At 63.9% G+C, this 57,671-nt stretch carries 46 protein-coding genes and 1 pseudogene (1 of these 47 running past the window's edge); 30 read left to right on the top strand and 17 right to left on the bottom strand.

The genetic code is table 11. From position 1 onward, the window contains the following. From AB7F49_RS17185 to AB7F49_RS17140, 10 genes and pseudogenes are all read left to right on the top strand, one after another. Positions 1-1,009, top strand: partial view of an LLM class flavin-dependent oxidoreductase gene (locus AB7F49_RS17185; protein ID WP_428524462.1) — the 3' portion only. It extends 356 nt beyond the left edge of the window; only the last 1,009 of its 1,365 coding nucleotides appear in the window; the start codon falls outside the window, past its left edge; its stop codon occupies positions 1,007-1,009. Next, positions 1,006-1,530: a flavin reductase family protein gene (locus AB7F49_RS17180; protein WP_428524460.1), complete on the top strand. Its 525-nt coding sequence runs from the start codon at positions 1,006-1,008 to the stop codon at positions 1,528-1,530. The genes AB7F49_RS17185 and AB7F49_RS17180 overlap by 4 nt, the downstream gene beginning before the upstream one ends. Positions 1,531-1,715: 185 nt before the next feature. Next, positions 1,716-1,976, top strand: coding sequence for a hypothetical protein (locus tag AB7F49_RS17175; RefSeq protein ID WP_428524458.1), 261 nt, complete (start codon positions 1,716-1,718; stop codon positions 1,974-1,976). 95 nt (positions 1,977-2,071) lie between these two features. Continuing rightward, positions 2,072-3,004, top strand: coding sequence for a DUF692 domain-containing protein (locus AB7F49_RS17170; protein ID WP_428524456.1), 933 nt, complete (start codon positions 2,072-2,074; stop codon positions 3,002-3,004). Continuing rightward, positions 3,001-3,777, top strand: a complete 777-nt coding sequence (locus AB7F49_RS17165; protein ID WP_428524454.1) for a putative DNA-binding domain-containing protein — start codon at positions 3,001-3,003, stop codon at positions 3,775-3,777. Before AB7F49_RS17170 ends, AB7F49_RS17165 begins: the two co-directional genes overlap by 4 nt. Before the next feature lie 15 nt (positions 3,778-3,792). Further along, a complete protein-coding gene (locus tag AB7F49_RS17160; RefSeq protein ID WP_428524452.1) occupies positions 3,793-4,539 on the top strand; it encodes a creatininase family protein in 747 nt (248 codons plus the stop codon). Positions 4,540-4,541: 2 nt separating this feature from the next. Continuing rightward, positions 4,542-5,510, top strand: coding sequence for a hypothetical protein (locus AB7F49_RS17155; protein ID WP_428524470.1), 969 nt, complete (start codon positions 4,542-4,544; stop codon positions 5,508-5,510). Between the two features lie 389 nt (positions 5,511-5,899). After that, positions 5,900-16,198 carry a tandem-95 repeat protein gene (locus tag AB7F49_RS17150; protein ID WP_428524450.1) on the top strand — a complete coding sequence of 3,433 codons (10,299 nt, stop codon included), beginning with the start codon at positions 5,900-5,902 and terminating at the stop codon, positions 16,196-16,198. Between the two features lie 141 nt (positions 16,199-16,339). Continuing rightward, a pseudogene (locus tag AB7F49_RS17145) lies at positions 16,340-18,106 on the top strand (type I secretion system permease/ATPase). Beyond that, positions 18,103-19,404 (top strand): HlyD family type I secretion periplasmic adaptor subunit, encoded by a 1,302-nt coding sequence (locus tag AB7F49_RS17140; RefSeq protein ID WP_428524448.1) that lies wholly within the window; start codon positions 18,103-18,105, stop codon positions 19,402-19,404. Before AB7F49_RS17145 ends, AB7F49_RS17140 begins: the two are co-directional and overlap by 4 nt. 90 nt (positions 19,405-19,494) lie before the next feature. Here AB7F49_RS17140 and AB7F49_RS17135 read toward each other — a convergent pair whose 3' ends face one another. From AB7F49_RS17135 to AB7F49_RS17110, 6 genes are all read right to left on the bottom strand, one after another. Next, positions 19,495-19,812 (bottom strand): hypothetical protein, encoded by a 318-nt coding sequence (locus AB7F49_RS17135; protein ID WP_428524446.1) that lies wholly within the window; start codon positions 19,810-19,812, stop codon positions 19,495-19,497. A 10-nt stretch (positions 19,813-19,822) separates the two neighbouring features. Beyond that, positions 19,823-22,888 (bottom strand): efflux RND transporter permease subunit, encoded by a 3,066-nt coding sequence (locus tag AB7F49_RS17130; protein ID WP_428524444.1) that lies wholly within the window; start codon positions 22,886-22,888, stop codon positions 19,823-19,825. After that, on the bottom strand, positions 22,885-24,006 hold the full coding sequence (locus AB7F49_RS17125; RefSeq protein WP_428524468.1) for an efflux RND transporter periplasmic adaptor subunit: 1,122 nt from the start codon (positions 24,004-24,006) through the stop codon (positions 22,885-22,887). Before AB7F49_RS17125 ends, AB7F49_RS17130 begins: the two co-directional genes overlap by 4 nt. A 139-nt stretch (positions 24,007-24,145) precedes the next feature. Continuing rightward, positions 24,146-25,606: a GntP family permease gene (locus AB7F49_RS17120; protein ID WP_428524442.1), complete on the bottom strand. Its 1,461-nt coding sequence runs from the start codon at positions 25,604-25,606 to the stop codon at positions 24,146-24,148. Positions 25,607-25,609: 3 nt separating this feature from the next. Beyond that, positions 25,610-26,662, bottom strand: coding sequence for a patatin-like phospholipase family protein (locus AB7F49_RS17115; protein WP_428524440.1), 1,053 nt, complete (start codon positions 26,660-26,662; stop codon positions 25,610-25,612). Between the two features lie 274 nt (positions 26,663-26,936). Beyond that, on the bottom strand, positions 26,937-27,599 hold the full coding sequence (locus tag AB7F49_RS17110) for a thioesterase domain-containing protein (protein ID WP_428524439.1): 663 nt from the start codon (positions 27,597-27,599) through the stop codon (positions 26,937-26,939). Positions 27,600-27,800: 201 nt separating this feature from the next. Here AB7F49_RS17110 and AB7F49_RS17105 point away from each other — a divergent pair, with 201 nt between their 5' ends. Genes AB7F49_RS17105 through AB7F49_RS17075 form a run of 7 tightly spaced genes read left to right on the top strand, consistent with a single transcriptional unit; the run spans position 27,801 to position 33,330 of the window. After that, positions 27,801-28,319: a Na+/H+ antiporter subunit E gene (locus AB7F49_RS17105; RefSeq protein ID WP_428524437.1), complete on the top strand. Its 519-nt coding sequence runs from the start codon at positions 27,801-27,803 to the stop codon at positions 28,317-28,319. Beyond that, entirely contained in the window at positions 28,312-28,572 is a 261-nt protein-coding gene (locus AB7F49_RS17100) for a monovalent cation/H+ antiporter complex subunit F (RefSeq protein WP_428524435.1), read from the top strand. The genes AB7F49_RS17105 and AB7F49_RS17100 overlap by 8 nt, the downstream gene beginning before the upstream one ends. 4 nt (positions 28,573-28,576) lie before the next feature. Then, positions 28,577-28,819: a hydrogenase subunit MbhD domain-containing protein gene (locus AB7F49_RS17095; RefSeq protein WP_428524433.1), complete on the top strand. Its 243-nt coding sequence runs from the start codon at positions 28,577-28,579 to the stop codon at positions 28,817-28,819. Between the two features lie 3 nt (positions 28,820-28,822). After that, entirely contained in the window at positions 28,823-29,158 is a 336-nt protein-coding gene (gene mnhG / locus AB7F49_RS17090) for a monovalent cation/H(+) antiporter subunit G (RefSeq protein ID WP_428524431.1), read from the top strand. After that, positions 29,158-29,850: a hydrogen gas-evolving membrane-bound hydrogenase subunit E gene (gene mbhE / locus AB7F49_RS17085; protein WP_428524429.1), complete on the top strand. Its 693-nt coding sequence runs from the start codon at positions 29,158-29,160 to the stop codon at positions 29,848-29,850. The genes mnhG (AB7F49_RS17090) and mbhE overlap by 1 nt, the downstream gene beginning before the upstream one ends. Before the next feature lie 28 nt (positions 29,851-29,878). Beyond that, the gene (locus tag AB7F49_RS17080) at positions 29,879-30,238 is read left to right on the top strand and encodes a sodium:proton antiporter (RefSeq protein WP_428524427.1); all 360 of its coding nucleotides are present in this window, start codon (positions 29,879-29,881) and stop codon (positions 30,236-30,238) included. Continuing rightward, positions 30,232-33,330 (top strand): complex I subunit 5 family protein, encoded by a 3,099-nt coding sequence (locus AB7F49_RS17075; RefSeq protein WP_428524425.1) that lies wholly within the window; start codon positions 30,232-30,234, stop codon positions 33,328-33,330. The genes AB7F49_RS17080 and AB7F49_RS17075 overlap by 7 nt, the downstream gene beginning before the upstream one ends. Positions 33,331-33,345: 15 nt before the next feature. Here AB7F49_RS17075 and AB7F49_RS17070 read toward each other — a convergent pair whose 3' ends face one another. After that, positions 33,346-33,834, bottom strand: a complete 489-nt coding sequence (locus AB7F49_RS17070; protein ID WP_428524423.1) for an FmdE family protein — start codon at positions 33,832-33,834, stop codon at positions 33,346-33,348. Positions 33,835-34,040: 206 nt separating this feature from the next. On the opposite strand from AB7F49_RS17070, the gene AB7F49_RS17065 reads away from it, so the two are divergent. Then, a complete protein-coding gene (locus tag AB7F49_RS17065) occupies positions 34,041-35,108 on the top strand; it encodes an AI-2E family transporter (protein ID WP_428524422.1) in 1,068 nt (355 codons plus the stop codon). A 15-nt stretch (positions 35,109-35,123) separates the two neighbouring features. Here AB7F49_RS17065 and AB7F49_RS17060 read toward each other — a convergent pair whose 3' ends face one another. Next, positions 35,124-36,194, bottom strand: coding sequence for a DUF4105 domain-containing protein (locus AB7F49_RS17060; protein WP_428524420.1), 1,071 nt, complete (start codon positions 36,192-36,194; stop codon positions 35,124-35,126). Between the two features lie 137 nt (positions 36,195-36,331). Between AB7F49_RS17060 and guaD the strand changes: the two genes are divergently transcribed. Next, positions 36,332-37,669: a guanine deaminase gene (gene guaD, locus AB7F49_RS17055; RefSeq protein WP_428524418.1), complete on the top strand. Its 1,338-nt coding sequence runs from the start codon at positions 36,332-36,334 to the stop codon at positions 37,667-37,669. Here guaD and AB7F49_RS17050 read toward each other — a convergent pair. From AB7F49_RS17050 to AB7F49_RS17035, 4 genes are read right to left on the bottom strand one after another with little or no spacing between them, the layout of a single operon-like run. Then, positions 37,666-38,283 carry a sarcosine oxidase subunit gamma gene (locus AB7F49_RS17050; protein WP_428524416.1) on the bottom strand — a complete coding sequence of 206 codons (618 nt, stop codon included), beginning with the start codon at positions 38,281-38,283 and terminating at the stop codon, positions 37,666-37,668. The two genes, guaD and AB7F49_RS17050, sit on opposite strands and share 4 nt — an antisense overlap. Then, the gene (locus AB7F49_RS17045; protein ID WP_428524414.1) at positions 38,276-41,251 is read right to left on the bottom strand and encodes a sarcosine oxidase subunit alpha family protein; all 2,976 of its coding nucleotides are present in this window, start codon (positions 41,249-41,251) and stop codon (positions 38,276-38,278) included. Before AB7F49_RS17045 ends, AB7F49_RS17050 begins: the two co-directional genes overlap by 8 nt. Continuing rightward, positions 41,251-41,535, bottom strand: a complete 285-nt coding sequence (locus AB7F49_RS17040) for a sarcosine oxidase subunit delta (RefSeq protein WP_428524412.1) — start codon at positions 41,533-41,535, stop codon at positions 41,251-41,253. Before AB7F49_RS17040 ends, AB7F49_RS17045 begins: the two co-directional genes overlap by 1 nt. A gap of 3 nt (positions 41,536-41,538) precedes the next feature. Further along, positions 41,539-42,789 carry a sarcosine oxidase subunit beta family protein gene (locus AB7F49_RS17035; protein ID WP_428524411.1) on the bottom strand — a complete coding sequence of 417 codons (1,251 nt, stop codon included), beginning with the start codon at positions 42,787-42,789 and terminating at the stop codon, positions 41,539-41,541. Positions 42,790-42,945: 156 nt separating this feature from the next. Here AB7F49_RS17035 and AB7F49_RS17030 point away from each other — a divergent pair, with 156 nt between their 5' ends. The 11 genes from AB7F49_RS17030 (at position 42,946) to AB7F49_RS16980 (ending at position 51,430) form a co-directional block, all read left to right on the top strand. Further along, on the top strand, positions 42,946-43,947 hold the full coding sequence (locus AB7F49_RS17030; RefSeq protein WP_428524409.1) for a GlxA family transcriptional regulator: 1,002 nt from the start codon (positions 42,946-42,948) through the stop codon (positions 43,945-43,947). 156 nt (positions 43,948-44,103) lie between these two features. Further along, complete coding sequence (locus AB7F49_RS17025; RefSeq protein WP_428524407.1) at positions 44,104-44,577, top strand: Na+/H+ antiporter subunit E; 474 nt, start codon at positions 44,104-44,106, stop codon at positions 44,575-44,577. Then, positions 44,577-44,858, top strand: a complete 282-nt coding sequence (locus AB7F49_RS17020) for a monovalent cation/H+ antiporter complex subunit F (protein ID WP_428524405.1) — start codon at positions 44,577-44,579, stop codon at positions 44,856-44,858. The genes AB7F49_RS17025 and AB7F49_RS17020 overlap by 1 nt, the downstream gene beginning before the upstream one ends. Beyond that, positions 44,855-45,211, top strand: coding sequence for a monovalent cation/H(+) antiporter subunit G (mnhG, locus tag AB7F49_RS17015; RefSeq protein WP_428524403.1), 357 nt, complete (start codon positions 44,855-44,857; stop codon positions 45,209-45,211). Before AB7F49_RS17020 ends, mnhG (AB7F49_RS17015) begins: the two co-directional genes overlap by 4 nt. 14 nt (positions 45,212-45,225) lie before the next feature. After that, positions 45,226-45,765, top strand: coding sequence for a DUF4040 domain-containing protein (locus tag AB7F49_RS17010; RefSeq protein ID WP_428524401.1), 540 nt, complete (start codon positions 45,226-45,228; stop codon positions 45,763-45,765). Next, the gene (locus AB7F49_RS17005; protein WP_428524399.1) at positions 45,762-46,178 is read left to right on the top strand and encodes a Na(+)/H(+) antiporter subunit B; all 417 of its coding nucleotides are present in this window, start codon (positions 45,762-45,764) and stop codon (positions 46,176-46,178) included. Before AB7F49_RS17010 ends, AB7F49_RS17005 begins: the two co-directional genes overlap by 4 nt. Further along, positions 46,178-46,543, top strand: a complete 366-nt coding sequence (locus AB7F49_RS17000; protein WP_428524397.1) for a cation:proton antiporter subunit C — start codon at positions 46,178-46,180, stop codon at positions 46,541-46,543. Before AB7F49_RS17005 ends, AB7F49_RS17000 begins: the two co-directional genes overlap by 1 nt. Next, entirely contained in the window at positions 46,540-48,033 is a 1,494-nt protein-coding gene (locus AB7F49_RS16995) for a monovalent cation/H+ antiporter subunit D family protein (RefSeq protein WP_428524395.1), read from the top strand. Before AB7F49_RS17000 ends, AB7F49_RS16995 begins: the two co-directional genes overlap by 4 nt. Continuing rightward, a complete protein-coding gene (locus tag AB7F49_RS16990; protein WP_428524393.1) occupies positions 48,030-49,505 on the top strand; it encodes a monovalent cation/H+ antiporter subunit D family protein in 1,476 nt (491 codons plus the stop codon). The genes AB7F49_RS16995 and AB7F49_RS16990 overlap by 4 nt, the downstream gene beginning before the upstream one ends. Positions 49,506-49,509: 4 nt before the next feature. Continuing rightward, entirely contained in the window at positions 49,510-49,749 is a 240-nt protein-coding gene (locus AB7F49_RS16985) for a hypothetical protein (protein WP_428524391.1), read from the top strand. Beyond that, a complete protein-coding gene (locus tag AB7F49_RS16980) occupies positions 49,739-51,430 on the top strand; it encodes a Na(+)/H(+) antiporter subunit D (RefSeq protein ID WP_428524389.1) in 1,692 nt (563 codons plus the stop codon). Before AB7F49_RS16985 ends, AB7F49_RS16980 begins: the two co-directional genes overlap by 11 nt. Here AB7F49_RS16980 and AB7F49_RS16975 read toward each other — a convergent pair. The 5 genes from AB7F49_RS16975 to AB7F49_RS16955 form a co-directional block, all read right to left on the bottom strand. Then, positions 51,329-53,830 carry a xanthine dehydrogenase family protein molybdopterin-binding subunit gene (locus tag AB7F49_RS16975; protein WP_428524387.1) on the bottom strand — a complete coding sequence of 834 codons (2,502 nt, stop codon included), beginning with the start codon at positions 53,828-53,830 and terminating at the stop codon, positions 51,329-51,331. The two genes, AB7F49_RS16980 and AB7F49_RS16975, sit on opposite strands and share 102 nt — an antisense overlap. Before the next feature lie 6 nt (positions 53,831-53,836). Continuing rightward, positions 53,837-54,871 (bottom strand): cupin domain-containing protein, encoded by a 1,035-nt coding sequence (locus AB7F49_RS16970; RefSeq protein ID WP_428524385.1) that lies wholly within the window; start codon positions 54,869-54,871, stop codon positions 53,837-53,839. Between the two features lie 99 nt (positions 54,872-54,970). Beyond that, complete coding sequence (locus AB7F49_RS16965; RefSeq protein WP_428524383.1) at positions 54,971-55,906, bottom strand: substrate-binding domain-containing protein; 936 nt, start codon at positions 55,904-55,906, stop codon at positions 54,971-54,973. A 28-nt stretch (positions 55,907-55,934) separates the two neighbouring features. After that, the gene (locus AB7F49_RS16960; RefSeq protein ID WP_428524381.1) at positions 55,935-56,882 is read right to left on the bottom strand and encodes an ABC transporter permease; all 948 of its coding nucleotides are present in this window, start codon (positions 56,880-56,882) and stop codon (positions 55,935-55,937) included. After that, a partial coding sequence (locus AB7F49_RS16955) for an ATP-binding cassette domain-containing protein (RefSeq protein WP_428524379.1) occupies positions 56,879-57,671 on the bottom strand: 793 nt, incomplete at its 5' end. The genes AB7F49_RS16955 and AB7F49_RS16960, both read right to left, overlap by 4 nt.

Below are 57,671 nucleotides of genomic sequence, written 5' to 3'. Positions count from 1 at the left end.
TCACATCAGCGGCGGACGCGCGGGCTGGAATCTGGTCACCACCTCCAATCCCGACGCGGCGCTGAATTTCGGCCTCGATGACCATATGGAGCATGACGAACGCTACCGGCGCGCCCGCGAATTCTTCGACGTGGTGACCGGCCTGTGGGACAGTTGGGCCGACGATGCCTTCATCCGCGATGTCGAGAGCGGCATCTATTTCGATCCGGACAAGCTCCATGTGCTCGACCACAAAGGCAAATACCTGTCGGTGCGGGGACCGCTGAATATCGCGCGCCCGATCCAGGGCTGGCCGGTGATCGTGCAGGCGGGCGCCTCCGATGCGGGCCGCCAGATTGCCGCCGAGACGGCGGAAGCGGTGTTCACCGCGCAGCCGACCCTCGCGCATGGCAAGGCTTTCTATGCCGACGTCAAAGGCCGGATGGAGAAAGCCGGACGCAACCCGGACTTCATGAAGATCCTGCCGGCCGCGATGGTGCTGGTTGGCGACAGCATGCAGGATGCGCAGGACCGGCGTGCGAAGCTCGACAGTCTGGTGCATTACGACAGCGGGCTGGCCTCGCTCTCGATCGCGATCGGGCACGATGCTTCGAAGTTCGACCCCGACGCCCCGCTTCCCGACATTCCGGACACCAATGCGAGCAAGACCGCGCGACAGAACGTGATCGACCTCGCGCGCACCACCAACATGACCGTCCGCCAGATCGCCCAGCGGCTCGGCGGCTATTCGGGACTCGCGTTCGTCGGCACCGCGCAGACGATTGCCGACGAGATGCAGGACTGGCTGGAGCAGCGCGGCAGCGACGGCTTCACGGTGAACTTTCCCTATCTTCCGGCCGGGCTCGACGATGTCTGCGAGAAAGTGATTCCTGAACTGCAGCGGCGCGGCATCTTCCGCACCGAATACGAAGGCAACACATTGCGTGAGCATCTGGGCCTGCCACGGCCGGAGAACCGGTTCTTTGCCTCCGGTGCGCGGCAAATGTCGCAGTCGGGTATCGGCCAGTGACGAACGCAACGGACAACGCAGGCGACGGCGCGCCGATCGATGCAAGGACATTCTGGCATGCACTCGGCATGCGTATGGTCGGCGTGAGCGTGGTTACTGCGCAGGGTGAAGATGGCCCCGCAGGCTTTCTGGCGCTGTCGGCCACCCATGTAACCGCCGATCCGCCGTCGATGCTGGTGTCGATCGACGATCGCACCCAGGCGCTGAAGGCGATCCTGCATGGCCGCCATTTCGCGATCAATTATCTGTCGGCTTCCGATCAGGAGCTGGCGGATTCGTTTGGCGGCCGGGGATCGCTCAAAGGCGCCGACCGCTTCGAGTCTGGGCGCTGGCGGACACTGGCAACCGGCGCACCGGTTCTCAACGATGCGATCGGCGCCATCGACTGCTCGCTCGCGGAGACCTTCCGCTTTCACAGCACCACGATCGCGGTCGGGCGGGTCGTGGCCTTCGATCTGTCGGAGCGCAGCAACGCGCTGGTGTTTTTCGGCGGACGATACCGAACGATCACGGTTCCGTGAGCGGACGTAACAGCGTCCGCCGGCATCCGAAGGAATGACGAGCGCTGAGTGTCGGGGGGCCTGTCGAGATTCCAGCGGACCCCCGGATATTCCAGCGCCGACGCCTGGGCTCGATGCAGCTCCGGCTCCCGAAGATCGTGAGGCGACAGGCCGCACGATCAACGTCAACCTTCGTGGAGGATCAAATGAAGATAGGTGTGAAGTCCGGTGCGACGCTTGCAGCGGCTGCCGCTGCGCTCATTCTGGCGGGCGCGGTTTCGGCTCCGACGGCGTCCGCGCAAGGCGGTGAAGGCAAGTGTGTCGGCGCCAATGCCTGCAAGGGTCAAAGCGCATGCAAGACCGCGAAGAGCTCGTGCAAGGGGCACAATGCCTGCAAGGGCCAAGGCTTCACCATGTCATCGCAGGAAGCCTGCGCCAAGGCGAAGGGCAAGTTCGAGAAGGTCTGATCGTCGCGGCCGGAAAGGCGGGGTCCGCTTTGCCGCAGCGCGGCCCCGCTGTCTCGGCGGCAATGCCTTTCTGAGCGTCGGCAGCAGCGAGTTCGATGATCACAGCGAAAGCAGCGAACAAATTCGGCCTGGGCCTCGCGACACAGGGCAACACCGCGCGCGATGGCGCCCGGCCGCCCTATCTCGGCTTCGGCCTTGGCCTGCGCGCCCAGCATTATTCCGAAATCCTCGATGGCGATCCGGCGATCGACTGGTTCGAGGTCATCAGCGAGAACTACATGGTGCCGGGCGGCAAGCCGCTGCACATGCTGGACCGCATCCGCGCCCGCTACCCGGTGGTCATGCATGGCGTGTCGATGTCGATCGCCTCGACCGCCCCGATCGACCGCGGCTATCTGAAAGCGCTCCGCCAGCTGGCCGACCGCGTCGAGCCGCGCTGGATTTCCGACCATCTGTGCTGGACCGGCGTGCACGGCAGAAACCTGCACGACCTGCTGCCGATTCCCTATACGCGGGAAGCGCTCGATCATGTGATCGCGCGCGTGCAGGCGGTGCAGGACGCGCTCGGCCGCGCGCTGGTTCTGGAAAATGTATCGACCTACGTGCAGTTCGCATGCTCCGAAATGACGGAATGGGAATTCCTCTCGGAGCTGACCCGACGGTCCGGCTGCTGGCTCCTGTTCGACGTGAACAACGTCTATGTCAGCGCCTTCAACCATGGATACGATCCGCACCGCTTCATCGAAGGCATCCCGAAAGACCGCGTCGTCCAGTTCCACATCGCCGGTCACAGCCATATGGAAACGCACATCATCGACACGCACGACCATCCGGTCTGCCCCGAGGTCTGGGCTCTGTACGAGGCCGCGGTCCGCCGCTTCGGACCGGTCTCCACGATGATCGAGCGCGACGACAATATTCCTCCCCTCGCGGAGCTCGTCGAGGAAATCAACACCGCGCGCGATATCGCTGCGCGCGCGTTGCACGGCATCGGCCAGAGCTTGCCGGATCGAGGCCCGCGCCGATGACGTCGCTTGCGATGTTGCAGGACCGGTTTCAGCGCGGCCTGCTTGAAGGCGACGACGGGACATTGTCCGACATTGCCGACGGCGCGCGCGAGACCAGGGACGCGCTCTTTGGCGTCTATCGCAACGCATATGAAGCGCGACTGGTGGAAGTCGTCGAGCACGATTTCGAAAAGCTGCTCCAGTACATGGGCGGCGAAGCCTTCGATGTCATGGCCCGCGCTTATGTCAGCGCGACGCCGTCGTACCACTCCAGCGCGCGCTGGTATTCGCAGGCTTTGCCGGATTTCCTGAAGACCGCGGCGCCGTGGCGCGAGGCGCCCGAACTGGCCGATCTCGCGGCGGTCGAGCGCGCGCTCAATGATGCGTTCGACGCGGCGGACGCGGCGGTTCTGACGCTGGATGCGCTTGCGGCCATTCCGCCGTCGGAATGGAGTGCGCTGCGCTTTCGTCCGCAGCCCGGCGCGGAACGTATCGATCTGCAGACCAACGCGGCCGCAATCTGGATCGCACTGAACGAGCAACGCACGCCACCGGCGGCGGAGCAAACCGCCGCTGCCGTCCACCTGCTGGTCTGGCGGCAGGACCTCATCCCGAAATTCAGGGAAATCTCCGATGAGGAAGCCATGATGTGGCACGAAGCGGCCGCCGGCATTCCGTTCGGCGTGCTGTGCGAAATGCTGTCCTTTCGTTCCGATCCCGACAATGCGCCGCTCCGCGCGGCGACGCTGTTGCACGGATGGATCGCCTCGGGACTCATCAGCGCGGTCCATTAACAGCGGGGCGGTGTCATGTGCGGTGCGACCGCCGGCAACGCCGTCGCCGACCTGACCTGGGATGAGGTCGCGCGCCGGATCGCTGCCGGTGCGGCCGCCATTCTGCCGGTCGGCGCCGCGGCCAAGCAGCACGGATTGCACCTGCCGATGAACACCGACCTGGTACAGGCGGAATGGCTCGCGAACCAGCTCGCGTTGCGCATCGACGCATTGTATTGGCCGGTCCTGTCCTACGGTCACTACCCCGCTTTCGTTCAATATTCCGGCAGCATCAGCCTTTCGGCACCATTGTTCCAGGCTCTGGTCACCGAGGTCGTGGAATCGTTGCTGCAATTCGACGTGCCGTTCGTCTTCGTCCTCGACACCGGAATCAGCACCATTCCGGTGATCGGGCGCGCGGTCTCGGCTTTCGGCCCTGCCGGACGCGTCCACCACCTGCGCATCCATGACGGCCCCCGCTACCGGCAGGTGCACGGGGAAATCCTGGACCGCGGCTGGGGCGGACATGCCGACGAAGCGGAAACCTCGCGGATGCTGGCCTTGATGCCCGCATGCGTGAACCTCGCGCGCGCGGTGGCGTCCGGGCCGGCGGATCGCATGACGCGCGGCCCGCTCGTTCATGCGGATCCGCATTCGCCGAATTTCAGCGGCAGCGGATCCATCGGCGACCCGACAGGCGCGACCAGTGCCAAGGGCGAAAGGCTGCTTGCCGCCATGCTCGACGACCTGACCGAGACCGCGCAAATGACCTTGCGGCCGTGACGATGCGCTCCCTGCCGCGAACCGCCATGGCGCTGGCGATCTCGATCTGCGCGATACCTGCCGCGGCTCAGCCCGAATTCCTGACCCGCGGCATGCCCTATGCGGCATTCGACGCATTGCCGACAATCGACCTCGCGGTTCCGAACGGCACATTGCGGATTGGCTTTGCGGAGGGCACAACGGCGCTTCCCCGACAGGACATCATCGACTGGATCGCGCGATCCGCGCGAACCGTATCGATCTATTTCGGGCGCTTTCCGGTGCGTTCGGCGCGGGTGCTGGTCGTCCCGAGCGAAGGTTCCGGCGTGCGCGGCGGCCAGGCCTTCGGCTATCGCGGCGCGGCCATCCGGGTGCGGCTCGGGCGCTCGACCGACAGGCCCGCGCTCGAACACGACTGGATCATGGTCCATGAGATGATTCACCTGGCGCTGCCCAATCTCGACGACCGGCACAACTGGCTGTCGGAGGGAATGGCAACCTATGTCGAATCGATCGCGCGCGTTCAGGCCGGCGAGTTGACCGACGAGACGATCTGGGCCGCCTTCATGCGCGACATGCCTCAAGGGCTACCGCGCGCGGATGATCGCGGCCTCGACCACACCCCGACCTGGGGTCGCACCTATTGGGGCGGAGCCATCTTCTGTCTGCTTGTCGACATCGAGATCCGCAAGCGCAGCGACAACCGGTACGGCTTGCAGGACGCCCTGCGCGGCATTCTTGCGCTAGGCGGCACCCATGAGCAGCATTGGCCGATCGAACGCATCATCGAGGTCGCGGATCGCGCGGTCGGGCAGACAGCCCTCGCCGACCTGTACGAGCAGCACCGCGCCACGCCGGTGCCGGTCGATCTGTCCGCACTTTGGAAGGGGCTCGGCATTCGCCTGGTCGGCCGGACCGTGACGTTTGACGCCGACGCACCGCTTGCGCGCATTCGGGAGAGCCTGACCCGACCGCCGTCGGCCCGCCCCTGACGTTCGAGGTGCAACTCATTTCCGCGCGGCTTGTCGGCGTTTCCGCCACGTCTGCAATGATTCTGCGGAAAACCGGGCTCCAACCGCCGAGCGGCGCGGCACGCCGTCGCCGATCTCGGCGCGCTCCCGCCGATTTCCGTTACAAGAATCGGATTTTACTATTATATTTCAATTACATAAAAACGGTATAATAGTATTTCAACGCTAACCACAACATCATGCGGGTCTTGACGCGGCGTTAACATTCGTTGACCGGGCAAGGCCCGGGACATAATGTAAACACGCAAATAATACCAAGTCCGGTGGCGTGATGTGGGTCCTGCCACCAAAAATTGTTATGGCGCCAAAACCCACGGGAATCTGGCCTGCTTTTTTGGGATGCGCCGACGATGTTGAACGCGGTGCTGGCCTTGAACGAGTTGGACACCCATGTGTTCGACTCCCCCAGTCTCGGGGCGGCCCCGCGTGTCTATGATGATTTTATAACGGTTCCAGACGCCCATCTCCTGTTCCACGGTGAATTCAAGCGGGTCGGTACGAACGATCTCAAGATCGTCGGCGAAGATGGCGCATCGTTCTTCATCCCGGATTATTTTGCCTCGGAGAAGCGTCCGCATCTGATGTCGCCGCAAGGTGCGACGCTCGGTCCGGATGTGGTCGCAGCGCTGGCCGGACCGCTGGCTCCGGGACAGCAGGCGCAGGCCGGCGCACAGCCCGCCGCCGGCCAGCCCGTGATCGGCCGCGTCGACGCAGTGACAGGCTCGGCGACCGTCGTGCGCAACGGCGTGACGGTGGCGCTCAATGTCGGCGACAACGTGCAGCGCGGCGACGTGGTGCAGACATCGGGCAGTTCTTCGGTCGCGATCGTGCTCGCGGACGGCTCGACGTTCAGCCTCAACGCCAATGCACGCATGGTGCTCGACAACCTCGTCTATAACGCGAGCGGCACAGGCAATTCCGCGCTGGTCAGCTTGGTACAGGGCACCTTCAGCTTCGTCGCCGGTCAGGTGGCGAAAACCGGCGAAATGCGGGTGGAGACGCCGGTCGCCACCATGGGCATCCGCGGCACGGCGGTGCTGGTGGAGATTTCCGCCAGCGACGGACAGACCCGGTTTTCGGTCATGGTCGAACCGGATGGCACCACCGGTTCCTTCAACCTCTACAACAAGTCGACCGGCGCGCTGATCGCCACAGTCAACAACTCGCAGGTCGGATGGGTGCTCTCTCCCGCCGGCCCATTGCAGGTGATTGCGCAGCAGGAGCAGAAGACCCCGGCGCAGTTGCAGCAGGAACTCGGAATCGTCCAGCAGATCTTCACGATCTTCAACAACAACCAGCAAAATCCGTTTGTCCCGCCGCAGGAAAACCAGGAGCGGCGCGGCGACAATCCGAACGACACCAATCCGCAGACCGCGCAGGCCGGAGGCGGATCGGGGCAGCCGCTCACCATCGAGGTGCCGATCTCGACACCCGAACAGCCGGTGCCGACGACTGTCAGCGTGACCATCACGCCGATCGCGCCGGCCACCGATGACGCTCCGCCGCCGCCCGATCCAGCGCCGCTGGAGAGCGCGCCTCCGGGTCCGACCCCGCCGCCGGTACCGACGCTGAACGTCATCAATGGCTCGGGCGAGATTTTCGGCACCGCCGGCAACGACAAGATATTCGGCTCGGAAACCCCGGACACCATCGATGCCGGCGCGGGCAATGATTTCGTGCATGCCGGCGGCGATGACGATGTGATTATCGCAGGCCTTGGCGAGGGCAACGATTTCTACGACGGCGGAACGGACACGCACGGCGACACCATCAAGTTCGGAAGCGTCACCGACGGCGTTGTCTTCAACCTCAACAACGGCACGTTCAATCTCGCCGATGTCGGCATCGTCAAGTCCAGCACGGCGCAAAGCAGCACCACCGGACTGGATGTCTTCGTCCGCGTCGAGAAGATCGTCGCGAGCCCGGGCAACGACATCTTCATCCTGCATGATCTGGACGACTGGGTGATCGATGCCGGCGACGGCATCGATATCGTGCGCTTTGCCAACGGCATCGACATTCCCGCCGGGGCGGGCGGGCCGGAGATATCGAATTACGAAATCGTCGATCTCGCGACCGACCTTGCGCAGAACATCGTCCATTTCGACATCGGCGATCTCGACGATGTCGGCAGCACGCCGCTGCGGATCCTCGGCGGCGCCACGGACCGGATCAATCTGACCAACACCGAGGCCGCGCCGGGGACCTTCGAAAAGATCGGCGACAACGTGCTCGCGGACACGGTCTTCGACGACATCCTGACCGACGGCGTTCTGTTCGATGTCTACCAGGTCACGGTCGGAGAGGATCAGCATCTCGTCTATGTGCAGGATGGAATTCAGATCACGCCGCCGATCGAGGCGCGCGACGATCAGGCGACCATGGGAGAGAACCAGACTCTCACCCTCGATCTGCTCGCCAATGATTCCAGCGGGCTTGGCACCGCGTCGGTGACCTCGCTCGGCGACGAGACGATCACCGGCCCGCAAGGCATCACGCTTGGAAGCCCGACGGTCGCAATCGTCGACGGCAAGCTCCAGATCGTCCCCGGCACCGCCTTCGACGCGCTCGGCGCAGGTCAATCCGCGACGATCAGCGTCGATTATACGATCCAGAACACCGCCGGCGAGACCTCGAGCGCAACCGCGACCGTCGTCGTGACGGGCGCGAACGACGCGCCGTCGGTTGCGGGTCCGGTCGCGGGCGCCGCGATCGAAGACGGCGCGACCGTCACGCTCAACGCGCTGGCCAACGCGTCGGATGCGGATGCCGGCGCGGCGCTGTCGGTGGTCAATGTGCCGTCCGGCCTGCCGGCGGGCGTGACCTTCAACAGCGTGACCCAAAGCTTCACCCTTGATCCCGGCCACGCCGCCTATCAGGGGCTCGACGCGGGCGAGCAGATCACGGTTCAGGTCTCCTATGGCGTCTCCGACGGCACCGCCACCACACCGGCTTCGGTGTCATGGACGGTGACCGGCACCAACGACGCGCCCGAAGTGACGGACGCCGTGACCGGTGCGGCGACCGAGGATGGCGACGCGGTCACGCTGAATGCGCTCGCGAATGCATCGGATGCGGACGGCGACACGCTCTCGGTGGTCAATGTGCCGTCGGAATTGCCGGCCGGCGTCACCTTTGACAGCGTGACGCAGACCTTCACGCTCGATCCGGGCGACCCGGCCTATCAGGCGCTGAAGGCCGGCGAACAGATCACGGTCGACGTCGTCTATGGCGTGTCCGACGGCGAAGCCACCACGCCTGCATCGGCATCATGGACGGTGACCGGAACCAATGACGGGCCGGTTGCCAACGACGATGTGCTGAGCGGCGGCCTCAGCGGCACGTCGCTGAATATCGCGCTTGTCACGCCCTATTCCAGCGAAGCGGCGACCGCGGCAGCCGGACTCGGCGCGCTCGACAGCTTCGCCAGCATCACCCAGCTGACCGACCTGTCTTCGATTTCCGCCACCGACCTTGCATCCTTCGATGCGATCCTCACCTGGTCCGACATCCAGTATCCGGACCCGATCTCGATCGGCAACGCCTTCGCGGACTATGTCGATGGCGGCGGCGGCCTCGTGATCGCGACCTATGCGCTGTCGGATCCCTGGTGGCTGCAGGGCCGCATCGCGACCGACGGCTATTCGCCGCTCGAGCCGACGTCGTCGCTTTCGACCCCGTCCGGCCAGATCGTCGCGATCGCCGACGATCCGATTTTCGAAGGCGTCGACCTGCCGGGGCTTGCAAATACGTTCTTCACCAACAACAATTTTGCCAACGCCCCGCTCGACCAGGGCGCGTTCCTGCTCGCGACCGACGGCGCGGGCCGCAACATGATCGCCCGCAACGCGGACGGCAACATCATCGCCGCCAATATCTTCCCGGGCTTCGAAGGCTCGACCGAGACCGATTTCTGGCAGCTCTTCGCCAACATGATGAGCAGCGTCGCGGATGGCGACGGTGCTTTCAGCTCGACCGAAAGCTCCACCATCGCGGTGTCGCGCCTGCTTGGCAACGACACGGACGCCGACGGCGATACGCTGACCATCGTTTCGGTATCGGGACTGAGCGCGATGGGCGCAACCGTCACGCTCAATACCGACGGCACCATCACCTATGATCCCGCCGGCATTTTTGAGCTGGTCAGCGGCGAGACCGCGACGGACAGTTTCACCTATACCGTGGCCGACCCGAGCGGGGCGTCCGACACCGCGACGGTGAGCTTCCAGGTCACCGGCACCAACCATGTGCCGGTGATAACCGCACCCGTGACCGGCACCGCGACGGAAGACGGCGCGGAAGTCACGCTGGATGCGCTCGCCAATGCGTCGGACGCCGACGGCGACACGCTGTCGGTGGTCAATGTGCCGCCCAATCTGCCGGCCGGCGTCAGTTTCGACAGCGTGACGCAGAGCTTCAGCCTCGACCCGGGCCACGCGGCCTATCAGGCGCTGGGCGCGGGCGAAGAGATCACGGTCGAAGTCGATTACGGGGTGTCCGACGGCCAGGTCACGACGCCGGCCAGCGTGTCATGGACGGTGACCGGCACCAACGACGCGCCCGAAGTGACGGACGCCGTGACCGGCGCGGCGACCGAGGATGGCAATGCGGTCACGCTGAATGCGCTCGCGAATGCATCGGATGCGGACGGCGACACGCTCTCGGTTGTCAACGTTCCGTCCGAATTGCCGGCCGGCGTCACCTTCGACAGCGTGAGCCAGACCTTCACGCTCGATCCGGACGCCTACCAGTCGCTGGCTGCGGGCGAAGAGATCACGGTCGAAGTCGATTACGGGGTTTCCGACGGCACCGTAACCACAGCCGCGACGGTGTCGTGGATGGTGACCGGCACCAATGACGCGCCGCAAGTCACGGGGACTGTGACGGACGCCGCCGTCGAGGATGGCGCGGAGGTCACGCTGGACGCGCTCGCCAATGCGTCGGACGCCGACGGCGACACGCTGTCGGTGGTCAATGTGCCGGTCAACCTGCCGGCCGGCGTCAGTTTCGACAGCGTGACGCAGAGCTTCAGCCTCGACCCGGGAGACGCCGCCTATCAGGCGCTGGGCGCGGGCGAAGAGATCACGGTCGAAGTCGATTACGGGGTGTCCGACGGCCAGGTCACGACGCCCGCCAGCGTGTCATGGACGGTGACCGGCACCAACGACGCGCCGGTCGCGCAGGACGATACTCTCGAAACCATCGAGGACGGCGGGCCTGTGGTGTTCGACGTCACCGCGAATGACGGCGATGTCGAGGGCGATGCGCTGGAGGCGGTCAATGTCTCCGAATTGTCCGATCCGTCGCTCGGCACGCTGGTCTATGACGGCGACGGGCAGTTCACCTTCACGCCGGCCGAGAACGCATCCGGCACCGCGACCTTCACCTATCAGGCGAGCGACGGCGATCTTCCGTCCGATACGGCCACGGTCACGATCAACGTCGCGCCGGTGGCGGACGCGCCGGTGGTGACGACGACGTATGAGGCACCGGATGGTCAACCGGTTGGCGGGGAAGAATTCTCCGTCAATGTCAACGCGGTCTCATTGCAGTTTCAGCCACAGGTGACTCAGCTAGCAGACGGAAGGCTGCTGTTCACCTGGGCAAGCTTTGGCGACGATATCGCCGCGAGAATCGGTACGCCGCAGCCCGACGGCGCGATCGCGCTCGGTGACGAGTTCAGCGTCAATTCGCAATTTACCAATTTGCTCTTGTCACCACAGGTGGCTCAGCTGGCCGACGGCCGACTGCTGTTCACTTGGGCGAGCAACGACGGCAGCATCGCAGCGCGCATCGGCACGTTGGACACGGGCGACAGCATCGCGTTCAGCAATGAGTTGACCGTTGGCTCCGGGGGCTCGCAGCAAGTGACGCAGCTCGCCGACGGTCGATTGCTGTTCACCTGGAATAGCTGGGACACGACCGTTGATGGCGACGCGGCTGGTATCGCGGCGCGCATCGGCACCCTTCAGCCGGAAGGAACGATCGTCTTTGGCGACGAGTTCGCCGTCAACGCGCGCGGGAGCAGCAACCAACTTTCACCGCAGGTCACGCAGCTCGCTGACGGAACGCTGCTGTTTACCTGGATGAGCTATGATCCGGCGGTAGACGGCGATTCAGCCGGCATCGCGGCGCGCATCGCTACCCTGCAACCGGGAGATGGTGTCGCGCTCGGTAACGAATTTACCGTCAACGCCCACGGAGTCTCTGACCAAGGCACTCCACAAGTCAAGGAGCTGGCCGACGGCCGGCTGCTGTTTGTCTGGCATAGCTGGGATCCGGCGGTGGACGGCGATTCAACCGGAATCGCAGCGCGCATCGGCACTCCGCAGCCGGACGGCAGTGTTACCTTCGATAACGAATTCACTGTCAATGCCGGCGCGGTCTCTTTCCAGCAACTGGTACAAGTGACAACGCTCGCCGATGGCCGTTTGCTGTTCACCTGGGAGAGTGTTGACCCGGCCGTGGACGGCGATTCAACCGGAATCGCTGCACGCATTGGTACTTTGCAGCCAGACGGCAGTATCGCTCTTGCCGACGAATTCACCATCAATGCGCGGGTTGCCTCTGACCAGCAACGGCCACAAGTGACGCAGCTCGCGGACGGCCAGTTGCTGTTCGTCTGGTCGAGCCATGATCCGGCGGTGGACGGCGATTCAGAGGGCATAGCGGCTCGCATTTTCACGCTGCCTCTGGCTGGTGAGACGGAAGACACCCCCGCTACCCTCCCCCTCACGGCCGCCCTTCCCGACAACGACGGCTCCGAAGTCCTGCAGCGCGTGGTCATCACCGGGCTGCCGGACGAAGTCTCGCTCGCTATCGGCGCGCGGCAGGACGACGGCAGCTGGCTGATCGACCGGCTGCAGGGCGAGACGTTTGCCGCGCTGCTCGACGATCTGGCCGATGGCGGCACGCTCACCCTGATCCCCGCGGAAAACTTCAACGGCAGCTTCACGCTGTCGGTGACCGCCACCAGCCGCGAGACCGGCAATGGCGACGAGGCCACATCGGCGCCGCTCGACATCCCGGTCACGATCGTGCCGGTCAACGACGCGCCGGTCGCGCAGGACGATACTCTCGAATCCATCGAGGACGGCGGGCCTGTGGTGTTCGACGTCACCGCGAATGACGGCGATGTCGAGGGCGATGCGCTGGAGGCGGTCAATGTCTCCGAATTGTCCGATCCGTCGCTCGGCACGCTGGTCTATGACGAGGACACCCACCTTTTCACCTTCACGCCCGCCGAGAACGCCTCCGGCACCGCGACCTTCACCTATCAGGCGAGCGACGGCGATCTTCAATCCGAGACGGCCACGGTCACGATCAACGTTGCGCCGGTCAATGATGCGCCGGTGATCGTCGCCGCCATCGACACCGGCAGCGTCAGCCCCGGCAATCCGCTGAGCGACGTCGCCGCCGGCTATCTCGCGGCGAACCACAATCTCGTCAACGGTCTCGGCGGCAATGCCGGGTTCGGCGAATTTGTGCTGGCCGCCAATGATGATGGTTCAACCGGTCCGATCGACATCACGGCGGTGTTCGGCCAGCAGGGCCTGAATTTCTTCGGAACCAACTACACTTCGTTCTTCATCAACAACAACGGCAACATCACTTTTGGTGGTTCACTCTCAAGCTACACGCCGTCGCAAATTGCCGGCAACAATCTGAAGATCATCGCGCCGTTCTGGGCCGACGTCGAGACGCTCGGACAGCCACTGGTGCCGACGCCCGGCGGAAATTCCACCGGCTCGAATCTCGTGCACTACGATCTCGACGCCGAAAATGGCGTGGTCACCATCACCTGGGACGATGTCGGCCATTTCTCGGATGCCGTCGACAAGCTGAACGCCTTCCAACTCCAGCTCATCGATCGCGGCGACGGCAATTTCGACATCGTGTTCCGCTACGAGGACGTGAACTGGACCACCGGCGATGCCAGCGGCGGCATCAATGGGCTCGGCGGGACACCGGCGCGTGCCGGCTACACCGCCGGCGACGGCAATCCGTCGCATTATTTCGAGCTGAGCGGCTCCGGAACTCAAGACGGCATGCTCGCGCTCGAACAGAGCGTGGGCAATACCGGCATTGCCGGCGTCCATGTCTTCGAAGTGCGCGCCGGCGATGTCGGCACGCCGACCTCGAGCGGCACGATCGCGTTCGCCGATCCCGACGCCGGAGACACCCATACCGTCTCGGCCGCGTATAATGCGGCGGACAGCGATCTCGTGACGCCGCTCGGCACGCTGAACACGACGCTCGCGCAGGACACGTCGGGCGGCCGCAACGGGCTCGTGAGCTGGCAATATGTCATCGATCCCGCGCTGCTGAACGCGCTGGCCCCCGGCACCGTGCTCACCGAAGTGTTCGACGTCACCATCGACGACGGACAGGGCGGTACCGTCACGCAGCAGGTGGCGGTCACCGTCAACGGGCCGGAAGCCAACACGGTCATGCTCACGGTCGAGACCGATCAGGGCCTCGACACCACGTCGATCTTCGGACAGCTCCTTGTTGCCGATCTGTCCGCCGCTGACGAAAGTCAAATCACGCTCGTCCATACCGGCTCGGAGGAAACGCTGGCGGACGACCTTCTGTTCGTCATCGACGGACGGAATTTCGCCTTCGACACCCAGCAAGGCGAAAGCCGGCTGGTCGGCGGCACCATTACCGGCATGACGCTGTTGCGCATCGGCGACGGACCGCAGGTGCCGCTTGCCACCTTCACCGGCTTTGCGATCGACGGCGTCGAGATTCAGCAGGCGATCGAGCACTTCGATGAAACGGGCGATACCGGCGACTTCGAGGCGATCTTCCAGTCCTACGCCTACACCGCCACCGGCGGCGCCGGCGCCGACCTCCTGGCCGGCGGGAACCGCAACGACATCCTGATCGGCGGCCCCGACAACGACATCCTGATCGGTGCCGGCGGCAATGACCGGGCGGTCTACCGCAATGCGACCGACGGAATCACCGTCGAACTGGCGCAGGGTGTCGTGAACGGTCCGGGCATCGGCACCGACACGCTGCTCTCGGTCGAGAACATCACCGGCAGCCGCTTTGCCGATACCTACGACGCGGCCGGGTTCGGTCCGTCCGGTCCCAATGCCGGCTCGCTCGGCTTCACCAACAGCTTCGAGGGTCTGGCCGGCGACGACACCGTCACGGGCAATGGCGCGACCATCCTCACTTTCGTGCGGGCAACGGCTGGCGTCGAAGTCGATATCGCCGCCGGGACCGCGAGCGGCAATGCGTCGGTCGGCAATGACACCTTTACCGGCGTGAGCGGCCTGCGCGGCTCGCAATTCGACGACACCCTGCTGGGCAGCAATACCACCTCCACGGTGGAAGTGTTCCTCGGTGAAGGTGGCGACGACCTCATGGACGGGCGCGGCGGCTTTGACCGCGCGATCTATGCCTCCATCCTCAATGACATGGTCACCGGGAGCATCGACGTTCACATGGCGTCCGGCGTCGTGACCGGCGACGCATCGGTCGGCACCGACACCCTGCGCTCGATCGAGGCCGTGCGCGGCAGCCGGTTCGACGACACCTATGACGCGACGGGCTTTGGCGTCGAGGGTGCACTCAATGCGGGTTCGAACGGGACCTTCAACGAGTTCGAAGGCTCCGGCGGCAACGACAGCATCACCGGCAACGGCAATACCCGCATTGCGTATTACACCGCGACCGGCGGCGTCACCGTCGACCTTGCCGCCGGCACGGCCAGCGGCAATGCCTCGGTCGGCGACGATACCTTCACCGGCGTCAACGCCGTCACCGGCTCCCAGCATGACGACACGATGTTCGGCAGCGACAACCCGCAGGGTACCGGCCAGTCGTTCGAAGGCCGGGCCGGCGATGACAGCTTCGATGGCCGCGGCGGCTTCGACATAGCCGTGTACGGCAACGACGCGACGGTCAGCGCCGGAATCGTGGTCGACATGGCGGCTGGTATCGTCACCGGCCCCGCCGAGATCGGTACCGACACGCTTCAGGCCATCGAAGCGATCCGCGGAACGCAGTTCGACGATGTCTATGTCGCGACCGGCTTTGACGGTTCAAGCGACAATGCCGGCAGCCTCGGGACCTTCAACGAATTCGAGGGCCTGGGCGGCAACGACACCATCACCGGCAACGGCAATACCCGGCTGTCCTATATCAGCGCCACCGGCCCGGTGACGGTCGACCTCAAACTGGGCAGCGCAACCGGCAATGCGTCGGTTGGAACCGATAGCTTTACCGGAGTATCGGCGGTGCGCGGATCGCATGCCGCCGACACCCTCATCGGCAACGGTTTCAACAACAGCCTCGATGGACAGGGCGGCGACGACACCCTCACCGGGGGCGACGGCGAGGATTTTCTGACCGGCGGCGGCGGCAACGACAACTTCGTCTTCTCGCCCGGCAGCGGCCAGGACATCATCTTCGACATGACGCTCGGCAATCCGCTGGACGATCCGGACGCCGACGTGATCGTGCTGGACGGCTACGGCTTCGGCGACGTCTCGGATCTGACGATCGAAGACAACGGCCAGGGTTTCGTCCGGATCATGCTCGGCGAGGACCAGTGGATCGACCTGAACGGGATCGCGCATGGAACCGTGCTGAGCAACCAGAACTTCAACTTTGGTACCGTCCTGCTGGCATGAGACGGGAAGCCGGAGCGACATGTCCGCGTGTTAACCTTCGCAGCCCTGATTCCCGTGCGACATTGTCCGGTAAAACTGGCATGATGGAGGTCTTCGGCCCGCCGATCCGGAACCGGGCGGCACCCTGACAAGTCGAACCCCATGCAACGTCCCGCGGCTCCCGCCTCCCCCCAATCCGAGCTTTCGGCAGCGCTTTCCGCCTGCCGGACCGCGCTGATCTCGATCGCGCTGTTTTCCGCCGTCAGCAACGTGCTGATGCTGACCGGCTCGGTTTTCATGCTGGAAATCTACGATCGGGTGCTGCCGAGCCGCTCGGTTCCGACGCTGATCGGGCTTTGCGTGATCGCCGCCTTCCTGTTCGGCATGCTGGCGATCATCGACATCATCCGCTCGCGCCTGATGGTGCGGATCGGGGCGAGCCTGGACGAGGCGCTGAGCGGGCGCGTCTATGAAACGCTGGTGAAAATCCCGCTGCGCGCCGGCAATCGCAGCGACGGGCTGCAGCCGCTGCGCGACCTCGACAATGTGCGCTCGTTCCTCTCCGGTTCGGGTCCGATTGCATTCTTCGACCTGCCCTGGCTGCCGATCTACATCGCGATCTGTTTCGTGTTCTTCCATTTCTGGATCGGCATGGCGGCGCTGTTCGGTGCCATCATTCTGGTGGCCCTCACCGTCCTGACCGAAGTCTGGACCAAGAAGCCCATGCAGGACGCCACGCAGGCCGCCGTGGCGCGCAACGGGCTTGCCGAGATTTCCATCCGCAATGCCGAGGCGATTTCGGCGATGGGCATGCTCGGGCGCATCTCGGCGCGCTGGGCCGAAGCCAACCGCCGCTACATGTCGAGCCACCGCAAGTCGAGCGACGTGTCCGGCGGGCTCGGCGCCATTTCGAAATCGCTGCGCATGATGATCCAGTCGGGAGTGCTCGCAGTCGGCGCCTGGCTCGTAATCAACCAGCAGGCCTCGGCCGGCATCATCATCGCCGGGTCGATCCTGTCGGCGCGCGCGCTCGCGCCGGTCGACCTCGCGATCGCCAACTGGAAGGGTTTCCAGGCCGCGCGTCAGAGCTGGGGCCGGCTGAACCGGCTGCTCGCATTGTTCCCGGCACAGAAGGACGTGATGCCACTGCAGGCGCCGAAGGCGAGCCTGGCGGTGGAGAACGTGGCCGCCACCCCGCCCGGCGTGCAGAAGATCATCGTGCAGGATGTGAGCTTCGTGCTGCGCGCCGGTAACGGCCTCGGCATCATCGGACCGAGCGCGTCCGGCAAGTCGTCGCTTGCCCGGCTGATTGTCGGGTTGTGGTAGCCGCTGCGCGGCCATGTGCGGGTCGATGGTGCGGCGCTCGACCAATGGATGCCGGAAGCGCTCGGCAGGCATGTCGGATACCTGCCGCAGAATGTTGAATTGCTGGCCGGCTCGGTGGCGCAGAACATCTCGCGCTTCGAGCGCGAGCCGAGCCCGGAGGCAATCGTGACCGCCGCGAAGACCGCGGGCGTCCACGATCTGATCGTCAAGCTTCCCGAGGGCTATGAGACCCAGGTCGGCGAACAGGGCAGCGCGCTGTCGGCCGGTCAGGCGCAGCGCATTGCGCTTGCCCGTGCGCTCTACGGCGACCCGTTTCTGGTGGTGCTGGACGAGCCCAATTCCAATCTCGATTTCGAGGGCGACGAGGCGCTGGCGCGCGCCGTCATGAGCGTCCGGCAGCGCGGCGGCATTGCCGTCGTCGTGGCGCACCGTCCAAGCGCACTGGAAGCCGTCGACCTGATCCTGGTCATGGGCGGCGGACGCATGCAGCATCCGGTCGGCCCGAAAGAGCAGGTGCTGGCCAAGGTGCTGCAGCGTCCGGCGCCGCAACCCGCACCCGTCGTGCAACCCCTGCAAGTCGTTCCCGGAAGAGCTCCCGCATGACCCAGCGCTCCGCAGCCCAGCCTTCGATCCGCCGCCACATCGTCGCCGGCACCGTCGTGGTCGCCGTGCTGGTTCTGGGCTTCGGCGGATGGGCCGGCACCACGCAATTGTCCGGCGCGCTGATCGCGCCCGGCCAGGTGGTTGTCGATTCCAATGTGAAGAAAGTGCAGCATCCGACCGGCGGCATCGTCGGCGAGGTTCGCGTGCGCGACGGCGACACCGTCAAGGCCGGCGACATCGTGGTGCGGCTCGACGAAACCGTCACCCGCGCCAATCTCTCGATCGTCACCAAGGGGCTGAACGAGCTTTCGGCCCGCAAGGCGCGGCTCGAAGCCGAGCGCGACGGCGCGGACGCGATCACGTTTCCGAAGGCGCTCGCCGGATCGGACGATCCCGATGTGCGAAACATCATGGACAGCGAGAGAAAGCTGTTCGAATTGCGCCGCACCGCCCGTGCCGGCCAGAAATCGCAATTGCGCCAGCGGATCGGGCAATTGCACGAGGAGATCGCGGGCCTGACCGCGCAGCAGAATGCCAAGGCCACCGAGATCGAGCTGATCGAGCGCGAACTCCTGGGCGTGCGCGATCTGTTCAAGAAGAACCTGATCCAGATGAACCGGCTGACCCAGCTCGAGCGTGAAGCAATCCGACTGCAGGGCGAGCGCGGCCAGCTGATCGCCACCACCGCCCAGGCCAAGGGCAAGATTTCGGAACTGGAATTGCAGATCATCCAGATCGACCAGGAATTGTCGAGCGAGGTGGCCAAGGAGATGCGCGACGTCGACGCCAAGATCGGCGAGTTCGTCGAGCGCAAGGTCACGGCCGAAGACCAGCTTCGCCGCATCGACATCCGCTCGCCGCAGGACGGCACCGTGTTCCAGTCCAATGTGCATACCGTCGGCGGAGTCATATCGGCCGGCGATGCGATCATGCTGATCGTACCGGCGGCGGACAACCTGACCGTCGAAGCCAAGGTCAACCCGCAGGACATCAACCAGCTCCAGCTCGGCCAGAAAGCCACCCTGCGCTTCACCGCCTTCAACCAGCAGAGCACGCCGGAAATCGACGGCACGGTGTCGCGCATCTCAGCCGACATCACGACCGACCAGCGCACCGGGGTCGGCTATTACACCATTCGCATTGCGCTGCCGTCAGACGAACTGGCGAGGCTTGGCGACGTGAAGCTGGTTCCCGGCATGCCGGTCGAGGCCTTCGTGCAGACCGGGGACCGGACCGTCATTTCCTATCTGGCGAAACCGATCTCCGACCATTTCAATCGCGCCTTCCGCGAGAAATAGCGGTCATTCGGAGATCCGACGCTCTCCCGTATCGGAAGCCCGGCCCGGAGTGACGCCAATCCCGCCTGACCCGTCACCATCCGGGCGGCTTCAGCGCGTCGGACCGAAGCTCCATTGGCCGTCGCGCCAGCCAAGGCCTGCGCCGACGAAGGCGTGGTTCCGATCATAACGTTCCCAGCGGCCGGCAACCCAGGAATACTGGCCGCGCCGTGCATTCCATGCCCAGTGGCCCGGCACATAGACTCGCGGCGCGGCACGGTCGGCCTGGCGCCGCGATTGGGACCGCGGGACCAGCGGGCGTTCGGCACGGCGCTGAATCGAGCTTTGCGCGTCGGCCGGCGACGGCGTGAGCGTCACGAAGCCGGAAGCCGGAAGCAGCATACCGAAGATCAAAACGATGACGCGCATGTCCGGTCCCTCACGTTGCCGGCGTCGCCGCCGCGCCCTCGCCCCGCTTTTCCGTCAGGCTGAACCAGGTGACATAGAGCGTCGGCAGGAAAATCAGTGTCAGGATGGTCGCGACCAGAAGTCCGCCCATGATGGCGAACGCCATCGGTCCCCAGAACACAGTCGGCGCGATCGGGATCATGCCGAGCACGGTGGAGATCGCGGTCAGCATGATCGGGCGGAAGCGCGCGCTGGAGGCGTCGACCACGGCTGTCATGATATCCTTGCCGGCTTCGCGTTCCGCATCGATCTGGCCCAGCAGGATCACCGCGTTCTTGGTGATCATGCCGAGCAGCGCCAGCACGCCGAGAATGGCGACAAAGCCGAGCGGCCGGTTGAACGCCAGCAGCGCGAGCACCACGCCGATCAGGCCGAGCGGAGCGACACTCAGGACGATGATCAGCCTCTGGAAACTGCGAAGCTGGAAGATCAGCACCGTCAGCATGATGAGCAGCATCGCCGGAATGACCGCGAGCACCGAGGCCTGCGATTTGGCGCTTTCCTCGACGGTGCCGCCGACCGCGAGCTGATATCCCGCCGGCAGCGACCGGGAAAAGGCGGATATCTCCGGCGCGAGCGCCGATACGACGGTGTCGGGCAGGACGCCGGGACGCAGATCGGCATGCACGGTGAGCGTCGGCAGCCGGTCGCGCCGCCACACCAGCGGATATTCCTGCTCGTATTCGAAGGTGGCGAACTGGCTCAGCGGCACCGTGCGCCCGCCCGGCAGCGGGATCGCGGTATTGCGCAAGGTGTCGACCGAGACCCGCTGGTCCTGGGTTGCACGCACGACCACGTCCACCAGATAGATATCGTCGCGCACCTGCGTGATCGAAACGCCCGAGATCACGGTGTTGAGGATGTTGGCAAGCGCCTGCGAACTCAGGCCCAGCAGCCTCGCTTCGTCCTGGTCGATGCGGATGCGCAACTGGCGGGCGGGCTCCATCCATTCATAGTTGATGTTCACGGTTTGCGGGTTCTTCGCCATCAGCTCGCCGAGTTGGAGCGAATATTCGCGCACCTTCGAAATCTCGGGGCCGCTGATGCGATACTGGATCGGCCAGCCGACCGGGGGCCCGAGTTCGAGCGGATAAACGCGCGCCACGACGCTCGGAAACTCCTCGGCGAGCAGTTTCTCCAGCTTGACCTTCAGGCGTTCGCGCGACGGCACATCCTTCGCCACCAGCACCGCTTGCGTGAAGAAATTGTTGGGCAACTGGACGTTCAGCGGCAGATAGAAGCGGATCGCGCCGCGGCCGACATAGGTACTCCAGCGGTCGAGGTCCTTGTCGTCCTTGAGCGCCGCGTCGAAGCGCTTGGCGATCTCCTCGCTCGCATAGATCGACGCATTCTGCGGCAGACTGAGATCGACCAGCAGTTCCGGCCGGTCTGACGACGGGAAGAATTGCCGCGGGATCAGCGGCATGGCCAGGAAGGACGCCACGAACATCCCGATCGTGAGGGCGATCGTCAGCCAGCGCACCCGGATCGCGCCGGTCAGAAACGCCTTGTAGGTGCGGAACACGAATCCCGGCTCGGAGCTCTTGCCGGGTTTGGGCGGCGACAGAATCGCGATGCCCAGCAGCGGCGCGAACAGCACCGCCACGAACCACGACACCACCAGCGCGATCGCGACCACCGCAAACAGCGAGAACGTATATTCGCCGGCCGAGCTTGCGGCGAAGCCGACCGGTACGAAGCCCGCAATCGTCACCAGGGTGCCGGCCAGCATGGCAAAGGCGTAGGTGCGGAAGGCGAATGTCGCCGCCTCCACCTTGCTGTCGCCCGCCGCGAGCCGCGTCAGCATGGCGTCGGTCGTGGTCATGGCATCGTCCACCATGAGCGCCAGCGCGATGATCAGCGCGCCCAGCGAGATGCGCTGCATGTCGATATTGACGATCTCCATCACCGAGAACACCACCGCGAGCGTCAGCGGGATCGCGGTCGCGATCACGAGACCCGGCCGCACGCCAAGGCTGATGAAGCTCACGAACAGGATGATGCCGACCGCCTGCCACAGCGAGGTCATGAATTCGGAAATCGCGCTTTCGACCGTGACCGCCTGATCGGCGACCAGCTTCGGCTCCACGCCGATGGGCAGATCGGCGCTGAGGCGCGTCATCGCCTTCGTCAGATTCTTGCCAAGCGCCAGGATGTCGCCGCCGTCGCGCATCGCGATGGCCAGCCCGATCGCGGGCGCACCGTTGACGCGGAACATCGGTTGCGGCGGGTCGGCATAGCCGCGCCGCACATTGGCGATATCGGCCAGCCGCAGCACGCGTCCGCCGACCACGAAATTGATGTTGCGGACGTCGTCCTCGGACTGGAAGGCGCCGGAGACGCGAAGCTGCAGGGTCTCCGTTTCGGTCTGTACCGCGCCGGCCGGCTGAATCACGTTCTGCGCCTGCAGCGCGGCAATCAGCGTCGAGCGGTCCAGTCCGAGATTGGCGAGATCCTTGGTCGAGAACTCGACGAAGATGCGCTCGTCCTGCGCGCCGAGAATCTCGATCTTGGACACGTCGGCGACATGCAGGAGTTCGGAACGAACCCTCTCGACATAGTCCCGCAATTCGCGGTGCGTGAATCCGTCCGCGGTGAAGCCATAGATGATGCCGAAAGTGTCGCCGAAATCGTCATTGAAGCCGGGCCCGACGACCCCGGCCGGCAGCGTATGCCGGATGTCGCCGATACTCTTGCGCACGTCGTACCAGACGTCGGGCACCTGCTTCGCCGTGGTCGAGCCTTTCAGATTCACGAAAATCGTGGTGACGCCGGCGCGGGTGAAGCTGCGCAGGAAATCGAGGTGTGGCGTTTCCTGCAGCTTGCGCTCAAGCCGCTCGGTAACCTGCTTCAGCGTCTCTTCGACGGTGGCACCGGGCCAGGCCGCGGACACCACCATGGTCTTGATGATGAAGGTCGGATCTTCGGCCCGGCCGAGCTTGAAATAGGACCCAACGCCCGCCAGCACCGCGATGATCATCAGATAGATGGTGATCGAGCGGTTCTTGAGCGCCCACTCGGACAGATTGAAGCTCATGGATTTGTTCTCGGGCTCATTCCGAGCAGGCGGACCTGTTGACCCGGATGCAGCGCCTGGACGCCGGCGGTCACGACCACGTCGCCATTTTCAAGCCCGTATCCCACCGACACCTGGTTCTGGTCGAACCGCACCACATCGACATGCCGCAGCGAGACGGTGTTCTTCTTCGGATCGACGATCCAGACCGAGGCCTGCTGATTGGAGCGCGTCAGCGCACTGGCGGGAATTTCGAACACCGATGACGCCGGCAATTCCATGCGGCCGATCACGGTGGCGCCGAGCCGCATGGCCTCCGGCGGATTGGTCAGCCCGACCTTGACCTCGAAGGTCCGCGTCACCGGATTAGCCTGCGGGGCGACCTCGCGCACGCGGCCCTCGGCGGTCACCTTGGGATCGTCGCTCAGCGACACGGTGATCCGCGGATCGCTGGGCGCTGCGCGGATCATTTGCGCCGGCACATCGAACACGGCATCCCGGCCATCCTGACGCGCAACGCGCGCGATCATCTGGCCGACCTGCACCACCTCGCCGGCGCGCGGGCCGATTGCGGTGACGACGCCGGGTGCATCGGCCTTCAATTCCGTGAACCCGACGAGGTCTTCCGCGGTCCTGAGTTGCGCTTCGGCGGCCTCGACCGCGGATTCCGCGGTCTGCAGCGCCTGCGTGGCCTGTTCGTGATTGACGCGCGTGGTCCAGCCCTGCTTGAGCAGCGTATCCTGCCGCTCGAAATGATTGCGCGCCTGCGTCAACTGGCCCTGCGCGGCGGTGAGATTGGCACGCGCGGTGCGCAGCGCATTCTGCTCGTTCACCGAATCGAGCTGAGCGACAACCTGACCCGCCGTCAGCCGGTCCCCGACATTGACATCCATCTTGGTCATGCGGCCGGAAATGCGAAACGCCAACGACACTTCGTCTTCGGCGGCGATGCGGCCGGTCAGCGTGATCGGGACCCCGGCGTCGCGCCGCTCCACCTTGAGCGCGCGGACCGGACGGATTTCCGGCTCGACCTTCTCTTCCTCGCGCGAGCAGGCGCCGAGAACCAGCGGCAATGCAACGATCAACAGGCCGGCATATCTCGTCCTGCGCGCTCCATGAGCACGGCTGGCCGAAAGCATACGCATCTCCCCTCCCTTCGCAGCATCCCGGTCCCGGGATACGCCCGTCACGAACGTGGCAGGAAAAAATGGAACCGCCAAGAGCGCCCGCACCGCAACCTGGCCAGCCGGCGCCTTCGGAATGTTTCCCCGGCGGGCATCAGAATGATCCCAGCACCGAACCAAGCAGGATAACAACCGCGAGCGAAGCGATGGCTCCTACAATCGCGACCATCACGATATCGAAATAGCTTTCCTTGTGGTTGGTGCCGCAGACCGCGAGCAGCGTGATCACGGCACCGTTATGGGGCAGCGAATCCAGCGTTCCCGCACCGATTACCGCAACGCGGTGCAGCAGAGCCGGATCGATGCCCTGTTCGGCGGCGAGGCGCATATAGGTCTCGCCAAGGGCATCAAGGGCAATTGAAAGTCCGCCGGAGGCCGATCCGGTGAGTGCGGCGAGGATGTTGGTGGCCACGGCAAGCGACACCAGCGGACCGCCCTCGATCGACAGCACCCATTCGCGCACCATCGCAAAGGCGGGCAGAGCCGCGACGACCGCGCCGAAGCCGACGAGACTCGCCACCGTCAGGAGCGGAAGGACCGAGGCGTTGGCACCGGAATCCATGCTTTCGCGGATCGACGGCATTCTGCGGAAGTTGAGGGCCAGCAGCACAAGGACGCCGGCCGCGAGCGCAACCGCGACCGACCACACGCCCGCGACCGCCGACAGCGAGGTGCCACCCCAGCGCTCCTCGGACAGGAAGGAGAAATCCATGCGCGGCAGGACGACGAACGACATCAGGAGATTCACCAGCACCACGACAATCAGCGGAATCGCGGCGACCAGAGGTCCCGGGGCGGAATGGCTGTGCTGACCGCGGTTCAGCTCCGCGGGATCGAATTCATGGGAAGCGGTGGCCCGCTCGCGCAGGAACGGGTCGTCGGCGATTGATCTTTCCGCACTGCCCTCGACGCTGCGGCTTGCAAAGCCCTCGCCCGTGCGGCGCGCTTTCGTTTCCGCGCGCATGAGCCACCACAATCCGAAGCCAAGCATGACCGCCGAAGCGATGATGCCGAGGCCCGGCGCGGCGAATGGCGTGGTACCGAAAAATGGCATCGGGATCGCATTCTGCACCGCTGGCGTGCCCGGCAAGGCCGTCATTGTGAAGGTCATGGACCCGAGCGCGATCGTCGCCGGCATCAGCCGCCGCGGAATGTCGGCCGACCGGAACAGCGACATCGCCATCGGTCCAAGCACGAAAAAGGCAACGAAAACGTTGACGCCGCCATAGGTGACGATGGCGCCGGCCAGCACCACGGCGAGAATCACGCGCCTGGTGCCCAGCGCGCCGGTCATGCCGCGCGCGATCGCCTGCACCGATCCGCTGTCGTCCATCAGCTTTCCGAACAGCGCCCCGAGCAGGAAAATCGGAAAGAACTGCGCGATGAACTGCGCCGCGCTGCCCATGAAGGTCTGGGTCCAGTGCGCGAGCAGGGGCTCGCGGGAGAACCAGGCCGCGATCAGCGCAGAGAGCGGCGCGAGCAGCAGCACGCTCCAGCCGCGATAGGCAACGGCGATCAGAAACGCGAGCGCGATCAGGATTCCGAGCAGGCCCATGGATCACTTCATCTCGGCGAGCAGCCGGTCGATATCGAGCGTGGATTGCTTGCCGATGTCGTCCGCATGCGTCGCCAGGAATTCCTCCCCGGCATTGCGGCCCTCCTCGCGCAACATGCTGACGAATTCCCATTCGGCGTTCAGCTTGGAGGACGCGCCGAGCTTGTCCATGATCCGGTTGCGCACCATGTGAACGCGCATCCGGCCCCATGCAGCGCCCTCGCCGGTCTCGATATCGGCGACCCTGCGCAGCAGCGCCATCATCTTCAGCTCCTTGATCAGGACGGCGTTGAACGACACCTCGTTCAGGCGGTTGAGAATGTCGTGCGCGGTCTTTGGCGTGCCCGGTCTTTCGACCGGATTGATGGGGATCAGAATGGTGTCGTCGGAGCTGAGTTCGTTGACCAGCGGGGCCATGGTGGGGTTGCCCGAATAGCCGCCGTCCCAATACGGCTCGCCGTCGATCTCCACCGCCTGGAACATGGTCGGCAGGCAGGCCGAGGCCATCAGCACATCGGGTGTGATGTCGGCGTTTCGGAAGATGCGCGGACGACCGGTGCGGACATTGGTCGCTGTGATGAACACCTTGATCGGAGAGTTGCGCAGCCGGTCGAAATCGATCTGCTCGGCCAGGATCGGCGCCAGCGCATTGAAGCCCGACGGATTGAGGTCGTATGGCGAGTACAGCCGGGACATCATGTCCATGAACACGAACATCGGCGAATGGTCGAGCGACCAGCGGCCCAGCAGGCGGTCGACGGGACCGCGCTGAAACGGGCTGAAGCGGGCAGCCTTTGACACATGCTGCCAGTAATTATCGAGCGCCTTCCGCGCCCCCTCCGCTCCGCCGGCGGCAAAGCCGTCGGCCAGCAGGGCAGCGTTCATCGCCCCGGCCGATGTGCCGGAGACGCCCTCGATCTTGAGCCATGGTTCTTCAAGGAGCCGGTCCAGCACGCCCCACGCGAAGGCGCCATGCGAGCCGCCGCCCTGTAACGCGAGGTCCACCAGGACCTCGGCACGAGCGGTATTGGAGGATGGCAAGCTCGGATGACTCATCACGTCACTGCTGTCCAGGCGCGTTCACACTTTCGAGTGATCCGCCTCTCGTGGAATGGGCTTTCTTCAAATGACCAAGATGCCGAACTTCTTCAGGAGGGCATTTGCTCGGCATCAAATTCGAATTCACATGTTGTTTTTCAGAGCTCGCACCCCCCACCACCCCGACCTTGGCATGGCTGTGTATCGTAAGGCCGCAAATGACAGGCGAGGATTTCGCTTTTGTGACAGCCTGAACCATGTCGTCGCGGATTTTCAGTCCGCTGGCGGTACACTATCTGGCCGTGATCGCCAGCACCCGTGCGATCACAATGTCCTGAAGTCGTCGCGACTGGTCGATGTTGCGGTGGTTGAGACCCGGGCTCGAAGTCAGGTTGAGGTTGACTTTCTCCTTGTGCCGCGACGGCGCAAACGACGCCCTGCGGCCGAACCCGTTGTTCTGATAGAAGTTTGCGAAATAGCGGACATTTCCGGGCACGGTAAAGGTCTGGGTCGGGTCGAAGGTGGCGAGATACGCAACCGGTACGCCCTTTCCCTGCAGACGCGTCGCCATGCGCGCCGCGTTGTTGGCGCCAAGCGAATGCCCGACGAGAATGATCGGCGCGGTCTGGCCTGACCGATAGGCTTGCGCGATGGTATCCGCGGTGGCCTGCCATTGCCGGTGGCCAACCACCTGCGGGTTGAAGCCCTGCGCGCGAAGCTTCGCCGCCATCTCGTCCATGCCACGCGAGAACACGTGGGCGAGGCCGCGCACAAAGAATATCTGGGCATCGGTATTCTGGTTGGTCCGCGCCTGCACAAGCAGCACGTCGCTACCGGCCGTCGGAGCCATTTTGATGACGGGCGGCATGGCGTGAACGGACCCGACGGCAGAAGACCCGACGGCAACCGCCAGTGCAGCATGGCAGGCGAAGCGCTTTGCGCGCACAAAGATCATGTCGCAAATCCCGGCTCAACGGCTCTCGACAACAGGCTTATGTCCGGCCTTGTGATACAAAATCGACGACGCCACAAGCTGAAACGCGGCGGACAAAGGCATGAGAACAGCGGGCAGAGGCGACTCCGATATGTTGATTTTCAATGCCCCGAGAACTAACGTCAGCCATCGTCACCATCGGGATTGGGGAGTCGCTGGGACATGGCTTCGGACCATCCCGGACCGAGAAAGCCACGCGGCTTCTTGTGGCTGTGGCTGCTGCTGACCGTCATCTGGTTCGCCGCCAATTCATCCCTTGCCATTGAATCGATCCTGACAGGAGCCGGCATCTCCGCATTGCTGGCCCTTGTCTTTGTGCGCCACTTCCCGGCGTGGACAGACATCCGGCTGACGCCTGCGCGTCTCCTGCATTTCATCCGCTATACCGGCGTATTCCTCGTCGAGATGGTGCGCGCCAACCTCAACATGCTGCGCTATGTCTATTCGCCGCGCATCGTCATCAATCCCGGGATCGTCAAGGTCAGGACGCGGCTGAAGACACCGGTCGGCCGGCTGGCGCTGGCCAATTCCATTGCGCTCACACCGGGATCACTGGTCGTCGATCTGGATGGCGATACCCTGACCGTACACTGGCTCGATGTACGAACCACCGACCCGGAGCAGGCAACCCGCATCATCGTCAGCCCGTTCGAACCCGACCTGGAGAAGACCTTTGGCTGACACCATCCTGCTGTGTGCCGGCGCACTGATCTTCTTTGCCATCGTCTTTGCGGTGCTGCGGCTGATCATGGGCCATACGATCGTGGACCGGATCGCCGCGGTCGATCTTCTCACCGTGATCTCGATTTCGATGATCGCGCTCTACGCTCATGTCGCCGGCCGTTTCGTCTATCTCGATGTGGCGCTGGTCTATGGCGTGCTGAGCTTCCTCGCCGTGGTCGCGACCGCGCGCTATCTCGAACGCGGGCTGTAATGTCATGCTCGAACTTCTCGTATGCCTCATCTGCGGCGCCATCGTTGTCAGCGGCATTCTCGCGGTCACTCTCAAGAACGTGCTTGCCGCAGCGGTGAGCGGCGGGCTCGCAACGCTGTTCGCTGCCGTCTGCTATGTGCTGCTCGGCGCGCCCGACGTGGCGATGACGGAAGCCTCGATCGGCTCGGGGCTTTCCACGCTCATCTTCCTCTATGCGATCCGCAGGACCGCGGGCGCGAAGGAGTGAGCCATGGCCGAATTGACCGGAAGCATATTGATCCTGATCGGCGCATTCTTCCACTTCTCGGCCGGGCTTGGCATGTTGCGCATGCCGGACGCTTTCACCCGCATGCAGGCCGGCACCAAGGCATCCACGCTCGGCAATGCGCTGATCCTGATCGGCATCGCGTTCTATCATCCGGGCTGGACCCTGAAACTGGTGATCCTGATCTATTTCGTGTTCATGACCAATCCGGTGTCATCGCACGCGCTGGCGCGCGCGGCGCGCAGGATCGGCATCCCGATGGCCGGAAAGACCGAGCCGGAGACGCCCGCTGCGGCAACCCCCGTCCGGGACGGCGCCTGATGCAGCGCGCTTTGGCGGCGGCAGCGGTTGCCCTGGTCGCGCTGATCTTTGCGAGCATCGCGATCGGCTATACTGAACAGCAGGCGCTGCGCCCGCTGGCGGAGAGCTATATCCAGCTGGTGCCGCAGGATCTCGGCGCGCCGAATGTGATCACCGGCATCCTGCTCACCTACCGCGCCTTCGATACGCTGGGCGAAGTCGCGGTCCTGTTCATGGTAGCGGCCGGTGTCGGACTCGTGCTCGGCGCATCCACCAAAGATTCGGGCGCGGAGGCGGAGAGCGAACCGGCAACGCCTGCTTCAGAAATCGTGCAGAGCGCGACACAGATCATGGTGCCGCTGATTGCGATCTTCGCGGCCTATATCATCATGAACGGGCATATCTCGGCCGGCGGCGGATTTCAGGGCGGCGCCGTGATCGCGTCCGCCGTGCTGCTGCTCCTGCTCGCGAACCCCTCGCACGCGCTCAATGCCGCCTTCCTCAGCATCACCGAATCCGTTGCCGGCGTGCTGTTCGTTCTCGTCGGAATTGCCGGCCTGATCTTCGCCGGCGGCTTTCTCGACAACCGGGTGCTGCCGCTCGGCCAGTTCGGCGCCTTCTTCAGCGCCGGCGCCATCCCTGTGCTGTCGGTGCTGCTCGGCGTCAAGGTCGGATGCGAGCTTGCCGTCATTCTCGACCGTTTCCGGCGCTGACCCTCCATTTCATGCGCACAGGCCAATCATGATTTCCACCATCGTGCTGACCACCGGGCTCACCCTGATGCTGGTCGGATTCTGGGGCGTGCTCACGCATCGCAACATCCTGCGCATCATCATCTCGCTGTCGCTGATCGGCACCGGTACGCACATCCTCATCGTGGCGGTCGGCTATGTCCGCGGCGGCACCGCACCGATCATCGACCGCGCGCTGAGCATCGCCGAGGCGTCGACCCGCGCGGTCGATCCGGTGCCGTCCGCGCTGGTTGTCACCGCCATCGTGATCGGGCTTGCAGTGACGGCGGTGATGCTCGCCTATGCGATCCGGCTTTACGATGCCAGGAAAACGCTCTCGATCGACGCCTTCACGGAGTCGAAATGGTAGAGGGACTGCTGCATCCGCTGAACATCTTCATCGTCGGACTCGGCGGCGCCTTCCTGATCCCGCTGCTTTATCGCATCAGCGCGAACGCGGTCGCGGCCGCCCTCATGCTCGCGCTGGCGGCGATGACCGTGATCTCGGGCACGGCTCTGGTCGCGCTCATTCAGGGCGCGCCCCCGATCGAAATCCTGACCGGAGGAGCGAAGCCGCCCGTCGCCATCAACCTGCGGCTCGGGCTGCCGGAAGCGCTGTTTGTTTTCAGCGTGAACCTCGTTGCCCTGTTCGGGGCGGCCTACATCGTGCGCGAGAAGTACGGAATCGTACTGCTCTATCTGCTCATCGTCATGGGCATCCAGGGCATGGTCATGACCCGCGACCTCTTCAACCTGTTCGTATTCCTGGAAATCGTCTCGATCGCGACCTATGGACTGCTCAGCCTGCGGCACACCCCGGCCGCCTTGTCCGCCACCTTCAAATATCTCATGGCGACGGTGCTGGCGTCCGGCTTCTTCCTCCTTGGCACCATGCTGCTCTATGCGGTGACCGGCCTTCTCAACATCGACGATCTGATCGCCGGCCGTGCCGCCATCGCCGGTCCCATCGGCGTTGCAGGGCTGAGCTTCCTGCTCGCCTGTCTGTTGCTGGAACTGAAGCCGTTCCCGGCCAATGGCTGGGGGCTCGATGTCTACGAGACCGCGCGGCCCGATGTTGCGGCCCTCATCTCGGGCGGCGTTTCCGCCGGCGTATTCTTCGCGCTGCTGAAGCTGCTGCCGCTGTTCGAGCACCAGCTGACGCTGATCGCCGTCCTCGCCGCCATCACCTTCGTGTTTTCCAACCTGATCGGATTGCGGCAAACCAAAGCGCAGCGCCTGCTGGGCTATTCGTCGATCGGCCAGATGTCGCTGCTGATCATGGCTGCCGTATTGCTGCATGGCCGCGCCACCGAAGCCACCATGCTGCTTGTGATCGGCGGGCTGTTCGTCAACCACCTGTTCGCCAAGGTCGGCCTGTTCTGGCTCGCCTTCCATGTCGGCAAGGCTCGCCTGCGCGACTGGACGGCAATCGCCCGCAGTCCTTCGGCGATGGTGGTATTCGGCATCTTCATCCTTGCAATTTCGGGGCTTCCTCCGTTCCCCGGCTTCTTCGCGAAATGGCAGCTGATCCTGACGCTCGCGACGGAGCAGAGATATGTCTTCATCGCGATCATTCTGCTCGGCTCGCTGCTCGAAGCCGCCTACATGTTTCGCTGGTTCGGGCATTCGGTGCATGCACATGGCGCATCCGAAACCCGGTTCGAAAGCGCGCCCAGCCTGTTTCCAGTCTACGGCATGACGGCTCTGCTGTTCATCAGCGGCGTCATCGCCGCGCGTCTTGCCGGGATCGACGTATTGTGGGTGGCGCTGCCGCTCGCGGCAGGATTGGCGGTCTGGCTGCTTCACAGCCTTCCACCACGCGTTCAGGGCATTGTCGCGCTCGCGATCGTTCTGGCCGGCGGATTGTGGCTCATCCGCGATCTGTCGGGGATGGTCCGGATCTATGCGGTCATCCTGCTCGCCGGCGGACTGGTGGTGTCGATCGGCTGCCTCGCCCGATCCGATCCGCGCCCGGGATTTTATCCGCTGCTGGCGGTCATGCTGCTCGCGCTCCCGGCGCTGCCGCGCGCGGCCACAAGTCTCGAATTCCTCTTCGTCTGGGAACTGATCACGCTCTCGTCCTACTTTCTCGTTCTTCAGCGTCGCACCGCTGCTCCGCACGCGCTCCGCTATCTGCTGTTCTCGCTGGCCGCCGCCTTCTTCCTGCTGGCCGGATTTGCGATCATGCACGCGGTCACCGGCAACATCTCGCTGTCGTCGTTCCGCACCGGCGGTCCCGACGTGGCCCCGGTCTTCGTGCTTCTCGCCATCGGTCTTCTGATCAAGGCCGGCGCGGTCGGCGTCCATGTCTGGCTGCCCGATACCTATGCGGAGGCCGACGATGACGTGTCCGCGCTGCTCTCTGCCGTCATCAGCAAGGTCGCGATCTTCGGCCTGTTCGTCGGGACCTATGTCGCGATCCGGTCCGCGGCCGGATTGGGACTGGCGCATCTGCTCGGCTGGATCGGGATGCTCACCACGCTCGCCGGTGCGCTGCTGGCCGTGCGGCAGGACGACATCAAGCGCATGCTCGCCTATTCCAGCATGAGCCAGCTCGGCTATATCGTCGCCGCGATCGCGCTGATGAGCCATCTCGGCTGGGTCACGGCGCTGTACCTCGTCGCCAACCACCTTCTGGTCAAGGGCATCCTGTTTCTCGCCGCCGCCGCGCTCATCCTGCGCACCGGCACGCGGCTGCTTTCCGACCTCGGCGGTCTCGCACGCGCCATGCCGCAGACCTTCTTGCTCGCGGCCATTGCCATCGTCGCGATGTCGGGCCTGCCGCCGCTCGCGGGCTTCGGCGGCAAATGGCTGCTGCTGAGCGCCATGATGGAAAAGGGCTGGTACATGCCGGCGCTGTTGACGCTGCTCGCCACCTTTGTCGGGTTTCTCTATATGGCGCGTTTCATCCAGGCGATCTTCCTCGGCGCGCCGAAGCGTCCTTCGGCTGCCATGGCCGACGCGCCGGTTGCGATCCTGATCCCGCAATATCTGCTGGTTGCCGGCATTCTGGTGATGTCGTTCTTCCCGAAGCTGCTGATCGATCCGGTCTCGCGGGCGATCGACCCGCAATTCGCCGCCACACTGCGCTGGGATGGCATGTCACTTGAACTGATCTACGCGTACTGGAATCCGGTACCGGTGATGGCTGTCGCGGTCGCAATCGCTGCGATCCTGTTCGGGATATTGTGGCTGCTTCGGTCGCGTTCCGCCGATCCGCGTGTGGCATCGATGGGCATCTACAGCTTCGCTCAAGGCATCTGCACCGCGCTCACGCCGTCCGTGGCCGCGCGATTCTGGGGCGAGACAGCCGCGGTGGCGGCGTTCGCCGCCGAGCGGAGCCGGAGCCTCTATACCGGCAACGGGCAGACCTACAATCTGTATGTCGTGTATTATTTTCTCGTGCTGTACGCGTTCGGCGGCGGCGCGCAGCAATTGTGGAGTGTCATGCTGCAGAAATAGACGCCGCCAGAGCGTTCAGTCGACTGCAGTCACCTCGAACAGTCCGTCCATTGCCATCACAGCCTCGTGGCGCGCGATCGGGTCGGGCTGCCCCTTGTTGATCGCCGCAAGCTTGGGCAGCGAAGCCATGGGAATCGTGTATTTGACCCCCGTGCCTGCCTTGCGCGGTCGGATCACGATGACCGCCGCAGCGGCATCGGGCGCCTTTTCGGGAGCCATGATGAGACTTCGCTGACCGGGCGAGGCTGTGGTGGCGATCGCAATCCCGTCCGCGAAGCGGGCGCAGGGTGCCTTCGGGTTATCGAAATAAAGCACAGACAACTCGCGGGGGCCTGCCTTCAGTCTTTGCCGCGCATCCAGCCCGATCTTGATGCCCAGGGGAATGAAGGCGCCGTAACCACCATGGACGCGCGCACCGAGGGCCGCCCATTCCTCCGGCGTTTCGGTGCGCCCAGGGACGACGAACAGCGCGAGGATCATGGCAACGGCGAAGAAATGGCGCATGAATTCTCCCCAGTTTCAAAAATTTGAAAGCAGCGCGACACGATCACGGGAGCAGTCTACCGACGCGATGCCCGTTCGCAAGCCGGACGTGCGATCCCGACACCATGTCGCGAATATCGCGGACCCGGGCATCGATTTGGAATTGCCAGCACGCACGGATGATTGCAGGCTGCGTGGACGTGAGCAATCGACACGATGATCGCCTGATGACTGACCAATCCTCCGTTCCGCATGCTTCCGCCAGGCTTTCGACCTATGCCGGCATCATGGCGGTCATCGCGGTCTGCGCCGCGCTCTATCTCGCGACCAGCGTATTCGCGCCGGTCGCCTGCGCACTCTTCATCATCGCGCTGGTCTGGCCGATTCAGGACCGGCTGCAACACCGGCTGCCGCAGCTTCTCGCTCTCGCGCTGGTGATGTGCCTGATCGTCGTGGCATTCTTCGCTTTCACCTCGATCGTGGCGTGGGGCTTCAGCCGCGTCGTCCGCGCCATCGTCGCGGAGGCCCCACGCTTTCAGTCCCTCTACGATCACGCCGCGCTCTGGCTGGAAGGACACGGAATCGTCATCGCCGGCATGTGGGCGGAGCATTTCAACCTTCGATGGCTGATCGGCACGCTGCAAAGCGTCACCGGGCGGGTCAATACCACCATCACATTCTGGCTCGTGGTCGCGGTCTACGTGATCCTCGGGCTGCTCGAGGTGCGTACCATCGAGAGCAAGATCAGGACCTTGATGGGCGTCGTTCCGGCGCGGGTCCTGATCGAAGGCAGCCGCGCGACCGCGGAACGGTTCCGTCGCTACATGATGATCCGGACATGGATGAGCATCGCCACCGGAGCCACGGTCTGGGCGATCGCTGCGTTTTCCGGGCTCGCGCTCGCGCCAGAATGGGGCGTGATCGCGTTCGCACTGAACTACATCCCCTTCATTGGCCCGTTCATCGCGACCGTGTTTCCGACATTCTACGCACTCGGCCAGTTCGAGTCCTGGCAAGCGGCCCTGCTTGTGTTCGCCTGTCTGAACGTCGTCCAGTTCGTGATCGGCAGCTATGTCGAGCCGCGCGTATCCGGCAGCGCTCTCGCCGTCTCCCCTTTCATCGTGTTGCTCTCGGTATTCTTCTGGACCTGGATGTGGGGGCTGTTCGGCGCCTTCATCGGCGTGCCGATTACCATTGCGATCCTGACCTTCTGCGCACAGCACCCGTCCACATTGTGGATTTCCGAATTGCTGGGCGACCCCGACGCGCCACCGAAATCGGCTTCCGCCGCATAGCGCAACGCACGCCCGCTATTGCGGCATCGTCGGCAGGCCCTTGCGGATGCGGTCGGAAAAGTCCGGCGCGTCGCCCGCCGCCACCACCGCCGCGTTGATCAGCGAACGCCGCCGCAACTCGTCGAACGGCAGCGTCGTGTCGACGCGACCCGAATGATAGAGATAGCTGTCGATCAGCCCGTTCAGGAGATGCCGGATGTCGAAGCGGCCCTCGCGCCCGGCGGCATTGGCGTAACGGATGATGTTGATCGTGCAGCTATTGGTGAGCAGATGGTACCATTCCGGCCGGTCGGCAAGCTCGTTGATCCGCTCCAGATAGACCATGAACAGCGCACGCGCATCGCGGGGCGACGCGTTCAGGCGATACAGATAGGTGGCCTCGTTGCGGTGCTTGGGCCGCGAAGCGACCAGATCGCGCTCGCTGCCGACCACATAGATCAGCTCGAACTGCTTGAAGATCGATGCCAGAGGATCGAACCCTTCGCCGATCTCCGGCCGCGTCTCGATCGAGATCGAGAGCGGCGGTGCATTGTCGAAGATGAAACTGAGAAAGGTGTGACCGACTGGTCCTTCGGCCCAGTAGGAGATGAAGAAATCGATGCCGGTGAGATGCGAAAGCTGGACTTCGCGATCCTCATAACGGACGTCGAAATCGTGCCGGCTGCGATAGGTGAAATCGCGGACATTGGTTATCCGCACGTTGTCGCCATTGATGATGGCACGCGGCATCACTGCCACTTCCGGCCGCCATGGCCGATCATGCGAAGCCGGGATGGCGATCCACCAGGCCACCACAGCCAGGAATGCCGCAAGGAAGGCAAGTCTTCGCCGCGGTCGCGACAGCAACAAGGCCCATATCGCGAACGCCGCGAATGCGAGCGCCACCGCAAGTCGCAGCCAGCCCCAGGGCAGATTGGAATAGTAGATCGCGAGAACCGTCCAGATTGCGAGCAGCAACAGAACAAGCGCCCGAACCGCAACAAACAGCCCACGCCAGGCCACAAAAAACAGCCCGCGACTGCGGGGGACCTTTGCACCGGGATCGAGCGGACCGTTCCGGGGACCGGCCCGCATGGGCATACTCATGCTGAAACCTTTCGTCCCGGGATATCCAATGCGAGCCGGTTTGTGAAGCCCCGGCGCTCATTCCGGTCGTCCGGGGGTTTCCTTCCCAATTGAGCCAGAGTAGCTGACGGAGCGGACATCCTTTGCAGAGGATTCGAATGCCGACAGCGATCCGTGGCCCAGTTCTCACCTTCACCGGCGACCCCTACAGGCACGGCCTGGAAGGCACGATGGTGCATGAACCCGATGCGATCGTGGTCATGGAGAATGGCTTGATCACCCAATTCGGGCCGGCCGCGACGATCGAGCCCAACCTGCCGCCGGGCATTGCGGTGACCAACTACGGCGCAGACGCGCTGATTTCCGCCGGCTTCATCGACAGCCATGTCCACTTTCCGCAGACCCCGATGATCGCCGCCGCGGGCGCGCAATTGCTCGACTGGCTGAACCGCTACACGTTTCCGACGGAGCAGAAATACGCGGACAAGGAATTCGCGCGCGACGTGGCGAAAGTGTTCCTGCGCGAGAATCTCAGGAACGGCATCACCAGCGGCTGCGTCTATTGCACGGTCTATCCGCAATCGGTGGACGCACTGTTCGAGGAGGCCGAAAAGCTCGGCATGCGGCTCGCCGCCGGAAAGGTCATGATGGACCGCAATGCGCCCGAGAAACTTCTCGATACACCCCGGACCAGCTACGATGAATCGAAGGCCCTGATCGCGAAGTGGCACAATCGCGGGCGCCTGATGTATGCGATCACTCCACGTTTTGCTGGCACGAGTTCACCGGAACAGCTCGAGGCGGCGGGTGCGCTCTGCCGCGAGCATCCGGAATGCTTCATGCAAACTCACATTTCCGAGAACGAGAGTGAAGTCGCCTGGATCAGGCAATTGTTCCCCGGCCGCAACGGCTATCTGGACGTCTATGATCATTATTCGTTATGCAGGCCACGGTCGGTCTTCGGTCATGGCGTTCACCTGACCGAGGAAGAAATGACGGTGATGCACCGCACCGGAGCGGCGATCGCACATTGTCCGACGTCGAACTTCTTCCTGGGCAGCGGATATTTCGACATCGCCCGCGCGGTCCGTAGCGACCGTCCGGTCCGCGTCGGACTGGGCACCGATCTCGGCGCCGGCACATCCTTCTCGATTCTTGTCACGCTGAACGAGGCCTACAAGGCCGCGCAGCTCAACGGCCATGCGCTGTCCGCGGGCCACGCCTATTATACTGCGACGCGCGGAACCGCGCATGCCATGTATCTCGAAGACAAGATCGGCAGCATCGCGCCGGGCATGGAAGCCGATCTCGTCGTGCTGGACATGAAGTCCACCCCGATTATCGAATATCGGATGCAATTCGCCAAGGATTTCGAAGAAGCCCTGTTCATCCAGATGACGCTGGGCGACGACCGCGCGGTGCAGGCAACCTATATTGCCGGCAGGCAGGTTTACCGGCGCGGCCCGCAACACCGCAGCGCAATGCTTCCGGTCTAGCGACCGACCGCTGCGCGCACTTCGACGCCGAATTCCTGCGTCGACGGCAGAAGCCACGACCAGAAGCTGCCCGCCATGCTGCGCGGTACCGCGAGGTGCAGCGCATCGTCGACATCGGCCCACCAGAACTGAACGCCAATCCCCCCGATCGCGGTGATGGCGGTATCGCCACGGCGGAACGCCCTCGGATGCAGGTCGACCGGGCATCCCTTTGCCAGGGCGTCGCGGACATTGCGCCCGTTGAGTCGCAGAAGCGCCCGAGCATCGGTCTGGTCGGTGACCGCGGCGACGCCTGCCAGTTCGGAGGCAAGTCCGGACGGCATCTGCGGACGGGTAGATACGGCAAGCCATTGCGACGGACCGGCCCAGACCAGATCGAGCAACGCGCTGCGTGTTACCTGCGGGACGTGCGGAGGTGCGATTCCGTATCGCGTCGACAGGACGCGGTCCAGCGCCGCGCGATCACCGTGATCCCCGATCACGAAGGCCATCGAGACGTCGTGCCGCGGCGTGATGACCACACCGGGATCGGATACCGGCACGTGCGGCAGCCCCGGCATGGCGATGCCGGTCCACGCACCCATTCTCTTCCATGCGGATCCCGCTTCAGACACGCAGCCGCTCCTCGCCCGGATCGATGAAGACCGGCGAACAGACCTCTGCGTCGAAAGCAGCATCGCGCAACGGATCGACGCACTGGAGGCGCTCGCCGATCCGCTCGGGACCGCGCTTCAGGAGGCCGAGACCGACCCAGTGCTTCAACTCGGGCGACCAGGCGACCGAGGTCATGAAGCCCTCGTCATTCTCCGCCGTCGCAGCCCGGCCGGCCGCGACAAAATGCGCACCGGCACGCAGCCGGTTTGCCGGGTCGATGGCGCGGAAGCCGACGAACCGCAGCCGCTCCGGATCGAGCAGCGCCGGCCGCGCCGCCATGACGCGGCCGATATAATCCTTCTTTTTCGACATCATGCGCCCCAGGCCGAGATCGAAGGCTGTGGTCTGGCCATTCAATTCGTTGCCGGCGACATGGCCCTTCTCGATCCGCATGACGCCGAGCGCCTCGGTGCCGTACGGACGGATGCCATGGGGCTTGCCCGCTTCCATGATCGCGCGGACCGCGGCATCACCATACGATGCCGGCACGGCGAGTTCGTAGGCGAGTTCGCCGGAAAACGAAATCCGGAACAGACGCGCCTCGATTCCGCCAGCGACCGTCACCCGCCGCGCGGCGAGATAGGGAAACGTCTCGTTCGACAGGTCGTGCTCGGGATCGACAACGCCGCGCAGCACGTCGCGCGAACGCGGCCCGGCAACGGAAAACTGCGCCCATTGCTCGCTCACCGACACCATGCGCACGTCAAGCGAGGGCCACAGCGCCTGATGACAGAATTCGAGATGCTGCATGACCCGCGCCGCATTGGCGGTCGTGGTGGTCATCACGAAATGCGTGTCGGCAAGGCGCGAGGTGGTGCCGTCGTCCATCACGAAACCATCCTCGCGCAGCATCAGGCCGTAGCGGGCCTTGCCGACGGGCAGATTGGTCCAGCCGTTGATGTAGACGCGGTCGAGGAACTCCGCGGCATCGCTACCCTGGATGTCGATCTTGCCGAGCGTAGACACGTCACACACGCCGACGCTTCTGCGCACCGCATTGACCTCTCGGATCACGGCATCGAGCCAGTCACGGTCGCCCGCTTGCGGGAAATATTGAGCGCGCAGCCACAGCCCGGTCTCGACGAACACCGCGCCCTGCTCCTGCGCCCAGCGATGTGACGGTGTCAGCCGGTAGGGGCGAAAATCCTTGCCGCGATGATGCCCCGCGAGCGCACCGATTGCGACCGGCGTATAGGGCGGACGGAACACCGTGGTCCCGGAACGCGCGATGTCATGCCCGCAGAGCGCTGCCATCATCGCGTGGCCCGCGACATTCGACGTCTTGCCCTGGTCCGTCGCCATGCCGAGCGTCGTGTAGCGCTTCAGGTGCTCGACCGCCCGGAAGCCTTCGCGATGCGCGAGATGCAGGTCCGAGGTGGTCACGTCGTTCTGGAAGTCGACGAAAGCCTTGCCCTTGCCGGAGGGAGCAACCCAGATCGGGGCCCCACCGGAGTGCACGACGTCCGCGGTCACGCGCGGCAGCGGCTTCGCCTCGAAGCCGCAATCACCCGCAGCGGTGACGCCGGCGGCTCCGCCTGCGTCGATTGCGCTCGCCAGACCAAATGCGCCGGCGGCCGCGCCGACAACCGACAATCCCGCCGGCAATTGTTGAGGCGGCAGGAAGGCGTGGCGCGTCTCGTCCCATGACGGTTTGCCGCCGAGATGCGTCGTGAGGTGTATCGCGGGATTCCAGCCGTTGGACATCGCAACCAGGTCGCAGTGCAGATGCTCGGTCTTGCCGTTCCCGAGCACAATGTCGATCCCGCTGACCGAGGTGCGTCCGTGCACGGCCTGCGCCTGCGCGCCCAGCATTACACGAATCCCGGCGCTGTCAGCGACCGCTTGCAGGGCCGGGCTGACGTCATGCCGTGCGTCGACGATTGCGGCAACGTGACTGCCCGCGTCGCTCAAATCCTCGGCGGTTCGCCAGCCATCGTCGCCTGTCGTGACGACCACGCATTGCCGGCCCGGCACGACACCGAAGCGATTCACGTAAGTCCGGACCGCCCCTGCCAGCATCACGCCCGGCCGGTCGTTGCCGCCGAACACAATCGGACGCTCGATCGCGCCGGTTGCAAGCACCGCCCGCTTTGCAACGATCTGCCAGTAGCGCTGACGGGGCTGGAATTGCGGTGGCACAGGCACATGATCGGCCACCCGCTCCAGCACCCCATAGGTACCGCCGTCATAGACACCGAACACGGTGGCCCGCGGCATCAGTTTCACCTCGGGCAGCGACGCAAGTTCGGCCGTTACCGAAGTGAGCCATGAATCGGTGGTTTCACCGTCGATCGCCCCGCGCTCGGCCAGCAGCCGGCCGCCCAGCTCGAAACTTTCATCGCATAGCACCACGCGAGCCCCGGAACGGCCTGAGGCCAGCGCTGCCGCAAGTCCGGCGGGCCCCGCACCGATCACCAGCACATCGCAAAACAGATACGCCTTTTCATAATGGTCGGGGTCCGGCAGAGCGGCGGCGCGGCCCAGTCCCGCGGCGCGGCGGATCATCGGTTCGTACCGTTTTTCCCAGAATGAAGCCGGCCACATGAAGGTCTTGTAGTAGAAGCCCGCACCCATGAACGGCGATAGCGGCGCGGTCATCGACAGAAGATCGAATCGCAGCGACGGCCAGCGGTTCTGCGACGCGGCTTCAAGGCCATCGTAAAGCTCGACGGTCGTGGCGCGGGTGTTCGGCTCACGCCGCGCTCCGATGCGCAATTCGACCAGCGCGTTCGGCTCCTCACTGCCCGCCGAGAGGATTCCGCGCGGCCGGTGATACTTGAACGACCGCCCCACCAGCCGCACGTCATTGGCCAGCAGCGCCGATGCCAGCGTGTCGCCGTGGAAGCCCTTGTGGCTGTTGCCGTCGAACGTGAAAGAGAGGGGCCGCGTACGATCGATGCGCCCGCCGGACGGGAGACGATGGGCCATCAGCGCCCTCCCCGCCCGCGTTCGATCGCGGCCTGCCGCGCGGTCACGACACCGGTCACCGCATGCGTGCGGGTGTCCCGCTCCACCACCAGCCAGGCGTGGCAGCCCGCGCCGTGATACCAGTATTCGCGAAGCAAGCCGGCCGGATTGGTGCGCTGGTAGACATACTCAAGCATCGCACCGGCATCGTCATCCATGCCGTCGGGCCGCACCGGATCGGCGTCGCCGAGGATCGTGAATTCGCGCCGGTCGCGGTCGCCGCAATGGGGACAGGAGATTCGCATGGTCTAGTGCAGGTTCGGCTGCGCGCCGACTCCCTTCTCGTCGATCACCGCGCCGGATGAAAAACGATCCAGACGATAGGCGCGCGCGACGGGGTGCATGTCGTCCTGTGCAATCAGATGCGCAAAGCAGAATCCCGAAGCCGGCGTCGCCTTGAAGCCGCCATAGCACCAGCCCGCGTTGAGATAGAGCCCTTGAACCGGCGTGCGATCGATGATCGGGCTGCCGTCCATCGACATGTCCATGACACCGCCCCAGTGTCGCAGCACACGGATACGGCCGAGGCCCGGCCATACCGCCATCGCACCTTCCATCACATCCTCGATCACCGGCAGGTTTCCACGCTGGGCGTAGGAGTTGTAGCCGTCGATGTCGCCGCCGAACACAAGGCCGCCCTTGTCGGACTGGCTGACATAGAAATGTCCGGCGCCGAAGGTCATGACGATGTCGATCAGCGGCTTCAGTCCTTCCGACACGAAAGCCTGCAGCACATGGCTGTCGATCGGCAGGCGCAAGCCCGCCATCGCCGCCAGCCGCGACGAGTTTCCGGCAACCGCCAGCCCGACCTTGCGCGCGCCGATGAAGCCGCGGGACGTATCCACACCGGTCACGCGCCCCGCCTCGATGCGGATGCCGGTGACCTCGCAATTCTGGATCAGATCGACGCCGCGACGGTCGGCGCCCCGAGCATAGCCCCACGCCACCGCATCATGACGGACCGTTCCGCCGCGCCGTTGAATCAGTCCGCCCTGGATCGGAAAGCGCGCATTGTCGAAATCGAGAAACGGCACCAGCGCCTTCACGCCATCGCGATCAAGCAGATCGGCATCGACGCCATGCATGCGCATGGCATTGCCGCGCCGGGCATAGGCGTCGCGCTGCGCATCGGAGTGGTAGAGGTTCAGCACCCCGCGCTGGCTGACCATGGCGTTGTAGTTGAGGTCCTGCTCCAATCCCTCCCACAGCTTCATGGCGTGCTCGTAGAAGGGAATATTGCCGGGCAGCAGATAGTTCGAGCGGATGATGGTGGTGTTGCGGCCGACATTGCCGGAGCCGAGATAGCCCTTCTCGATCACGGCGATTTTTGTGAGTCCGTGATTTTTCGCGAGGTAATAGGCGGTGGCGAGACCATGTCCGCCGCCGCCAACGATGATCACGTCGTAGGATGGCTTCGGCTCGGGCTCGCGCCATAACGGCTGCCACCCGCGATTGCCCCGGAGCGCCTGTGAAAGAATGCTGAAAGCCGAATAGCGCAACCGTGTCCTCCGCTCCGGGCGTCCCCTTCAAGCGCCGCGCTGCCCGCGACCGCCATGCATTGATCACGGACCGTCGATGCGATTATTGTCCAAAAACGACACTTTCTGATCCCATAGCGCCATCCGGCACATTTCGCCGCGGAGAACACTCGCGCCATGCAGGCATCTGCCACCCGTCATGTCGGTTTCCTGCTGATCCCAGGCTTTTCGCTCCTGTCCTATGCCTCCACGGTCGAGCCACTCCGCGCGGCGAACCGTCTGTCGGGGCGCGATCTGTATCGCTGGAGCCAGATCACGGACCGCGGCCGGCCGGTCGCGGCGTCAAGCGGCCTTTCGATCGCCGCGAGCGGATCGGTCGGCGATGACATTCCGCTGGACATGATACTCGTCTGCGCCGGCGGCAATCCCGCGCTTCACCGCAGCGTACGTACCTTCGCCTTCCTGCGGAGGCACGCAAGGCGCGGCGTGACAATCGGCGGTGTGTCCGGCGGCCCCTATCTTCTCGCTCGCGCGGGACTGCTGGACGGATACCGCTGCACCATCCATTGGGATCACATGGCCCCATTCCGGGAGGATTTTCCGCAGATCGACATGACGCACGCCCTCTACGAAATCGACCGAGGCCGCCTCACCTGTGCTGGCGGCATCGCCGGCTTCGACATGATGCGGGCGATCATCGCCGCCGAGCACGGCGCAGCGCTAGCGGCCTCGGTCAGCGAGTGGTTCCTGCAGACACAATTGCGGTCCGGGGGCGGCCCTCAGCGTATGACGCTGCGCGAGCGTTACGGGGTCGCCAACCCGAAACTGCTTCGGGCGCTTCAGGCAATGGAGGATACCGCCCAGACACCTCTAACCCGGACCGAACTGGCACGAGCGTCCGGTGTCTCGGTCCGGCAGATAGAGCGGCTGTTCGCGAGCCATCTCGGCACCTCGGTCGGAGACGTCTATATCAAGATGCGGCTTGATCGCGCGCGCGCGCTGGTTCACGAAACCGCGCTGCCAATCCTGGAAATTGCCGTTGCTTGCGGATTTGCAACCGGAAGCCATTTCTCGCGCGCCTACCGGGCCCGGTTTGGCAAGGCGCCGAGTCGGGACCGAAAAGCCGTCATCCTTGAACAGGAGAGCACATTGCCGCCGCAGACCGATAAACCCTCATAAGGTGCTGATATTATTATGATTTTTATTTCTGCGGGGCATGTCGCGGCGATCGGCGACAATACGCGACCACACGTCAGGTTTTCGAGGTGCCGCGCGGTCTGATACGAGTTCGTGCGGCCGGGTATGGGGCCGATGGAATCGGGGACAAGAAACAAGATGCGTTACTTCAGCCTGGCGGGCGTGTTGTTCGCGTTTTGGCTCGCCCTGTCCGGACATTACAAGCCGATGCTGGTGATCGCTGGCGCGCTCGCTGCCGTCCTTTGCGTGCTTGCTGCAATCCGCATGCGCATCGCCGACAAGGAAGGCCATCCGGTCGAACTGGTGCGGGGCGCGATCACCTATTGGCCCTGGCTGTCCTGGGAAATAGTGAAATCAGGCTGGGCTGTGACCAAGGTCCTGCTGCATCCGCGGCTGCCGATCTCGCCGACCATGACCGCAATCCGTGCGAGCCAGAAGACCACAGCCGGACTTGCGACCTACGCAAATTCGATCACCCTCACGCCGGGCACCATGACCGTCGGCGTGAGCGGTGGGGAATTCACCATCCATGCCCTGGTCCGCGACAACGCGCTCGATCTGGAAGCGGGCGGGATGGACCGTCGCGTCAGTCAATTCGAAGGTACGGTGTGATGTTCGCTGCCGCCGCCTTCGCCATTCTTGTCGCGCTTGCGCTCGCCATCACGCGTGCCATCAAGGGGCCGACGGTGTTCGACCGCGTACTGGCCGGCAATACCGTCGGCACGCTTGCGATCATGCTGCTCGCGGTGATGGGCTTTCTGACCGGCCGTCCGGAATTTCTCGATATCGGCCTGACCTATGGTCTGCTCAATCTGATCGGCACGCTCGCGGTGCTCAAGTTCTTCCGCCACGGCGACCTTTCGCGTGATACCGAAGTCGAGTCGCAGCAATGACGGTGCTGGTAGACATCGCGAGCTGGGTGCTGATCCTGCTTGGTTCCTTCTTCACCGTCGTCGGCACATTCGGACTCGTGCGAATGCCTGACGTCTTCACCCGCATGCATGCGGCCAGTGTAACCGACACGCTTGGGGTCGGGTTTCTCATTTTCGGCATGTCCCTGCAGGCGGGTATCAGCCTGGTGACTGCGAAGCTCGTATTCCTGCTGCTGCTGTTCGTATTCACAACCCCGGTGGTCACGCACGCGCTGGCGCAGGCGTGCCTGCACGAAGGTATCAAGCCGCTGCTGGAAGAGGATCGCCGCACTCCCAAGTCATCAGGCGCATTCGACGACGGGAGGCAGCCATAGAATCCACCATCAACATGGTGCTGCTCACGATGCTTGCCGTCGTGACCGTCGCGATCGTGCGCCAGCGCAGCCTGTTCGCCGTCGTCATCCTGACAAGCATCTACAGCTTCCTGATGGCGAGCGTCCTCATCGTTCTCGACGCGGTCGACGTGGCGATGACCGAAGCATCGGTCGGAGCTGGCATCTCCACGGTGATCCTCCTTGCGACCCTGCATCTCATCAAGACAACGGAAATGCGGGTGGTGCGGCCCAATCTGCTGCCGCTCTGCGTCACCATCGGTACCGGCGCAGTTCTGGTCTGGGGCACATACGTCCTGCCGCCGTTCGGCACCGCCGACGCCCCGATCCACAGACACGTCGCGCCACACTACCTCGCCAATTCGATCAAGGAGACCAATGTTCCCAACGTCGTAACCTCGGTTCTCGCGGACTATCGCGCTTTCGACACGCTGGGCGAGGCCACAGTGATTTTCACCGCCGGCATCGGAGTGATGATGCTGCTGCGCAGAGCGCGCCGGCGGGAGAGCCCGGACGAGGAGAACGGTTCGTCATGAGTCTCGATCTGATCTTGCGGATCGGCACCAAACTGATCCTGCCGTTCATTCTTCTGTTTGCGCTATACGTTCAACTGCACGGCGACTACGGCCCCGGGGGCGGTTTCCAGGCCGGGGTCATCGCCGCCGGCATGGTCATTCTGCTCGCGATCACGTTTGGGCACGACGCAGCGCAGCGCATTGCGCCGCAGGCGGTGGTCGAAAAGATGGTTCCGCTCGGCGTGCTGATCTTCGCGGGGACCGGATTGATCGGAGTGATCCGCGGAAGAAATTTCCTCGACTATTCGGTTCTCGGCGCCAGCGCCCCGCACGCCCGCGAGCTCGGCATTCTGATCGTGGAGGCCGGGGTGCTGGTGACGGTAACGGGGACGATGATTTCGCTGTTCTACGCTTTCGTGGAGCGCGGACGCTGATGCCGACGCTGACCGGTCTGATCGAGCACTACAACTATTTCATCACCATCTTCCTGATGATGACCGGCCTCTACATCATCGTTGCCCGCGGCAACATGGTGAAGAAGCTGGTGGGGTTGTCGATCTTTCAGACCTCCGTCTACCTGCTGTACCTCGAACCGGCCAAGATCCTCGGCGGCACCGCTCCGATCCTGGATCCGGCCTTCACGGTCTATTCGAATCCGCTTCCTCACGTCCTGATCCTGACCGCGATCGTTGTCGGCGTCGCAACCCTGTCACTCGGGCTGGCACTCGTCGTGCGCATCAACGAAGCCTACGGCACGGTCGAGGAAGACGAGATACTGGACCGGGATCGCGATCAATGAGTGCGATCAGGCTGCAGCTGCCGGCGCTGCTGATCGTCTTGCCACTGGTGGCGGCCGCGCTCTGCGGCCTGATGCGCCGCGGCGGACCGGCCTTCGCGCTCACCCTGCTGGTCAGCCTGCTGCTGCCGTTCATCGCCGGCGCAATGCTGTGGCAGGTGCTGGAGAGCGGGCCGATCTCCTACGCGATGGGGGGTTGGGTGCCTCCCTTCGGGATCGAGTATCGCGTCGACGTGCTGAACGGATTCGTGCTCGTTCTGATATCGCTGGTTGGCGCAGTCACCATGCCGTTCGCCTGGCGCTCCGTCGACTTCGAGATCACGTGCGAGCGCGAGGCGTGGTTCTATTGCATGTATCTCCTGTGCCTTGCGGGCCTTCTCGGTATCGCGATCACAGGGGATGCGTTCAACGCCTTTGTCTTTCTCGAAATATCGTCCCTCGCGACCTATGTCCTGATCGCACTCGGCCACGACCGACGCGCATTGCTGGCGGCCTTCCAGTATCTGATCGTAGGCACGATCGGTGCGACCTTCTATGTGATTGGCGCCGGGCTTCTGTATCTGCTGACCGGCAGCCTCAACATGGTCGACGTCGCCGCGCGCTTGCCCGATGTCCCTGCGGCGCAGACTTCCGCAATCATCACGGCACTCGCATTCATTACCGTCGGGATCAGCCTGAAACTCGCGTTGTTTCCGCTGCATGCATGGCTGCCGAACGCCTATACCTACGCACCCTCCTGGGTAACGGCGTTCCTGGCCGCGACCGCCACGAAAGTCGCGATCTATTTGCTGATCCGCTACTACTTTTCCGTCTTTGGCGGGACCGTGAACTTCGCCGCACTCCCGATCGGCGAGTTCGTGATCGCGTTGTCGGTCGCGGCCATGTTCGTGGCCTCGCTGGTCGCCGTGTTCGAACCCAATCTCAAGCGCATGCTGGCCTATTCTTCGGTGGCGCAGATCGGCTACATCACCCTCGGCATCGGGCTTGCCAACCAGGCCGGCCTGACCGGTGGCCTTGTTCACATCGTCAATCACGCCGTGATGAAGGCCGCTCTCTTTCTCGCGGTCGGAGCGATCTTCTTCCGCACCGGGCTTCTTCAGCTGAAAGAGCTTTCGGGAATCGGCCGCAGGATGCCGCTGACGATGATCGCTTTTGCGGTCGCAGGTTTTGGTCTCGTCGGAGTTCCCGGCACTTCCGGCTTCATTTCCAAATGGTATCTTGCCATTGGATCCTACGAAAAGGGCTGGTGGATCCTGGTTTTTCTGATCCTGGGCAGTTCGCTGATCACGTTCGTCTATGTCGGTCGGGTGCTGGAATTGTTCTTTCTGCGTGAGCCGTCGGCGCAGATTGCCGAAGCGAGCGATCCACCGCTTTCCATGCTGCTGCCGCTTCTCGCGCTTGCCGCCGCGACGATCTATTTCGGAATCGACACGGAGTGGACGGTGGGTATCGCCGGCACCGCCGCCAGCGCCTTGCTCGGGGGGGTGCGGTGACGCCGGACTTTACGCCCGAGAACCTTGTCTGGATGGCGGTGCTCGCGCCCTTCATCGGCGCGTGCCTCATTGCGCTGTCCGGGCGATGGCCGAATTTGCGCGAAAGCGTGACGCTGCTGACCGCGGCGACGCTGTGCGTCATCGTTCTTGGCCTTCTGGGACCGGTTCTCAGCGGCGCGCGGCCGCAGCTGCACATTATCAATGTCGCGTCCGGCCTTCAGATCGCCTTCCAGGTCGAGCCGCTCGGGATGCTGTTCGCGCTGATCGCCTCATCGCTCTGGATCGTGAATTCGGTCTACTCGATCGGGTACATGCGCGCGAACGAGGAGCCGCGCCAGACCGGATTCTATGTCTGCTTTGCCATCGCGCTAGGCAGCACGATGGGAATAGCGTTCGCGAAAAATCTGTTCACGCTCTTTCTTTTCTATGAGATGCTGACGCTGTCGACCTATCCGCTGGTAACCCACAAGCAGAATGCGGAGGCTTTGCGAGCCGGCCGCACCTATCTCCTGCTGCTTCTGGGTGCCTCGCTGATGTTGCTGGTGCCCGCGATCGCTGCGACCTGGGTAATCGCCGGTACGCTCGATTTCACGCCAGGCGGCATCCTCGCCGGCAAGGCCGGCGCGACAGTCACCGGCATCCTGCTCGCACTCTATGTTTTCGGCGTCGCCAAGGCCGCGGTGATGCCGCTGCATTTCTGGCTGCCGGCTGCGATGGTCGCACCGACGCCGGTCAGCGCCCTGCTCCACGCCGTCGCGGTCGTGAAGGCGGGAGTGTTCACCATCGTCAAGGTTGCCGTGCTGATTTTCGGCATCGAAAACCTGAGCGCGCTTGGACAATCGACATGGCTCACGCTGGTCGCGGGCACCACCGTCATCGTAGCCTCCATCGTTGCGCTGAGGCAGGACAATCTCAAGCGGCTGCTGGCCTATTCGACCGTCTCGCAGCTCTCTTACGTCGTTCTCGGCGTCGCCATTCTGGCGCCGATTTCGGCTGTCGGCGCGGCCATGCATATTGCCGCGCATGCCGTCAGCAAGATCACCCTGTTCTTCGCCGCAGGCTCGATCTACACCGCGGCGCACCTGACCGAGGTGAGCCAGCTCAACGGCATTGGCCGCCGCATGCCCTGGACCATGGGAGCGTTTACCATCGGTGCGCTTGGCATGATCGGCATTCCGCCGACCGTGGGCTTCCTCGGCAAATGGTTCATCCTCACCGGCGCGATGCAGACCGCAAACTGGCTCGCGGTCGCGGTGATCATCCTTTCGACGCTGCTGAACGCCGGTTATTTCCTGCCGATCGTGTTTCGCGCATTCTTCCGGGACGCCCCGGACGATGGACACGGACACGAGGCCGGCGAAGCGCCGTTGCCCGTCGTGGCGGCGCTGACCATTACCGCAGCGGCGGCGGTACTGTTCTTCTTCTGGCCCGAAATCCCGTATGCACTGGCAACGCTGATGATCGGACGGTGACGCGATGGACAACAACTGGCTGACACGTCCGAGCACGATCCGGTGGCTCTGGATCATTTTCGTGATCGTGCTTGCCGCGACCGTGCTGGCCGACCTGTTCATCCCTCACCATCCCTATTTCGGACTGGACGGCACCTTCGGATTTGGCGCGTGGTACGGCTTCGTGAGCTGCGTGGTGATGGTGCTGTTCGCCAAGGCGCTTGGGTTGGTGCTGAAACGGCCGGATACCTATTATGACGATTAGCTTCGTAATCCCGCCGGCCCTGGCATTGATTCTGGGCGGATTGCTGTTGCCACTCCTGCGCGGGCCCTTGCGTACGATCGGATTGCTTGGCTTTCCCCTCGTCACGCTTTATCTCGTCTGGCAGGTCCCGGATGGAGTCGCGCTGCGCGCGCCGTTCCTCGGCTATGAGCTTGCGCTGGTGAAAGGCGACGCGCTGTCACGGCTGTTCGCGACGGTATTCGCCCTGATGGCATTCGTGGGTGCGCTGTTCGCACTCAACCAGAAGCGCACGGTCGAGCTGGCCGCGGCCTTTTGCTATGCCGGCAGCGCGGTCGGCGTTGTTTTCGCCGGAGACCTGATCTCCGTCTTTATCTTCTGGGAGGTCATGGCGATCGCCTCGACACTCGTGGTCTGGAGCGCCGGCCCTTCGGCGCGCGGAGCCGGACAGCGATATGCCGTGATTCACCTTCTTGGCGGCGTTGTGCTGATGGCGGGCATCGCAGGCGAGATCGCCGCTACCGGATCGACCGTATTCGACAGGATGTCGCTCGACACGCTGCCGCGCTGGCTGATCCTGGCCGGCTTCCTGATCAATGCCGGAGCACCACCCCTATCGGCCTGGCTTCCGGATGCCTATCCGGAGAGTTCCTGGAGCGGCATGGTGTTCCTGTCGGCCTTCACCACCAAGACTGCGGTCTTCGTATTGTTGCGTGGCTTTCCCGGCACCGAACTCCTGATCTATGTCGGGCTGTTCATGGTGTTCTACGGCATCGTCTACGCGATCCTCGAAAACGACATGCGGCGCATCCTGGCCTACAGCATCGTGAACCAGGTCGGGTTCATGGTGACCGGAATCGGGATCGGCACCGAAATGGCGCTGAACGGCGCTGCTGCGCATGCGTTCACCCACATCATTTACAAGGCGCTGCTTCTGATGTCGGCAGGCTCGGTCCTCTACATGACCGGGAAACGAAAATGTACCGATCTCGGCGGGCTGTTTCGCACCATGCCGCTGACAACGGTCTGCGGCATCGTCGGCGCATTGTCGATTTCCTCCTTTCCGCTGACATCGGGATTCGTATCGAAATCGATGATCTCCGAAGCCGCCGGGATGCAGCATCTGGCCGTGGTCTGGTATCTGCTGGCCGCCGCCTCGGCCGGCGTTTTCCTGCATGCCGGCATCAAGTTCCCGTGGTTCGTGTTCTTTCAGAAGGATTCCGGCCTGCGCCCTGACGATCCGCCATGGAACATGCGCATTGCGATGGTGCTGTTCTCCATTCTTTGCATTGGCATCGGCGTGCTGCCGGGGCCGCTCTATGCCTTGCTTCCCTACAAGGTCGACTACGTCCCCTATACGGCTAGCCATGTCGTGTTCTATCTGCAATTGCTGCTGTTCTCCGGCCTCGCCTTCTTCCTGATGCTGGGATGGCTCAAGCGCACCTTGACGATCACGCTCGACATTGACTGGTTCTATCGGAAGCTCGGCGTCGACGTCATGCGACGTCTCGACGTCGTGGCGGAATCCGCATGGACCTGCATCGTCGGTCTGGTCGCCCGCACGGCGCGGCGCGGCCGCGCAAATGTCGAACGCTATAACGGCTCAGCCGGCATCCTTGCACGCACCTGGTCGACTGGCGCGATGACGTTCTGGGCGACCCTTGTTCTCGCCGCCTATATCGTCCTGGCCTATCTGAGACCGTAGCTTGGCAGACCGGATCGCCTCCCAGACTCGGGAAGGCGTCAGCGGCATATCAATTTCTCTGACGCCAAGTTGCCGCAGAGCGTCGAGGACCGCGCCCGTGATCGCCGCGGGCGCAGCTATGGTGCCGGCCTCTCCGCAACCCTTCGCACCGAGCGGATTGTGGGCGCAGGGCTGGCTCTCGTCGAATTCCGATTCAAGGAACGGGACATCCCTTGCGCGCGGCAGCGCATAATCCATGAACGACCCGCTTAGCGCCTGTCCGGAGGACGCGTCGTAGGCCACGTATTCCAGGATCGCCTGTCCCAGTCCCTGGGCAACGCCGCCATGGACCTGTCCGGACGCAATCATCGGATTGATCACGGTGCCGATATCATCTACGGCACAATAGCGCTCCAGCGCCACATGTCCGGTTTCGGGATCGACACTGACCTCACAGACATGCGCGCCATTGCTGAAGGCAAAGGCTTTCGGATCGTAGACGGCGGTTTCCTGCAAGCCTGGTTCGAGCGTTTCGAGCGGAAAGTGGTGCGGGATGTAGGCCGCGTGCGCAACGTCGGCGATTCCAACCGCGTGGTTGGTGCCGGCAACCACGTAACGTCCGTCTTCAAATCGCAAATCGTGCTCCGACACTTCCAGCATATGAGCGGCAATCAACCGGCCTTTTTCAATAATTTTCTTCGCCGCGATCACCAGCGCAGATCCGCCGACCGCAATGCTACGCGATCCGAACGTGCCCGTCCCATAGGGCACGATGTCGGTATCACCCTCGACAATCTCGATCCGGTCGACCGGAACGCCAAGCTGCGTCGCGAGAATTTGTGCCATGCTTGTGGCATGGCCCTGGCCGTGACTGTGTGTGCCCAGCTTCGCGCGGACGCTACCGTCCGGCTCCAGCGAGATGGCCGCCGACTCGTAAAATCCCGCACGTGCGCCGAGCATTCCAGCGAAGCGGGACGGCGCCACGCCGGAAGATTCCACAAAACAGGCGATCCCGATCCCGAGGAGCCGGCCGCTCCTGCGGGCAGCTTCGCGGCGCGCAGGAAAGCCGGAATATCCAGCGGCCACCAGCGCGCGCTCGAACACTCTCGGAAAATCGCCGCTGTCATAGGTCGGCCCAATCGGGGTCTGATAGGGCATCGCAGTGGCCGGGACGAGGTTGCGGCGACGGATTTCGGCGCAGTCGAGGCCGAGCCGAGCCGCAGCGCGGTCGGCGAGGCGTTCCAGCACATAGCAGGCCTCCGGCCTCCCGGCGCCGCGATAGGCGTCCGTCGGCACGGTATTGGTGAATACGCCGATGCACTCTACCGAAATCGCAGGCGTCGCATAGACCCCTGCGAGCAATGCCGAATAGATCGCGCTCGGAATCGCCGCGCCAAAGGTCGAGACATATGCGCCCACATTGGCGTAGGTCTTGACGCGCAGTGCGAGATATCTGCCGTCGCGATCAAGCGCCAGTTCCGCGCGGGTCCGGTGATCGCGGGCCTGATAGTCGGACAGAAAGCTTTCGTTCCGGCTTGCGACCCATCGCACCGGCCGTCCGATCTTCCCGGCCGCCCACGGCAGCACCGACTCCTCGGCATAAAGCTTTCCCTTGTAGCCGAAGCCGCCGCCGACATCCGGCGAGATCACGCGCAGTCTTGCCTCACTGATGCCGAGCTGTTCGCTGACCAGGCGACGAATATGGTGTGGCACCTGGGTCGCTGTGTAGAGCGCAAGCTTGTCGCGTCCGCCAGGCGGGATCGCGAGGATCGCACGAGGCTCGATCGCGGCCCCGCCGATGCGGTGATTGACCAGGTCGGCGGTGACGACATGCGCGGCATCGCCAAAGGCTGCCTCTACCTTCGGCCGGTCGCCGCGTATCCATCGAAAACAGACGTTGCCCGGTGCCGACTCATGCAGGCGCGGCGCATCCGCGGCGATGGCATGCGCGGCACTGGTGATTGCTGGCTGCACGTCATAATCGACCGAGATGCGCTCGGCCGCGTCCTGGGCATTGATCGAAGTCTCGGCGATCACGACGACGACCGGTTCTCCCACGTAGCGGGCCGTATCTCGCGCCAGCGCAAATCGCGGCGGCTCCGCCATGGGTGGCGCGTCCGGTGACTTGATCGACCACATCGTCCGCATCGGGCCGACGCGGTCCGCTTCCATGTCCGCACCGGAGAACACCGCCACCACGCCACGGCCGGCACGCGCGGCAGCAAGATCGATGTCGCGAATGCGCGCATGCGCGTGCGCGGAGCGTACGAATACGGCATGCAGCGCGTCGGGCGCATGAATGTCGCTCACGTAGGATGCGGAGCCGGTCAGGAAGCGCCGATCCTCCAGACGCCGGACCGGGGCGCCGATGCCGTCGCGCGCTGCGTCGAAGCCTGCCTCGTCGAGGGTGCGACCGGCCATGGACCGCTATTGCATCTCTTCGCGCAGGACGTCGAGCCGTTCGAACACCACCTTGTCCGAGACGATGAACAGATCGGCATCGCCGTCGATCGCCTTATGGCTCGCCCAGGACCACGGGGGAACCGTAAACACGTCGTGTTGGGACCATTCGAATGTCTTGTCGCCGATGGTCGAACGTCCGCTGCCCGACACGACAAGACAGATCATGCTGTATGCCCCTCGCCTCGCGCGCGTTTCGACGCCTTTGCTGAACCGTGCCGCGTAGCAATCGAGCGTCGCCATCACCGCACCACCGGTCGCGGGATTCACATAGCGAAGCATCCGCGCGCCATCGGCTCCGACCGTGGCCTCGGACAGCATTTGCCGCGTCACGTCGCCAGGATAGTGAAATTTTGGCGAGTGGGTTGTTCCGGCCGAAGCATCGGCGACGGCGAGCCCCGCAGCGCGCCAGAGCTTTTCGTCTCCCTGATCGACCCGCCAGAAATCATTATTGTTGGGATCGCCGGGCTCGAAAAAATGCGCATTCAATGCTCTTAGAAGCGGCATATTCGCGGCGTCGAACCAGATGATCCGGTGGTTGCTCGGATTGATATGGCCATGCCAGGCCATCGGAGGCGTGAGGATGAGGTCGCCCGTCCGCATCTCGCACCAGCGTCCGTCGACGATGGTTGCGGCACCCTCGGCCTGAACCGCAAAGCGGATGGCAGCACCGGTATGCCGGTGCGGGCGCGCCTGCTCGCCCGGGTCCAGCACCGTGAATGCTCCCAGCATGGTTCCGGTCGTCGCGGTTTCCTCACCGAAACACGGATGCGACATGATCAGCGCGCGCCGCTCGATGTCGTCGATCGCGACCTCCGCGACCGCGCGATGCAGCAACGCCTCGGTCTCGCGCCATGGCCAGTGGAACGGGGTGTCGAGCGGCCGCGGCTGCATTGGCGTGATGCGCTTGTAGCGATCCCACAGCGGATGCAGATGAGCCCTGTCGAGGTCAGCCAGAAACGGTGCCCGGGCGGCGATTTCGGCTGCGGCGGAATGCGCCATGGGACGGTCTCCGGGTTGAGGTCCAGCGAAGTGTGGTGGACCCGCTTGTCCAGCCAGGTCGGCCGGCGGCAGCCGAAAAGCGCCGCCGGTCCGGTCGCGTCAGCCTTTCGGCAGCTTCTGGTCGATATTGCCGCTGTCGATGATGACGTGCTTGATGAAAACGCGCGGCTCGACCTTGCTGCCCTTCAGATATTCGGCGAGCACGTCGACGCCGAGCCGGCCCCACAGCACGGGATTGAGCTCGATCGTCATGCCGAGATTGCCTTCCTTCAACGAGCGCAGCGCGGGCGGAACTCCGTTCATCCCGGTGACGATGGTCTTGCCCTTGCGGTTCGCGGCGAGCACGGCCTGCGTGGCGCCCAGGGCCACGTCATCGTTGGCCGTGTAGATTGCCACGAGATCCGGATTGGCAACCAGCGCGTCTTCTGAATTCTTCAGACCGCGTTCGCGGGTCAGCGGTCCGTCGGTCTTGAACGCGATCGTGATGTCCGGATATTTTGCCATCACTTCGGTATAGCCTTCCGCGAGATTGCGGAAGGTCGGCGCGCCGGACGGCCCAAGAAGCATCGCGACCTTGCCTTTGCCGCCGATTTTTTTTGCCGTCCACTCGGCAATATCGCGGCCGATCTGCTTCTCGTCCATCGCCACATGCAACGTCTGGTTCGGCGACGTCGAACCGCGCGCGACCGAAACAATCGGCACCTTTGCGGCGGCGGCAGCATCATAGGCCGCGTTCACGCCGGTCGCGTCGATCGGAGAAATAAGAATCCCCTTCACGCCGCGCGCGATCAGATCCTGGACGCCATTGATCTGCTTCAGCTTGTCCTCGTTGGACGAGACCGAAACAACATCCCAGCCAAGCTCGCCGGCCCGCGCGCGAATGCCGCGCATCATGGCGATATAGAACGGATTGTCGTCCTGAGGCAAAGCTACACCGATCGTGGTTTTACCCTGTGCCTGAACCGGCGTCGCGGGGATCGACAGAAGTGCAGCACCAGCAATTGCAGCAGCAAGAAGAACACCAGGCTTTCTCATGGTCCGTCTCCGTTCACGCGCGTGGAACCTAACGTCTTGATCGCAAACTGTCCGCCGCCGCAGCAGCAATGATGACTGCGCCGATAGCGACGCGCTGCCAGTAGGAATCGACATTCAGCAGATTCAGGCTGTTGCCAAGAATGATCATGATGAATACTCCGATCACGCTCTTGTAGAGCGTGCCTTCGCCGCCATGCAGCGCCGCTCCGCCGAGCACGACGGCAGCGATCGCAGTCAGTTCGTAGAACTCCCCGGCGGTCGGCTGTCCCGATTGCAGCCTTGCCGCGAGCATGACGCCCGCGACGCCTGCCAGCGCGCCGCACACGACATAGGTCGATGCGGTAACCCGCGCGACCGGAACGCCCGACAGATAGGCCGCCTCCCTGCCTCCGCCGGTCGCGTAAATCTGACGGCCATAGGGCGTCGCATGCATGACCCAGGACAGCACCACCAGTAGGAGCATCGGGACCCAGACCAGCGCATGGACCCCCAGAAACCGCACCGATCCGAACGCCACGAAGCTCGAGGGCAATCCCTCGTCACCCTCGACCGGAGCTCCGCCGGTCATCAGAAAGACCACGCCGCGGAACAGCACCATGGTTCCGAGCGTGGTGATGAACGGATTGACCTTGAGATAGGCGATGATCACGCCATTGACGAGACCGACAAACGCGCCGGCCAGGATGCCGGCGATCACGCCCGCGGCAATGCCGGCTTCCAGCATCACCATGGCCGCCGTACATGCCGAAAGCGCCGCGGTGGAGCCGACTGAGAGATCAAATCCGCCGCCGATGATCACGAAGGTCATGCCCATCGCGATCACGGCCATGATCGAGGACTGCACCAGGATGTTGGTCAGGTTGATGGGCGACAGGAAGCGATCGGTCAGCAAGGTGGTCACCACGCAAAGCGCGACCAGCGTCAGCAGCGGAATCTGCCCGAGCAAACGGGACGAGGCGGTGCCCGAAAGGTTCAATGCGTGCCTCCCAGAGCGGCACGCAATCGTGCCTCGTCCATGCCATCCTTGCGTTCGATGCGGCCGACGATCTTGCGATCCCGGATGGCCAGGACCGAATCGCAAATACGCGCCAGTTCGGCGAGATCGCTGGAACTGACAAGCACGGCGCCGCCATCCCCGGTGAATTTCCGTATCAGGCCATGAACATGCATCTTCGCGGCAATGTCGATGCCGTGCGTCGGCTCGTCGAGCAGCAGCACCGAGACCCGGCACGCCAGCCACTTGGCGAGAATGACCTTCTGCTGGTTGCCACCGGAAAGCGAACCGACGCGCAGATCCGGGCGCCGCGGACGAATGTCCAGCAGTTCCATAAGCTCGCGGACCAAGGCATCGCCTCTGGTTCGGTTCATCCAGAACATGCTGTTGATCCGGTTCAGACTCGGCAGCAGGATATTGTCCCGCACCGACAGGCTCATCACGAGGCCCAGGGCGCGCTCCCCCGGGACAAAGCCGATATCGGCCGCGATCGCATCGGCCGGCCGCGACAGGCGGATTTCCTCGCGACCCGCAATGCGAACGTCGGCCGGCTCCTGCCCGACGCCGAACAGTCGCCGGACCACCAGATCGCTGCCACTTCCGAGAAGACCCGCAAGGCCAACCGATTCCTTCGCTCGCAACACCATCCGGTCGTCGCGCTGGTCGGTCTCCTCCATCAGCGTGTCCCCCGGAGGTTCCGGGGCCCCGAGGTCTTCATGTGCCATTTTCCCGGTCATGCCCTCGATCAGGTCGGTGGTCGTAAAATCGCCC

Source organism: Pseudorhodoplanes sp. (assembly GCF_050250235.1).
In the GTDB taxonomy this organism is placed as follows: Bacteria; Pseudomonadota; Alphaproteobacteria; order Rhizobiales; family Xanthobacteraceae; genus Pseudorhodoplanes.
Note: the sequence above shows the minus strand (reverse complement) of the source record. Positions and strands in the feature narration are given on the sequence as shown.

What these genes read in the sequence shown, in the direction of transcription:
- AB7F49_RS17175 (WP_428524458.1), top strand. Translation starts at nt 1,716, where the DNA reads ATGAAGATAGGTGTGAAGTCCGGTGCGACGCTTGCAGCGGCTGCCGCT.
- AB7F49_RS17170 (WP_428524456.1), top strand. Translation starts at nt 2,072, where the DNA reads ATGATCACAGCGAAAGCAGCGAACAAATTCGGCCTGGGCCTCGCGACA.
- AB7F49_RS17165 (WP_428524454.1), top strand. Translation starts at nt 3,001, where the DNA reads ATGACGTCGCTTGCGATGTTGCAGGACCGGTTTCAGCGCGGCCTGCTT.
- AB7F49_RS17160 (WP_428524452.1), top strand. Translation starts at nt 3,793, where the DNA reads ATGTGCGGTGCGACCGCCGGCAACGCCGTCGCCGACCTGACCTGGGAT.
- AB7F49_RS17155 (WP_428524470.1), top strand. Translation starts at nt 4,542, where the DNA reads ATGCGCTCCCTGCCGCGAACCGCCATGGCGCTGGCGATCTCGATCTGC.
- AB7F49_RS17150 (WP_428524450.1), top strand. Translation starts at nt 5,900, where the DNA reads ATGTTGAACGCGGTGCTGGCCTTGAACGAGTTGGACACCCATGTGTTC.
- AB7F49_RS17140 (WP_428524448.1), top strand. Translation starts at nt 18,103, where the DNA reads ATGACCCAGCGCTCCGCAGCCCAGCCTTCGATCCGCCGCCACATCGTC.
- AB7F49_RS17135 (WP_428524446.1), bottom strand. Translation starts at nt 19,812, where the DNA reads ATGCGCGTCATCGTTTTGATCTTCGGTATGCTGCTTCCGGCTTCCGGC.
- AB7F49_RS17130 (WP_428524444.1), bottom strand. Translation starts at nt 22,888, where the DNA reads ATGAGCTTCAATCTGTCCGAGTGGGCGCTCAAGAACCGCTCGATCACC.
- AB7F49_RS17125 (WP_428524468.1), bottom strand. Translation starts at nt 24,006, where the DNA reads ATGCTTTCGGCCAGCCGTGCTCATGGAGCGCGCAGGACGAGATATGCC.
- AB7F49_RS17120 (WP_428524442.1), bottom strand. Translation starts at nt 25,606, where the DNA reads ATGGGCCTGCTCGGAATCCTGATCGCGCTCGCGTTTCTGATCGCCGTT.
- AB7F49_RS17115 (WP_428524440.1), bottom strand. Translation starts at nt 26,662, where the DNA reads ATGAGTCATCCGAGCTTGCCATCCTCCAATACCGCTCGTGCCGAGGTC.
- AB7F49_RS17110 (WP_428524439.1), bottom strand. Translation starts at nt 27,599, where the DNA reads ATGATCTTTGTGCGCGCAAAGCGCTTCGCCTGCCATGCTGCACTGGCG.
- AB7F49_RS17105 (WP_428524437.1), top strand. Translation starts at nt 27,801, where the DNA reads ATGGCTTCGGACCATCCCGGACCGAGAAAGCCACGCGGCTTCTTGTGG.
- AB7F49_RS17095 (WP_428524433.1), top strand. Translation starts at nt 28,577, where the DNA reads ATGCTCGAACTTCTCGTATGCCTCATCTGCGGCGCCATCGTTGTCAGC.
- mnhG (WP_428524431.1), top strand. Translation starts at nt 28,823, where the DNA reads ATGGCCGAATTGACCGGAAGCATATTGATCCTGATCGGCGCATTCTTC.
- mbhE (WP_428524429.1), top strand. Translation starts at nt 29,158, where the DNA reads ATGCAGCGCGCTTTGGCGGCGGCAGCGGTTGCCCTGGTCGCGCTGATC.
- AB7F49_RS17080 (WP_428524427.1), top strand. Translation starts at nt 29,879, where the DNA reads ATGATTTCCACCATCGTGCTGACCACCGGGCTCACCCTGATGCTGGTC.
- AB7F49_RS17075 (WP_428524425.1), top strand. Translation starts at nt 30,232, where the DNA reads ATGGTAGAGGGACTGCTGCATCCGCTGAACATCTTCATCGTCGGACTC.
- AB7F49_RS17070 (WP_428524423.1), bottom strand. Translation starts at nt 33,834, where the DNA reads ATGCGCCATTTCTTCGCCGTTGCCATGATCCTCGCGCTGTTCGTCGTC.
- AB7F49_RS17065 (WP_428524422.1), top strand. Translation starts at nt 34,041, where the DNA reads ATGACTGACCAATCCTCCGTTCCGCATGCTTCCGCCAGGCTTTCGACC.
- AB7F49_RS17060 (WP_428524420.1), bottom strand. Translation starts at nt 36,194, where the DNA reads ATGAGTATGCCCATGCGGGCCGGTCCCCGGAACGGTCCGCTCGATCCC.
- guaD (WP_428524418.1), top strand. Translation starts at nt 36,332, where the DNA reads ATGCCGACAGCGATCCGTGGCCCAGTTCTCACCTTCACCGGCGACCCC.
- AB7F49_RS17045 (WP_428524414.1), bottom strand. Translation starts at nt 41,251, where the DNA reads ATGGCCCATCGTCTCCCGTCCGGCGGGCGCATCGATCGTACGCGGCCC.
- AB7F49_RS17040 (WP_428524412.1), bottom strand. Translation starts at nt 41,535, where the DNA reads ATGCGAATCTCCTGTCCCCATTGCGGCGACCGCGACCGGCGCGAATTC.
- AB7F49_RS17030 (WP_428524409.1), top strand. Translation starts at nt 42,946, where the DNA reads ATGCAGGCATCTGCCACCCGTCATGTCGGTTTCCTGCTGATCCCAGGC.
- AB7F49_RS17025 (WP_428524407.1), top strand. Translation starts at nt 44,104, where the DNA reads ATGCGTTACTTCAGCCTGGCGGGCGTGTTGTTCGCGTTTTGGCTCGCC.
- AB7F49_RS17020 (WP_428524405.1), top strand. Translation starts at nt 44,577, where the DNA reads ATGTTCGCTGCCGCCGCCTTCGCCATTCTTGTCGCGCTTGCGCTCGCC.
- mnhG (WP_428524403.1), top strand. Translation starts at nt 44,855, where the DNA reads ATGACGGTGCTGGTAGACATCGCGAGCTGGGTGCTGATCCTGCTTGGT.
- AB7F49_RS17010 (WP_428524401.1), top strand. Translation starts at nt 45,226, where the DNA reads ATGGTGCTGCTCACGATGCTTGCCGTCGTGACCGTCGCGATCGTGCGC.
- AB7F49_RS17005 (WP_428524399.1), top strand. Translation starts at nt 45,762, where the DNA reads ATGAGTCTCGATCTGATCTTGCGGATCGGCACCAAACTGATCCTGCCG.
- AB7F49_RS17000 (WP_428524397.1), top strand. Translation starts at nt 46,178, where the DNA reads ATGCCGACGCTGACCGGTCTGATCGAGCACTACAACTATTTCATCACC.
- AB7F49_RS16995 (WP_428524395.1), top strand. Translation starts at nt 46,540, where the DNA reads ATGAGTGCGATCAGGCTGCAGCTGCCGGCGCTGCTGATCGTCTTGCCA.
- AB7F49_RS16985 (WP_428524391.1), top strand. Translation starts at nt 49,510, where the DNA reads ATGGACAACAACTGGCTGACACGTCCGAGCACGATCCGGTGGCTCTGG.
- AB7F49_RS16980 (WP_428524389.1), top strand. Translation starts at nt 49,739, where the DNA reads ATGACGATTAGCTTCGTAATCCCGCCGGCCCTGGCATTGATTCTGGGC.
- AB7F49_RS16975 (WP_428524387.1), bottom strand. Translation starts at nt 53,830, where the DNA reads ATGGCCGGTCGCACCCTCGACGAGGCAGGCTTCGACGCAGCGCGCGAC.
- AB7F49_RS16970 (WP_428524385.1), bottom strand. Translation starts at nt 54,871, where the DNA reads ATGGCGCATTCCGCCGCAGCCGAAATCGCCGCCCGGGCACCGTTTCTG.
- AB7F49_RS16965 (WP_428524383.1), bottom strand. Translation starts at nt 55,906, where the DNA reads ATGAGAAAGCCTGGTGTTCTTCTTGCTGCTGCAATTGCTGGTGCTGCA.